Source organism: Micromonospora rhizosphaerae, from assembly GCF_900091465.1.
Classification (GTDB): domain Bacteria; phylum Actinomycetota; class Actinomycetes; order Mycobacteriales; family Micromonosporaceae; genus Micromonospora; species Micromonospora rhizosphaerae.
Genome location: NZ_FMHV01000002.1, coordinates 616,927 through 673,797, shown reverse-complemented (window position 1 = coordinate 673,797; position 56,871 = coordinate 616,927). Strand labels below are relative to the sequence as shown.

Sequence of the window (56,871 nt, the reverse complement as noted above, 5' to 3'; positions counted from 1 at the left end):
GCGCGGGCTCCGGGCTGCCACCTCCGGGTCATGGGTGATCACGATGACCGTGAAGCCGGCGGTGTGCACCTCGTCCAGGAGAGTGAGTACGGTTGCCGCCGTCTCGCTGTCGAGGTTTCCGGTCGGCTCGTCGCAGAGCAGCAGACTTGGCTGATTGGCGAGCGCGCGGGCGATGGCCACCCGCTGCCGCTCACCCCCGGAGAGCATCATCGGCAGGGCATCGGCCCGATGGGCGAGCCCGACCCGCTCGAGTACGTCGAGTGCGGTGCGTCGCCGTTCCCGGGCGGACGGCCCGGTGTAGAGCTGCGCCAGGGCCACGTTCTCAACGGCGCTGCGATAGGGCAGCAGATGGAAGGATTGGAAGACGAAACCGACCCGCCGCCCGCGCAGCGTCGACCGGTCGGCCTCACGGAGTCGGCCGACGTCGATGCCGTCCAGCTCATACCGCCCTGTCGTTGGCCGGTCGAGCAGTCCGACGATGTTCAGGAAGGTGGACTTCCCCGAGCCGGATCGTCCCACCACCGTCACGTACTCGCCCTGCTCGATGGTGAGATCCGCCGGTAGCAGGGCGGGCACCGGTGGCGGACCCGGATAGGTCATCCCCACCGCCTCGAACCGGACGACGGGCAGCGTCATTGGCCGATCACCACCCGGTCGCCCGCCGCCAGCGACGCGTCGCCGACCGGGGTCACCGCTATGAACCCGTCCCCCGAGACCCCGGGCTGGACGCCGACGCGCACCTGCTCGCCCGACCGACTCAGCACGCTGACCGTGGTGGTGCCGTCGGCGGCCGCGCTCACCGCCGAGACCGGAACGACCAGGACTTTCCCGCTCGTCTGTGCGGCGGTGATGGTCAGGCGGACGTCGAGGCCGTTCCACTGACTGCCGAGCGGCCGTTCCGTCGTCACGGTGACCGGCACGTACGGCAGTCCCGCCGGCTGACCCTCCTGATCGGGCTGGTCCGTGGTCAGTTTGCCGACCGTGCCGACCACGCCGGTGCCCTTCTCCCGCAGTGTCTCCGAGAGGACCTCGACCGGTATTCCGGGCCGCAGCAGCGACGCCTGCTCGGGCTGGAGCTTCGCGGTCACGGTGAGGCGTCCGGTGGCGAATGTGATCAACGGTGCCTCGACGGGGTCGCCGACCTTGCCGCCGAGCGCCACCACGGTGGCCGGGAAGGTCGCCAGGAACACCACCTCGGAGAGGGGAACCATCGGGCCGGTACGGGCGATCAACTCCCTGCGGTCCTGCTGGGCCCGGGCGAGGGTCCGCTTCGCGGCCTTGAGCTGCTCTCGCAGGCTCGGCTCGCCCGGCTCGGGTGACGGCTGAGTGCCGGCCGCCAGCCGCGCTGTCAGCGAGTTGACCGCGGCCTCTGCCGTTCTGACCGCGTCGTCGGCGGCGCGGAGCGATGCCCGGTCGGCCTGGCCGCCCGGCCCGCCGGTATCGGGCACCTGGTAGCCGATGGCGGAGTAGAGCCGGCGTACCGCCGCCTTGGTGGCCGGACCGAAATAGCCTCTCCGGTCGCCGGAGCGGTAGTGGCCGAGTTTGCGCAGCGCCGCCTGCAACTCAGCGATGTCGCCGCCTTCCTCGCCCGGCTTCATGTCGCGGTAGGCCGGTACCGAGCCGGGCAGCACCAGGAGCGGCCGACCAGAGACGGTCAGCACGACGTCACCGGGGTCGACCTTGGCGCCCACCCCGGTCCGTACCGCGGTCACCACGGCGACATTGGCACCCTGTGCGCTCGCCGGCGTAGCTTCCACCTGCCGGTCCGGCCCGACCGTGCCGCGGGTCACCACCGTCGATGCCAGCCGCCGCTCCTCGACTACGGCGGTGAGCACGCTGCGCGAGGGCGGAAGTGCCGAGGCCCGCTGTTGTTCGGGCGATTGCACGAACGAGGCGCCGACCAGACCGGCGACTGAGAGCAGTGCGGCGGTACCGGCCGTGATCAGCGCCCAGCGACGCCTGCCGCGCTGCGGGCTGGGCGCAGCGTCGACCCGTGCGTCCCCGGCAGGTGCGCCGAGGATCTGCTTTCCATCGGACCTGCGCCGGGCGAACCCGAACATCACCACCTCCGCTTACCGACAATCTGATCCGTCCACGACGATCAGCCGGTCACGCCGGCTGCCGCCTTGAGCATCGCGTCGATGGCCCGCTTGATCCCGGCGAGCCGCTCCTGGTTCTTCTCGATCAGCCTCTCCTCGTACGCCGACTCGACGGCGAACCAGACCCCGACGAGGTTGACCTGCTGCTTGCATTCGACATCGGCCACCGCGGTCTGAATCTCCACGGCGGTGGGGGTCGGCTGGGCGAGGCTGGTCTTCAGGGTGTCGCCGTCCAGCGGCTGGAACGGGTCCCGGTAGTCGAAGCCCTTGCCCTTCATGCAGGTGGACCACTCGGCGAACTTGCCCCTGACCCGTGGGTCGGCGTCGGCCTGCTTGCCGGCGGCGAGCTCGATGTCACCCGCGAACTGCTCCGGGTCGATCCGCTCGTACTCGGCCGCGTTCAACTTCCGCTTGCTCTCGCCCATGCATCCGCCGGCCGGAATCTCCACCCCCTTGTGGGCGGTACCGCCGGTGTTCCCGTTGGCGTCACCCGTCTGGTCCGGCGGCCCGTAGAGCACCAGACTCAGCTCCTTGGAGACCGGCTCGGCCGGCGGTCGGCTGGCCTGCGCGCCGTCACCCGCCGACTGGTGGTAGCCGTATTTGGCGGCCGTCGCCGGGTCCGTGATGCCGTACCGCCGGCTGAGCGACGTGTCCGGCGGCAACGTCGGAGGGACCTGCTGAAGCGACGGTGGGAAGCCGAACCGGGACAGGCAGCGGTTGGCGAGAATGGTCTGCGCGTTGTTGAGCTGCCGGAACTTCTCTGGGGTCAGCTTGTACGCCTCGATGGGGAAGACCTTGCCGTCGAGGAGGTCCAACTGGGGTATCGCCGCGACAGCCGGCGGCGAGGCCACGGTCAGCGAATCGGAGGAGGCGGCGGGGCGTTTCTCGTCGCCGCAGCCGGACGCGACGAGGCACAGCGCGGTGGCTGCTGCTACCCACCGCAGCGTCGGGTACCTGTTCATGAAGTCCTCTATTCGTGCAGGAACGGCGATGGACGAGCGGAACCGGCCCGGGACAAGGGCAGGGGGAACAGCGGATTACCCGACCGCGATTCCGCGGCCAAGGCTGCCGTTGGCTGTGCGCCGCCCTCGCGGCATGCGGCGGCGAATTTCCCATGCGCGGCGAATGGATTGCCGGGCAGGAGGCCCGGGGGGCCCTGATGCTGTCGTGAGGGCCCCCCGAGCCCGTCAATTCTTTTCCTGGCCGCCTGCTCCTAGAAGCAGTCGCGCCAACTTTGTGAACGGTTATTGTTGTTCAACTCGTCCAGCGTCGAATCGCGATCGCCGATGTAGCCGTTGTAGTTCAGATCCTTGACCCGGCCGGTCTGGGCGACGTGCTCCCAGATGCGGGCCACGCACCTCGTGTCGGCGTTGACACCGGACCCGGCGTTGTTCGCCACGTCCTGGTAGGCGCCCGTACCGGTGTTGCTGAACTCGTACGCGTAGAGGTCGTTGACCCACCCGTTGATGGCAGCTCGCGCCCCGCCGTAGTACGACTTGTAGTAGTAGCACATCGGACCGTAGGCCGCCGGGGTGCAGTTGCTGCTCGCGGTGGTCGCGCTGGCCGGGCTGGCCGGCAGTGCCACCAGGGCCGCACCCAGCAGGGCGACGGCGAAGCCCGCCCGAGATGCGGTCGCCAGGCGATGGAGTAATCTGCTCTCTGTCCTCATGTCCACTCCTTTGGTCGATGAGTGAGGACAACGGGGTGGTCACGGCCGGCCCGCCGTGACCACCCTCCTAACTGCGGCCGGGATCGGCGCCGTTCCCGGTCACTGGATCAATCCATCCGCGAGCATAGCTGTTCGCCAATCCCTTCGCTGCCCTGTCCGACGCGCCCGGAAACAGTTGCGACCGTTCAATCACTGCGCGTAGCTTCGATCGGACGCGTCTGGCGGTCGGTTGAACTTATTTGCGGATGTCAACGCGGGTCTCTGCGTCGGGCATCCGATTTTCTCCGACACGCTCAGTAAAAAAAATTGGTGCCCCTGTGTACGGGTGGATCAATTGACAACTCGGGCTGATTGCTCGGCCTCATAGGAGTGTCCGATCCAGCCGAGTCACTCGTTCCGGGCCCCGCCGTCCGGGGCGGTACCACCGTGCGGCGCCGCACGCCACCGGCTGCTGATCGCGATCTCCTTCAGTTGGCGGGTGTCCAGTGCGGGTGCCGGCCGGGTGGCGGGGCCGTTCTTGAGGTCCACGGCGTTCCAGGCGGTGACCACGATCCGCACGCCGTCGGGCGCGAGGATGTCGACCTGCCGTCGCGTGACACCCTTGGCGCCCGGTTCACCGCCGGCACCCTCCAGAGACACCACCCGGGTCTCGTCGAGCAGGCTGGCCGCCGCGCACCGGGTCCCGACGGGGTCCGCCCGCTTCGCACAGTCGTACCGGTCGAGCAGGGACGCACCGGTCGCTTTGCCCGCGCTTGCGGCGAAGTCCGGCTGGACGTTCACCTCCAGGGTGGTCCGACCACCCGCGTCGGTGATGACCAGCCTCGCGAAGCCCTGCTCGGCCACCGCGCCGCTGGTCCGCGTGCCCGGCGGCAGCAGTGATCGCAACGTCTCGAGGACCGCCGCCGCCGCCACCGGGACCCGAGGATGTTCTCCTTCGGTGGTTGCTGTCGGACCGGGCGCCGCCGGTGCCGGGACGGAGACCTCGTCCCGTTCGGACGATTGGCCGACGCCGGCGAGCGAGACTCCCGCCAGCAACAGCACGCCGAGCATGGCTGCTCCCGCCAGGCCGACTCCCAGCCTGCGCCGGCGCTGGATCGACCGGGCACGGCGGAACACGCTCGCCGGGCCCGCTCCGGGTGGCGGCTCGTCCGCGGTCGCGAACTCCAGCAGCCCTCTGATGTCGTGCTCTCCCCTCACTTTTCGCCTCCTCCGTTGAGCGATAGCTGCGGCCGGATGCCGGCCAGTGATCCCCGGAGCGTGGCCAGGGCCTTCGCGCACTGGCTCTTGACGGTGCCCGTGGTGACGCCGAGCACCTCCGCCGTCTCCTCCGTGCTCCGGTCCTCCCAGTAGCGCAGCACCACCGCGGCGCGCTGCCGTGGCGGCAGAGCCCGGAGCGCGCCCAGAACCGTCAGCGACAGTGCGTGGTCGCTGGTGGCTTCCGGTTGCTCCGCCGCCTCTGCCAGTGAGCGCTCCCGCCACCAGGGAAGGCGGCGCCGGTCGTCGAGGTACACCCGGGCCAAGACGGTGCGGGCGTACGCGTCGAGACTGTCGATCGTCCCTCGGCGCGCTGCGACGACCACCCGGGCGAGGGCGGTCTGAACCAGGTCCTCGGCCCGGTGCCAGTCTCCGCAGAGCAGGTAGGCGGTTCGGCGCAGGTGCAGGTATCGCGCCTCGACGAAGGACTGCAGTTCGGTCTCGATGTCCGCACCCACGGACCGCTCCCTCTGCCGGCGTCAGCTCTCACCGGTACTAGACCGGCACCGCCGCCGATCGGTTGTCCGACCTGCCGGAGGAATTTGCGGCACCGGCGAACGCACCGCCTCACATCCGTTCCGGAGTGCGGATGCCGAGCAGGTGCAGACCCTGGCGTAGCACCCGGGCGGTCAGGTCGCAGAGCACCAGCCGGCTGTCCCGCACCGGCTCGTCGGCGCGCAGCACGGGACAGCGCTCGTAGAAGGCGCTGAACGCGGTGGCCAGCCGGTGCAGGTAGCCGGCCAGATGGTGGAACTCCAGGCTCCGCTCCACCTCGGAGACCACCGCCCCGAAGCCGACCAGCTCGAAGGCGAGCGCCCGCTCCGCCGGCTCGGCCAGCGAGATCCCCGCGTCCGGCCGGGCCGTCACGCCGGCGCGGCGGAAGATCGACCGGATCCGGGAGTACGCGTACTGAAGGTAGGGCGCGGTGTTGCCGTCCAGCGACAGCATCCGCTCCCAGTCCAGGACGTGGTCCCGGTGCCGGTCCGTGGAGAGGTCGGCGTACTTGATGGCGCCGATGCCGACCGCCCGGCCCACCTCCGCCGCCTCCGCCTCGCCCAGCTCCGGGTTCCTGCTCCGGGCGAGCTGCGTGGCCCGGGCCACCGCCTCGTCGAGCAGCGCGACCAGCTTCACCGACTCACCGGCCCGGCTGCGCAGCATCCGCCCGTCGGCGCCGAGGATCGAGCCGAACCCGACGTGTTCCGCGCGCGCCGGCGGGACCAGCCAGCCGGCCAGCTCCGCCACCGCGTACACCATCTCGAAGTGCCGCCGCTGCGGCGAGCCGACGACGTAGAGCAGCCGGGTTGCGCCCAGTTCCCCGGTCCGGTGCCGGATCGCGGCCAGGTCGGTCGCCGGGTAGCCGTACCCGCCGTCGGACTTGCGGACGATCAGCGGCAGCGGCTCCCCGTCCCGGCCCACGGAGTTGGGCGGGAAGACGCACGACGCGCCGTCGCTCTCCCGGAGCAGCCCGAGCCGGTCCAGCTCCGCCACCACCGGCCCGAGCAGGTCGTTGTAGCTGCTCTCGCCGTGGAAGTCCCGGCCGGTCAGCGTCACGTCGAGCAGGTCGTAGACCGCCAGGAAGTAGCGCTCGGACCGCTCCACGAGCAGCCGCCACAGCCGCAGCGTCCGCTCGTCGCCGCCCTGCAACGCCACCACCCGCAGCCGGGACCGCTCCCGGAACGCCTCGTCGGCGTCGAACTTCGTCCGGGCCGCCTTGTAGAAGGAGTCGAGGTCGCCCATGGACAGCTCCTGCGCCGCCTCGGCCTCGCCAACGTCGGCCAGGTGCTCGATCAGCATGCCGAACGGCGTGCCCCAGTCGCCCAGGTGGTTCGCCCGCACCACCCGGTGCCCGAGCCACTCCAGCAGCCGTGCCGCCGCGTCGCCGATCACCGTCGAAGGCAGGTGCCCGACGTGCATCTCCTTGGCCACGTTCGGCGCCGAGTAGTCGACGACCACCGTCTCCGGGTGGGCGCTGACCGGCACGCCGAGCCGTGGGTCGGTGGCCAGCGCGGAGACCAGCCCGCCGAGGGCCCGCTCGGCCACGGTCAGGTTGATGAACCCGGGCCCGGAAACCTCCGTCGCGGAGCAGAGGTCGGCGACCTGCGCGCGTTCCAGCACCTCGGTGGCGATGGCCCGCGGCGGGCGGCCGATCCGCCGGGCCAGCGCCAGCGCCGCGTCGGACTGGAAGTCCGCGCGCTGCGAGCGCCGCACGACCGGGTCGACCGGAACGCCGGCCACCGTCGAGAACGCCGGCGCCAGCCGGTCGGTCAGCAACTTCTCCAGATCCATGGGTACGCCGATCTCGCTCGGATCCGCGGTCACGCGGATCTCCGGACGGGGAATGCGGACGGACCGAGAAACGATCGGCGGGGACCGGCGGCTCGATCCGCCGGTCGCAGAGGGTGGGTCAGCTCAGGCGGTCGACGGTGGCTCGGGTACGAGCCGAGGATCGCCGGCGTCGCGCGACCGACACGTCGGAGGACGTCGGCACGGAGGCGCGGGAGCTGGTCATGTCGGCAGCCTAACCGGCCGGCCCGGGGGCGGCGCAAGGCCGTTCCCGAGGCCGGCTTCCCGGCGTACCCAAAAGGTCAGGCCGGTGTGGCGACGGCCTTGCGGTGTCGCTCGGCCCTCCGCCGGACCTGGCTGTACGCGCTGGTCAGGCCCATCGCCCGGCGGACCTCGACCAGGGTTCGGCGCACCTCGGCCCGGGTCCGCTCGGTGCCCTCGACGATCAACTGGTCGACCAGGCCGCTGTCCGCCTCGAACCGGGCCCGGCGCTCCCGGATCGGGTCGAGGAACCGGTTGAGCGCCACCGCCAGCTTCTCCTTGACCTCGACGTCACCGACCCGGCCGGCGCGGTAGCGCGCCTTGAGCTCCTCGACCTGCCCCCGGTCCGGGTTGAACACGTCGTGGTAGGCGAAGACCGGGTTTCCCTCGACCGTCCCGGGCACGTCGGCCCGGACCCGGTTCGGGTCGGTGTACATCCCCATCACCTTGCGGCGCACGGCCGCTGGGTCGTCCGAGAGGGCGATCGCGTTGCCCCGGCTCTTGTTCATCTTTCCCTGGCCGTCCGTGCCGACCAGGGTGGGCGTCTCCGAGGAGATCAGCTCGGGTACGGGGAAGACCTCGCCGTAGAGGTGGTTGAACCGCCGGGCGATCTCCCGGGTCACCTCCACGTGCGCCGCGTTGTCCTTCCCCACCGGGACGACCTGCCCCTTCACGGAGAGGATGTCGGCGGCCTGGAGCACGGGATAGCCGAGCAGCCCGTACGGGATCTCCTCCTTGCCGGCGTCCCGGGCCATGTCCTTGATCGACGGGACCCGCTCCAGCCGGGGCACGGTCACCAGGTTCTGGAAGAGGGTGTTGAGGTCGCCGACCTCCGGGATGGCCGACTGCAGGTAGAAGGTGGCCCGGGCGGGGTCGACGCCGGCGGCCAGGATGTCGGTGACCATCTCGCGGGCGTTTCGGGAAACCTGCTCGATGTCCTCGCGGGTGTTCTTCGTGGTGAGCATGTGCAGGTCGGCGATGATGAAGAAGCTCTCGTACCGCTGGTGCAGCTTCACCCGGTTGGCGATGCTGCCGACGTAGTGGCCGAGGTGCAGCCGCCCGGTCGGGCGGTCGCCGGTGAGCATCCGTGGTGCGGACATGGTGGTACGCCTTTCGTGCCGAGGAGAACGGTGAGAGACGCGCGGCGCGCGAGCGACCCGGGGCGTGATCGCCCACGGGTCAGCGGAGGATGCTCGTCAGAGCACGCGCCGCCATCGCCCGCCGGCGCGGAACCGCAACCCACCGGCACGGAGTACGTCGAGAACCTGCTCCCGACCGTCGTAGACGCGGACCGGGAGAACCGGCACGCCACCCGTCGGGAGACCGTCGACGGTCTCCGGCGTGATGGTGGTTGGCCGGACCATGGCTCCACGGTAACCGTTCGGCCCGTTCCTGGTCAGCCCTGGCGGTAGCTCTCCTCGTAGTAGCTGCCGACCTGCTGCCGGTAGTCAGGCCGCTCGAAGTGCTCGGGGTCGGAGGCCGGCGAGTTCTTCACCTGGTCGCGGGTGCGGTCGACGTGCACCATGCGGTCCAGGTGATCGACCCGGGCCACCGTGCCGACCGGCAGCAGCACCTTCCGGCCGAAGATCCACGGGCCGGTGTCCACCACCAGGTAGCGGGCGTCGGCGCTCGCCTCGTCGACCGACCCGATCCGCCCGTCCGTCGCCTCGACCCGGTATCCGGTGAGGTCGATCGGGGTGCCCGGGCCGGGGGCGTCCGGCCCGTCGGCCGAACCCTCCGTTCGCTGCCGCGGCACCTCGGTCGGGGTCGTCTGGTCGTACCCGCCGGCCAGCGCGGACGGATCCCGCCAGATCCACGGATTGAACGGCTGCATGGCCACCTCCGGTGTCGTCGGCTGCGGAAACAGTGCCCGCCCGAGGAATGGCGGAAACACCACCGCAGACCCGGCCGGCGGTTCCGCCCGATGGACGGCAGGCTGGGCCGTTACGGTCGGGTGGTGGGTCGGATGCGTGGGGTCCACGAGCGGCCGGCCGGGCTCACGTACCAGCCGGAGCTGGTGGACGACGACGAGGAGCGGTCGCTGCTGACCGCGCTCGGGGCGCTCGACTTTCGCGAGGTCCGGATGCACGGGCAGATCGCCCGGCGCACGGTCCGCCACTTTGGCTTCGACTACGACTACGGCTCCTAATGAGTTCTGGGAGTGAGCCATCCGGCAAACTCCTGGTGGGTAGGTAGCCGCCGGCGGGTGAGCACTTGCTGTTCCTGGACGTCGAGTCCTGATGAAAGATCGTGCCCCTGCCGGTCGGTGAGGAGAGTTGATCGCTGATGGGATGTCGTGCCCGCCCGGTTGTGGCGTGAGCACTGCTTCATTAGGTCGCTGATGGTTCTCCTGCCGGCTACTGACCGTGTTTGCGATCGGAGGCGGGAGACGCGGTGCTGTTCGTGGGAGATGACTGGGCCGAAGACCATCACGACGTTGAGTTGATGGATGCGGCTGGGCGCACCCTGGCCAGGGCCAGGTTGCCCGAGGGCGTCGCAGGGATCACGCGACTGCACGCGATGATCGGCGCGCAGCTCGGCGAGGACGCCGACGGCGCCGGGCAGGTCACGATTGGGATCGAGACCGACCGAGGGCCGTGGGTGCAGGCGTTGATCGCGGCGGGGTACACCGTGTTGGCGGTCAATCCGTTGCAGGCGGCCCGTTACCGTGACCGTCTCGGGGTGTCCGGTGCCAAGAGCGACGCCGCCGACGCGCACATGCTGGCCGACATGGTCCGTACCGACGGCCACCAACTGCGCCGGGTCGCCGGTGACAGTGCCGGATCCGAGGCGGTCAAGGTGGTCGCCCGGATGCACAAGACACTGATCTGGGAACGCACCCGCGCCAGCCAGCGGTTGCGGCACGCGTTGCGGGAGTACTTCCCTGCCGCGTTGGCCGCGTTTGACGATCTCGACGCCGCCGACACCCTTGAGTTGCTGGCCAGGGCCCCGGACCCGGCCAGCGCCGCGAGGCTGAGCATCAGCCAGATCAGCGCGGCCCTCAAACGGGCCCGCCGCCGCGACATCCCGGCCAAGGCCGCAGCGATTCAGGCCGTCCTGCGCGCCGAGCACCTCAGCCAGCCCGCCGTGGTCACCGCCGCCTACGCCGCCTCGGTCCGGGCGCTGATCGCGGTCCTGGGCACGCTCAACGAGCAGGTCAAGGCCCTGCAAGGGCAGGTCGAGGCCTATTTTGGCCAGCACCCGGACGCTGAGATCATCCTGTCCCAACCGGGACTGGGCACGATCCTCGGCGCCCGGGTGCTCGCCGAGTTCGGCGACGCGGCCGACCGCTACACCTCGGCCAAGGCCCGCAAGAACTACGCCGGCACCAGCCCGATCACCCGCGCCTCGGGTAAGAAACGCACCGTCGCTGCCCGGTTCGTGCACAACGACCGGCTCATCGACGCGCTGATGACCCAAGCGTTCGCGTCGCTGAACACCTCGCCCGGCGCCCGCGCCTACTACGACCGGCAACGCGCCCGCGGCGCCAGCTACAACGCCGCGCTGCGGCAACTCGCCAACCGGCTCGTCGGCATCCTGCACGGATGCCTCAAAACCGGCGCGCTCTACGACGAGGCGACCGCCTGGTCGCATCACCTCAACGAGGCCGCTGCTTGACATTCAAGCTCCTGGGATGTCTTTCAGCTCACCGAGACCGAAGCGCTGCCCGTGGCGCTGCACTGGGTCCGGGAACGCTGCGCCACCCTCGCCGGCCTCGCCCCGGAGACCCTCGCCCAGGCGCTGGTCACCCGGTACCCACCGGACTCCGTCATCGGCTGGCATCGGGACGCCCCCATCTTCGGGCCGACCGTCGTCGGCCTCTCGCTGGGCTCCGCCTGTCTGTTGCGCTTCCAGCGCGGCACCGGGGAGAACCGCCGGGTGTACGAGCTGGAGCTTGCGCCGCGGTCCGGGTACGTGCTGACCGAGGCGGCCCGGTCGAGCTGGCAGCACAGCATCCCGCCGGTGCCCGCCCTGCGCTACTCCGTCACCTTCCGTACGCTCTCGGGAAGCCGCTTCTGACCTGGGGCGGGATCTCGGACATGGCAGCTGCCCACGCCGGCCCGCTGGCATACTGGCCAGCCATGGTGCTGTCGCGCGGTTGGTCGCTCTTTCTGACCGGGGTCGGGGTCTGGACCTGGGTGATCTGGCCGAGGTTCGCCGTCGCCATCTGGAACGACCCGCGCTCCTGGTCGACCGGCACAGTCGGCGAGGGCGCCGCCACCAGCTTCCTCTGGGTGCACGCCCTGCTGATCGGCGCGTCGCTGGCGATCGGCACCGCGGTCGGGGTGCTCGGCGTCCGCGGCTGGCTCGCGGCCCGGCGCGGCGGGAACCGCCCGACCGCCTGAGACCCCGCGGCTGCGGTCGACGCCGGCGGCCGGGCGGTGCCCAGGCGGGCCTCCGTCCGCGGCCGGTCTGGTGCGACAGCGGAATGCCGAGGCCCCCGTGGGCGTTGCACTCTCCGTCGGTGGGCCTTGCCCCCGGCGAGCGCGGGGCGACGGTGGAATGCCGGCGTGGACCAGCTCGTTGCAACTCTCTAGGCGGGGCCATCTGGCCCCCGGATAGCGGCGTTCGTCGCAACTCACACGCCTGTGAGCTGAGAAAATAGCTCGCCGTTGATGATGTGACGCGGCACGCCGGCTGCGGATTTGACGATCAAACCCGTGGACGCGTAACTTTCTCTCTGCCAGCGCGGAACGGACGAAAGAGGGCGAAAGTCCTGCAGGCCGGAGCGCGGGAATGACTACCGGGTCGGATGGGTTGAGTCCCATGTGAACCTGGACCGGGCGGTGCCCCGGATCCGCTGAGAGGCGGATTTGGCGAGGCGGAACCGACCGGGTAAGGTAGTCGACCGGCAGGGCACCGGACGAGCTCGCGGGACACCGCGACGGCCGGCCTGCCAAATCCGATGATCAAGCGCAGCGGATTCTGCTGCGCGGGTTCAGCGGGCGCCAAGCCGTCTGAAGCACGACGGACCGGGACAGACCGGTTTGACACGGTGGAAACGGCGAGGTAACGTAGTAAAAGTGCCCCGGCGCGGGAGCGGCGGGCGCGGTTGAACGAAATGCCCCGGATGGGGCCCCTTTTTGGGGGGTTTCCGGATGGTGTGTGGTTGTTCTTTGAGAACTCAACAGGGTGCTTGATAAGCCAGTGCCAAATTGTTTGATGCCCCGTTCTGGCAGGTCTTTGGGTCTGTTGGTTTGGGATTCCTTTGGCAACACTTTTGTTGTCAGGATTTTCTCTGATTTTTGTTGGAGAGTTTGATCCTGGCTCAGGACGAACGCTGGCGGCGTGCTTAACACATGCAAGTCGAGCGGAAAGGCCCTTCGGGGTACTCGAGCGGCGAACGGGTGAGTAACACGTGAGCAACCTGCCCTAGGCTTTGGGATAACCCCGGGAAACCGGGGCTAATACCGGATAAGACCTGGTGCCGCATGGCGCCGGGTGGAAAGTTTTTCGGCCTGGGATGGGCTCGCGGCCTATCAGCTTGTTGGTGGGGTGATGGCCTACCAAGGCGACGACGGGTAGCCGGCCTGAGAGGGCGACCGGCCACACTGGGACTGAGACACGGCCCAGACTCCTACGGGAGGCAGCAGTGGGGAATATTGCACAATGGGCGCAAGCCTGATGCAGCGACGCCGCGTGAGGGATGACGGCCTTCGGGTTGTAAACCTCTTTCAGCAGGGACGAAGCGTAAGTGACGGTACCTGCAGAAGAAGCGCCGGCCAACTACGTGCCAGCAGCCGCGGTAAGACGTAGGGCGCGAGCGTTGTCCGGATTTATTGGGCGTAAAGAGCTCGTAGGCGGCTTGTCGCGTCGACTGTGAAAACCCGCAGCTCAACTGCGGGCCTGCAGTCGATACGGGCAGGCTAGAGTTCGGTAGGGGAGACTGGAATTCCTGGTGTAGCGGTGAAATGCGCAGATATCAGGAGGAACACCGGTGGCGAAGGCGGGTCTCTGGGCCGATACTGACGCTGAGGAGCGAAAGCGTGGGGAGCGAACAGGATTAGATACCCTGGTAGTCCACGCTGTAAACGTTGGGCGCTAGGTGTGGGGGGCCTCTCCGGTTCCCTGTGCCGCAGCTAACGCATTAAGCGCCCCGCCTGGGGAGTACGGCCGCAAGGCTAAAACTCAAAGGAATTGACGGGGGCCCGCACAAGCGGCGGAGCATGCGGATTAATTCGATGCAACGCGAAGAACCTTACCTGGGTTTGACATCACCGGAAATCCCTCAGAGATGGGGGGTCCTTCGGGGCCGGTGACAGGTGGTGCATGGCTGTCGTCAGCTCGTGTCGTGAGATGTTGGGTTAAGTCCCGCAACGAGCGCAACCCTCGTCCGATGTTGCCAGCGCGTAATGGCGGGGACTCATCGGAGACTGCCGGGGTCAACTCGGAGGAAGGTGGGGATGACGTCAAGTCATCATGCCCCTTATGTCCAGGGCTTCACGCATGCTACAATGGCCGGTACAATGGGCTGCGATACCGTGAGGTGGAGCGAATCCCAAAAAGCCGGTCTCAGTTCGGATCGGGGTCTGCAACTCGACCCCGTGAAGTCGGAGTCGCTAGTAATCGCAGATCAGCAACGCTGCGGTGAATACGTTCCCGGGCCTTGTACACACCGCCCGTCACGTCACGAAAGTCGGCAACACCCGAAGCCGGTGGCCCAACCCCTCGGGGAGGGAGCCGTCGAAGGTGGGGCTGGCGATTGGGACGAAGTCGTAACAAGGTAGCCGTACCGGAAGGTGCGGCTGGATCACCTCCTTTCTAAGGAGCACCATCCGTCGAAAGGCGGTATGGAGCCCGCGGCCCGCGAGTGTCGGGTCGGGGTGCTCGATGGCGGAGACACTGGTGAGTTCGGCTCCGGCAACGGCCACGACGTCTAGTACACGCCCCTATGGGGTGCAGGAACGACTGGTTGGTGCGGCTGGAGCGGGATGGTAAGCACCCTGTTGGGTCCTGAAAGAACAACCGTGGGTTGTCTTTCAGAGCCGTAGGCGAGCGGGATTGCTCGTCGGGCTGCCAGGCATGGCCTGGTGTGGCATACCGCCGGCGGTGGTCGGGTCTGGTGTTACACGGATCGGGTTGTGGGTTGGTCGTTTGTTGAGAATTGCACAGTGGACGCGAGCATCTTTGTGGTCAAGTTGTCAAGGGCGAACGGTGGATGCCTTGGCACCAGGAGCCGATGAAGGACGTGGGAGGCCGCGATAGGCCTGGGGGAGCTGTCAACCGAGCTGTGATCCCAGGGTGTCCGAATGGGGGAACCCGGCACCAGTCATGTGGTGTCACCCGTACCTGAACACATAGGGTACGTGGAGGGAACGCGGGGAAGTGAAACATCTCAGTACCCGTAGGAAGAGAAAACAAAGAGTGATTCCGTGAGTAGTGGCGAGCGAAAGCGGATGGAGGCTAAACCGGCTGCGTGTGATACCTGTCAGGGGTTGCGTGGTCGGGGTTGTGGGACCCTGCTCAACAGGCTGACAACTGTTGGAGGAGTTACAAAGTCAGTGGCTAGTCGAACAGTCTGGAAAGGCTGACCGTAGACGGTGAGAGTCCGGTAGGTGAAAGTTGCTGATCTCCTGTGGGTGTTCCCGAGTAGCGGCGGACTCCTGAAATCTGCCGTGAATCTGCCAGGACCACCTGGTAAGCCTAAATACTTCCTGGTGACCGATAGCGGACGAGTACCGTGAGGGAATGGTGAAAAGTACCCCGGGAGGGGAGTGAAATAGTACCTGAAACCGTTCGCCTACAATCCGTCGGAGCCTTGCGGGGTGACGGCGTGCCTTTTGAAGAATGAGCCTGCGAGTTAGTGGCATGTGGCGAGGTTAACCCGTGTGGGGGAGCCGTAGCGAAAGCGAGTCTGAATAGGGCGATTCAGTCGCGTGTCCTAGACCCGAAGCGGAGTGATCTAGCCATGGGCAGGCTGAAGCGCGGGTAAGACCGCGTGGAGGGCCGAACCCACCAACGTTGAAAAGTTGGGGGATGACCTGTGGTTAGGGGTGAAAGGCCAATCAAACTCCGTGATAGCTGGTTCTCCCCGAAATGCATTTAGGTGCAGCGTCGCGTGTTTCTTGCCGGAGGTAGAGCACTGGATGGTCTAGGGGGCCCACAAGCTTACCGAAATCAGCCAAACTCCGAATGCCGGTAAGTGAGAGCGCGGCAGTGAGACTGCGGGGGATAAGCTTCGTAGTCGAGAGGGAAACAGCCCAGATCACCAGCTAAGGCCCCTAAGCGTGTGCTAAGTGGAAAAGGATGTGGGGTCGCATAGACAACCAGGAGGTTGGCTTAGAAGCAGCCACCCTTTAAAGAGTGCGTAATAGCTCACTGGTCAAGTGGTTCCGCGCCGACAATGTAGCGGGGCTCAAGTACACCGCCGAAGCTGTGGCACTCACACTGTAACTTCGCAAGAACGTGATTTCTTGTGCAGGTGTGTGGGTGGGTAGGGGAGCGTCGTGCCGTGGGTGAAGCAACGGGGTGACCTAGTTGTGGACGCGGCACGAGTGAGAATGCAGGCATGAGTAGCGAAAGAAGGGTGAGAAACCCTTCCGCCGGATGACCAAGGGTTCCAGGGCCAGGCTAATCCGCCCTGGGTAAGTCGGGACCTAAGGCGAGGCCGAGAGGCGTAGTCGATGGACAACGGGTTGATATTCCCGTACCCGCGAAAGAGCGACCCTGACGAACCTCGTTGTGCTAACCACCCAAGCCGGCGGCGACCTTCGGGTCAAAGCTGGGGAGCGTGGGACCCCGGCGGGTAGTAGTCAAGCGATGGGGTGACGCAGGAAGGTAGCTGAGCCCGGCCGGTGGTTGTGCCGGGGTAAGCGTGTAGGCCGCACCATAGGTAAATCCGTGGTGCAACAGGCTGAGACGTGATGCCGAGCCGATTCAGGTGAAGTCAGTGATCCTATGCTGCCGAGAAAAGCCTCTAGCGAGTTCTTAGCGGCCCGTACCCCAAACCGACACAGGTGGTCAGGTAGAGAATACCGAGGCGATCGGGCGAACTGTGGTTAAGGAACTCGGCAAATTGCCCCCGTAACTTAGGGAGAAGGGGGGCCGGAGACGTGAAGCCCCGCGCGGGTGGAGCGTTGTATGGCCGCAGAGAGCAGGGGGAAGCGACTGTTTACTAAAAACACAGGTCCATGCGAAGAAGTAATTCGATGTATATGGACTGACGCCTGCCCGGTGCTGGAACGTTAAGGGGACCTGTTAGCTGGTAACGGCGAAGCGGAGAACTTAAGCGCCAGTAAACGGCGGTGGTAACTATAACCATCCTAAGGTAGCGAAATTCCTTGTCGGGTAAGTTCCGACCTGCACGAATGGCGTAACGACTTCCCCACTGTCTCAACCACAGGCCCGGCGAAATTGCACTACGAGTAAAGATGCTCGTTACGCGCGGCAGGACGGAAAGACCCCGGGACCTTTACTATAGCTTGACATTGGTATCTGAATTAGCTTGTGTAGGATAGGTGGGAGCCGGTGAAGCCCATACGCCAGTATGGGTGGAGGCAATCTTGAAATACCACTCTGGTTGATTTGGGTATCTAACTTCGGACCGTTATCCGGTTCAGGGACAGTGTCTGGTGGGTAGTTTAACTGGGGCGGTTGCCTCCTAAAGGGTAACGGAGGCGCCCAAAGGTTCCCTCAGCCTGGTTGGCAATCAGGTGTTGAGTGCAAGTGCACAAGGGAGCTTGACTGTGAGACTGACAGGTCGAGCAGGGACGAAAGTCGGGACTAGTGATCCGGCACTGGCATGTGGAAGCGGTGTCGCTCAACGGATAAAAGGTACCCCGGGGATAACAGGCTGATCTTCCCCAAGAGTCCATATCGACGGGATGGTTTGGCACCTCGATGTCGGCTCGTCGCATCCTGGGGCTGTAGCAGGTCCCAAGGGTTGGGCTGTTCGCCCATTAAAGCGGTACGCGAGCTGGGTTTAGAACGTCGTGAGACAGTTCGGTCCCTATCCGCCGCGCGCGTAGGATACTTGAGAAGGGCTGTCCCTAGTACGAGAGGACCGGGACGGACGAACCTCTGGTGTGCCAGTTGTCCCGCCAGGGGCACGGCTGGTTAGCTACGTTCGGAAGGGATAACCGCTGAAAGCATCTAAGCGGGAAGCTCGCTTCAAGATGAGGTATCCCACCACCTTCGGGTGGGTAAGGCCCCCAGCTAGACGACTGGGTTGATAGGCCGGAAATGTAAGCCCGGTAACGGGTTCAGTTGACCGGTACTAATAGGCCGAGGACTTGACAACAAAGTGCTACGCGTCCACTGTGCAACTCCCGACAAACGAACAACACACCCGAGTGGTTGGTGTTGTTTGACATGTCGATAGAGTTACGGCGGTCATGGCGGAGGGGAAACGCCCGGAAACATTCCGAACCCGGAAGCTAAGCCCTCCAGCGCCGATGGTACTGCACTCGGGAGGGTGTGGGAGAGTAGGACACCGCCGGACAAACTTCCAGTCAGGGCCACCCTTCGGGGTGGCCCTGACTGCGTTTCTGCGCATATTCGCCATCGCGTTGAACGGGTGCGCGGCCCGCAGAGCCCGACCGAGCTAGCCGCGGAGACCGGCGCTGCGGCCGGCACCGGGGAGAAGGCGGAGCTGGTCGGCCCCACCATGTCCTGGCGCCCGTTTCGACGCTGCCCGCAGAGCTGCTCGACGGCAGGCTCGCGCCGCTTGCCGTAGTGGGCGCCGCCCCGGCCCGCCTCGTTCGGCCCTTTGCTCTGCTGCAGTCCAGGCAACACCGGAGGGCTCCGAGTGTTGCCTCTGCCGCAGCAGAGCAAAGGAGGTGACGGAGGTACCGGAAGCCCGGCTGGCGGCGAGCCGTGCGGAGGGCGCCCAATCCGGCGGGACACGCCGTTTGGTTGCGGAGATGGTGGACCGAACTGGCGGAGGAGTGTCCCTGAGGTGGTCGTACGAGAGAAAGAAGCCCCGCTGGCGATGAGCCGGCGGGGCTTCTTTGATGGCCGCAGTGGTCAGGACGGCTCGGCGCCGCAGATGAAGCGCGGCTCGGCGTCGTAGCGCCAGCTGAACTTCTCCCGCTTGATAACCCTGCCGTCCTTCGTGATGACCCGGTAGGCGTCCTGGGCGAAACCCACGCTGCCCGCGGCCTCGATGCAGTCGGGGCCGGGTTTCAGGTAGATCGTCTTCGGCTGGGTGATGTCCCGGCGGGGGCTGTACTCGGTCTTGACGCTGCCGTAAATCTTGGTGCTCCAGATCGACACGGTGATCGTGCTGGACGTGTACGACGTGTCGATGAGGACGCCGTGCGGGGTGTTGTTGCGGAACTTGAAGTCGAGGTCGGGCCAGTAGATCGTCGACTCGATCACCGCGGGGTACCGGCTGAAGTAGAACGAGTGCGGCTTGTGCTCGACGTCCTCAAGGCCGGCGTAGTAGGTCGCGTTGAACAGCGTGGTGGTGAACTGCGAGACGCCGCCACCGACGCCGGGAACGAGCTTGCCGTTGACGATCGTCGGGGCGTCCTGGTAGCCCTGGTCGTAGCCGCGCTCGCCGGTGTGGCCGTTGAGGGAGAACGTCTCGCCCGGCTTCACGATCGCGCCGTCGACGTCCTTGGCGGCCTGGACGATGTTCTGGCTGCGCGGCGACGAGAGGCCGCCGGGGAACCGGGTGGTGAAGGTGGAGACCCGCTCCTTGATGCCGAGCTCCGCCAGCTTCGCCTCGGTCAGCTCGGGCTGCGCCGCCTCGAGCTGACCGGTGACCGCCCGGCCGTCGGCCTTCGGGAGGACGGCGAGCAGGTCACGGCCGAGGGCGGCCGAGTCCAGCTGCTGGCCGGCCCGGCTCGGCACGACCTTCGGCTTGCCGCCGACGATGGTCAGCCCGGCGTCCTTCGGCTCCACCTCGATCTTCGCCAGCTTGTCGCCGAGGGCGCTCCGGAGCCGCTTGACGTCCACCCGCGGGGTCAGCTTGCCCGCCTCGTCGGCGGAGAAGCGCAGGCTGCGGGCGATGGCGCTCGGCGGGATGCTGACCGAACCCTTGTCGGTGGTCAACGTGACGGGGGCGGCGACGGCCGGCCTCGCCAACTCGTCGACCAGCCGGTCCACCTCCTCCCGGGTGGTCGCCGGGTGCTTCTCGGTCAGCGGCACGGTGATCGGCTGGCCGCCGAGCCAGCCCTTCGTCACCGCCTCTGCGGAGAGCGGCGGGTCCAGGGTCAGGCTGGGCTTCGGGTAGACCGGCTTCGGCGTGGTGCCGGTGAAGGTGATGGCGGGCATGGTCATCTTCCGGCCCTGGCTCCCCACCGCGTTGCTGAGCGCGGCGTTGAGCCGGTCGACGTCGACGGCCACCACCGGGTCGACCGTGCGGGAGCCGAACAGCCGGCTCACCGGGTGCGCCTCGGCGGCGGCCGCCGCCGCAACGGTCGCCTCCACGTCCACCGCGAGGCCGACGTCGGCGGGTTTCACCTCGGTGGTCTTCTCACCGACCCGGACGCTGACCGGGGCGTTCAGTGCCTCCGCTCGGCGCTCCAGCTCCGCCCGAAGCTCCCGCGCCGCGTCCGCCCGGCTGAGGCCGCCGAGCTCGGCGCCGAGCACCGTGGTGCCGCGGGGCACGTCTCCCGCGTACGCGTAGGTGCCGGCACCCACCACGGCGGCCAGCATCGCCGCGGTGATCCCGCCGGCGAGCAGGATCCGCCCCCGCCGGGAGCGGAACGGGCCGCCCGGTCGGCCGGCCGGCACGGCGCCGGGCTCCGGCTCGTCGCCCGGCCAGCTCACCGCGGTGACCTGCACCGTCGGCCGGTCGTCGGCGGGCGGGAGTTTTTCGCCGTACAGCGTCACAGCAACCTCGATTGGAAGTACCACGTGGGGGAACCCGCTCCCCCACCCAGAAGACAACTACCGTAACCAACGGTCGGGCCCGCCGGGAGTCTCCGCCCGGGCATCGTCGCCGCAGCGTTTCGGCCGGTCAGCAGAATGTGTCGCGACGATCACCCACCGCCCGTCCCCACGCGTCACCCGGTTCGTGGGACGGTGTCGGGGTGCGTACGGACGAGCGGATCATGGCATACGGCGGTGGGTGGCTGGACCGGGCGGGCGCGCTGCGGGCGGACCCGGAGTGGATCGCCGACCGGCTGGCCGACCCGGAGGGCGTCGTGCTGCCGCTCTGGCGGGACCACTGCCTGGTGACGGCGGACCGGACGCCGGTCCGGCGGGCCGTGGCCGACTCGGCCGAGCTGCTCGCCGCCGCGGACGAGACCGTCTTCCTCGGCCTGGACGCCGGCGCGGCGGTCTCCGCCGTCGACCTCTCCGGCCGACCGGAGCGGGAGGCGCTGGAGCTGGCCGGGGCGGTCGAGGCGGTGGACGTCCGGACGCTGGCGGGTGGGCTGCGGCCGGCCGAGGCGGCGGTCCAGGCGTACGCCCGGGGGCTGCTGCACTGGCACCGGGGGCAGCGGTACTGCGGTGGCTGCGGTACCGCCACCGCCGCCCGGGACGGCGGACATGTCCGCTTCTGCGCCGACGCCGAATGCGCGCGGCTGTTCTTCCCCCGGATCGAGCCGGCGATCATCGTGCTGGTGGAGGCGCCCGGTCGGCCGGACCGCTGCCTGCTGGCGCGGCACCGGGGTGCGCCGGAGGGATCGTGGTCGACGCTGGCCGGCTTCGTCGAGGTGGGCGAGAGCCTCGAGGACGCGGTACGCCGGGAAATGGCCGAGGAGGCCGGGGTGACCGTGGTGGACCTCGCGTACCAGGGATCGCAGGCGTGGCCGTTCCCGGCCGGGCTGATGGTCGGTTTCCGGGCGACCGCCGCCTCGGACGAGGTGCGGGTGGACGGCCAGGAGCTCCTGGACGCGCGCTGGTTCACCCGGGACGAACTGCGGGCGCGGGCGGCGGAGGGGCGGCCGCTCGGCCGGATCGACTCGATCGACCGCCACCTGCTGCAGGCCTGGCTCAAGGGCTGACGGGTCCGGGCCCGGCGGGGATCGGCTCCCGGCGCCATCGGCTCGCCAGCCCCATGCCGACCAGCGCGACCACCGCGGTGCCCAGCGCACTCCAGAGCAGACCGGTGAAACTGCGCGGCGCGAGGAACAACACGACGACGACCAGCCCTGCGGTCGCCGCCCACAGCGGTGCGGCAGGCCACCGGGCACCGGCGGCGACCTGGGCGTTGAGCAGCACGAAGACCAGCGCGTACAGGGCGCCGACCGCGGCGAAGACCGGGGCGTGGGCACCGAGGTGCACGTAGTCGCCGCCCCCGACGAGGCGGAACGCCAACCCGCCGCCGAGCGCCGACGCGACCACCAGCAGCAGCCCGGCACCTCCGGTGACCGCGAGCGCGACCATCCGGCTGCGGCGGTCACCGCGGGCCAGGCGGGGCAGGGCCAGCACGGTGACCACCTGCGGTGCCCAGAGCGCTCCCTTGGTGAGCACGGTGCCCACGGCGTACGCCCCGGACTCCGCCGGCGGCAGCAGTTGCCGCGCCAGGAGCAGGTCGGCATAGGAGACGACGAGCATCGCCAGTGTCGCGCCGCAACCGGTGACCACCTGGGCGGCGGTCAGCGATGGTGCCGCCGGAACGGACTCTGCCGAGGCCGGCGCGGGGGGAACGGCCAGGCGGGCCAGCGCCAGCGGGACGAGGCCGGCGACCAGTGCGCCGGCCAGCAGCGAACCGGTGAGCCCGGCACCCAGCAGGAGGCCGGCGATCACCCCGCCGTAGCGGCCGGCGGCCAGGACGGCCATGCCGACCGCCAGCCGCAGGAAACGCTGCTCCCCCTGCAACTCCCCGAGCCACCGTGAGGAGAGCACGACGGCCGCGGTGGTGACCGCCAGCAGGGCCGGTATCTCGGCGGAAAGGTGCAGGCCCGCGGTGAGCAGGGGGGTGGCGGCGAGGAGCGCCCCGGAGGACAGGATCGCGGTGATCAGGGTCGCCCGCCGGGCAGCGGAGCGTCCATGGCGGGCGTGGTGCACCGCCACCGCCAGTTGCAGGCCGACGCCGGGCACGCTGGCGATGGCGACCAGCCCGAGGGCGGTGGCGAGCGCGCTCAGCTCGGGCGCCTTCAACTCGCGGGCGGCCAGCACGGGCACGAGGTAGGCCAGCGCGTTGGTCAGCATCGCGGCCGCCGTGACGGCAATGCCCGCGGTACCCAGCCGCTCGGTGCCGGGATCCCTCGTCTGCGTCATGCTTCCCCGCTCCGGCTCACGTGATCGAGGACAGCTCGATGTCGTGCCGCGAACTCGTCGGCTTCTCCACCGCCGGGGGCGGGAGGACGGATCGAACCGGTCGTACCGGTCGCCTCCGGACGGTCGTGGAGAGCCACAGGCAACCGACGGCGAGGAGCGCCGCGAGCTGCGGCGCGGCGGCGACGTGGCGCTGCTCGACGGTGAGGTGGAGCCACCCGGCGAGCAGCAGCAGGGCACCGGGCAGCCACGCCTCGGCGGTGTGCGCGAGCAGCCGGGCGCGGCGGGGGTCGGCCGGCCAGGGGAGCCGGAGCGACCCGGGGACGGCCAGCACCAGACCAGCGGCGACCAGCAGACCGCCGACGAGTCCACCGAGCATCACCAACGCGATGGCGCCCACCGCGAGCAGCGGCACCGACCGCAGTGCCCGTCGCCGGACCGGACGGCTCGCCGCCGGGGCGGTGCGGCGGCGCTCCGGGAGCATCGCGAGGACGGCCACCCCGGCGAGCAGCAAGCCACCCAGGAACAACCCCGCCCGGTACGACGCATCCGGGGTGAAGCTCAGCACGAGGTCTCCGGACAGGCCCGCCGGCAGCAGCCAACCCTGCTGCCAGCCGTCCACCACCACCGGCTCCAGCACCTTCCCGGACAGCGTGGCCCGCCAGCCCGGGTTGGTGTTTTCCCGTACCGCGAGGACGCGGTCGACCGGGTGCTCGGCGACCCGTACGCGTCGCTCCGTGGCCGACCAGGATTCCACCTCGATGGCCGACGGGGCCGGGGCGACCCGGGGCTGCGCCGATCGTGGCTCCAGCGCCACCCGCGTCGGCGTGGCCAGCGCGCTGCCGGACGCCACCAGGCGGGCTCCGCCCGGCATCAGTCCCAGCTGCCCGGCGGCCTGTCCATCGCAGGGCTCGGCCGGAACGTCCCGCAACTCCAGCAGGTCCCGGACGGTGGCGGTGAGCGCGGTGCGGACCCGGATGCCGCCGATCTCCAGCGACGGGCCGGAACCGCAGGCGAGATTCACGGGCGCGTCGAGGCGCACCGGAGCCGCGGGCGCACCCGGCAGCACGGTCACCTCGCCGACCGCGATCGGCAGCGGCTCCGGCCCTCGTTGACCGTACGGGTCACGGCTGTAGGCGGCCGGCTTGTCGAGGAACTGGATGGTGATCTCGTCGGTCCGCATCGGTGGACTCAGCGCCACCTGACCGTTCTTGCCGATCAGGCCGCCGCGGACGCCGTCGTCGCCGACGACGCGGACGCTGCCGAGTTTGGTGGCGGCGACACCGGGATCCAGGGCGAACCGCAGACCGGTGATCACCTGCGGTTTGAGCCATTCCAGGTGCAGGATCGGCTGGTCGTCGGTGGGGGCGGGCGACCACGCGGTCGCCGGGTCCCCGTCGAGCACGGCACCCGGGCGGCCGGCCGGATCCGGTACGGCGGTCGACGAGGCGCTCACCTTCGGCGCGACGCGAGACGACTCGCCGGCGGCCACCTCCTTGTCGAGCACCGCGTTGAGGGCGATGCCGGGCTGGGGCCGGGCCCAGACGTGGGGCACGTACGTCCCGGCCGCCGGCAGGGTCAGCGTACGGTCGATCGACCGACCGTCCTCCGAACCCCGGGCGGCGTCGGACGAGCACCGGGGGTGGCCGTCGGCGAAGAAGCAGGCCGGTGTGCTCGGGGCGGCCGAGACGACGACGGTGGGAGGCTGTTCGGTGGCCGGCACGGCGGCCATCGCGAGGGTGCGTCCGGTCCGCACACCGGGAATCTCGATCTCGGAGATTCCGACGGTGCCGGAGCCGGGGCGCAGTCCGATGGTCGCCTCGACGGCGATCCGGATGTCGCGCGTGGCATGGACCCCGGGCAGCCGGAACGTCATGCTGTCGCCGAACGACTCGACCGCCACGCTCTCGTACCCCGCGGTGACGATCACCTTCGTCGGTACGGTGTCGGCCGCGAGGTCGAACCGTAGCCGAAGCTCGCGCACGGTCACCGGGTTCGCCAGGGTGAGCTCCAGCCACTGGTCGGCTCCGGACGTGTCGGGGGCGGACTGCCAGGAGGTGGCCGGGTCCCCGTCCAGCGCGGCGAAGGGTTGGTGTTCCGGGCGCGCCCCTCCCCGGGCGTCGACCTGTGATCGGGAGCTGGACGCCCGGATGGCGCTGATGCCGTCGTAACGCGCGACGGTGGCCTGCTCCGCACCCCAGGCGGGCAGGTAGTCGTGAGCCGGCGCCGGCACATCGAAGGTGTCCGCCGCGGTGAGTGTCGCCGAGGCGTTGTCCCGTATCCGGCCGAAGGACACGTCCCGTCGACGCAGGCCGTCCGTCATCGTGATCGGTCCGGGCGCCTTACCCTGCGGCGCGTCACCGGCGAGGACGGTGGGGGCCGCCGACAGTTGACCGGCGGCGGCCATGTCGAGCAGCGACTCGGGCCCGCCGACCACGGTGGTCACGTCGCGGCGGTCGTAGGCGACGACGGGTTCCACCGTGCGGTCGACCCGGAACACCTCCAGCGCCCGCATGGGTACGTCGAGACCGTGGTCCTGGAAGACGCCGGCCGTCTGGCCGCCACCACGGACGGGGCCGAAGCTGGCCACCAGCGTCAGACCGGGCGACCGCTCCAGCGCCTGCCGGACCACTGCCGGTCGGGCCGTGTCGGAGCGGCCGTGGTCGAGATCGGCGCGGAACAGGACGTGGCTGATCCCGGACCGGGCGAGCAGGTCGGCGAGGCCGGCCGACCCGGCGCCGGTGGCCAGCGCGGTGTCGATCGCGTCGAGCAGCCGGATGGTGGTGGGCGGGGTGAAGGGGATCGCGTTACGCACGGCCCAGCGGCTGCGCAACAGTGGCTGGGCGACCTCGTCCGTGGTGGTGCCCCAGTCGTAGGACGGAAAGCGGGCGCCGGGTACGACGAGCACCCGTCCCCGCCCGGTGTTCGCGTCCAGCCAGTGGGTCGCATCCGACCAGTAGCCGGGGACCTCCTTGACGCCGCCGGGCGGGGCCAGCCCGCCGGCGAGGGCCGGGCTGGCCACCCCGGCGACCGCGGCGACGGCGACGCCCGCGGTCAGCCAGGCCCGGACAGCCGCCAGGCGGCGCCGACGGGCGGGTGCCGTCCGCGCCGCCCGGAGCAGCACGCCGAGCAGGTGGGCCACGCCGAGCGCGAGCGGCAGGCGCAGCAGCACGTCGAACTTGTGCACGTTGCGGAGCGGGGCGCCGACACCGTCGAGGAACTGCTGTTGCGGGGCGGCGAAGGCGTTCGGCAGCTCGCCGACGTGCCCCAGGCCGACCAGTGCGACCCCGAGGACGAGGCCGGTGACGAGGAAACGGCGATGCGGCATCCCGCGCCGGGACAGGCCGATGACGCCGAGGACGGCGACCGCCATCGTGGCGGCGACGAGCACCGGCTCGGTGGCGAGGGCGGCTCCTGCGGGCAGCGTCGGGCCGAACGAGTTGCCGAGGTAGGCGACCCAGTAGGAGGCGCCCCGCAGGACCGTCACGGCGTCGGTGACGCTGGTGGTGAACCGGGCGGTCTCGATGTAGTCGAGGAACGGCGGGCTGTACCTGCCGAGGACGAGCAGAGGTACCAGCCACCAGGCGGTGGCGAGGGCAACCGCCGCGCACCAGGCGGCCAGCGCGGCCAGCCGCCGGCGTACCGGCCGGAGGGTGGCGAGCCAGAGCAGGGCCAGCGGTACGACCGCGAAGACCGCGGTCGCGTTGACCCCGCCGGCGCAGGCGACCGCGACGGCCGAGCCGGCGACGGCGCGTCGCATCGGGCGGCCCCGGGCGAGTCCGATCAGGGGGATGAGCACCCACGGCGCGATCGCGCTCGGCCAGGACTCCACGGAGGACCAGCCGAGCTGGGTCAGGATCCGCGGCGACAGCGCGAAGGCGATCCCGGCGACCATTCGGGCCGCCGGTGTACCGATGCCGAGCCGGCCGGCCAGGCGGACCACGCCGGCGTACGCGACGCAGAACAGGAGTGCCCACCAGAGCCGCTGGACCACCCACGCCGGTAGGCCGAGGCCCGATCCGAGCAGGAAGAACGGGCCCATCGGCCACAGATATCCGTACGCCTGGTTCTGCAGTTGGCCGAAGGTGCCGGCAGGATCCCACAGGTGCAGGGAGCGGATCAGCCATCCGGTGGGGTTGACGTTCAGGTCGACCTTGGTGTCGGCGACCGTCAGGCCGGGACCCTGCTGGAACGCCAGCGCGGAGAGCGCGATGCAGACGGCCAGGTGCCGGAACCGACGGGCGGTGCGTGGAGTGCGACTTCCCGTCGGTTCGGTGCCTGTTGTCAGCTCTGCGCGCATCTGACTCCTGTCTCCACGGCTGCGAGCGCCGCCGGCGGGGCGCGACCGCGAGAGGTTAGCCCGGCCCCCTCCCTGGCGACGACCTGGGGCGTTTCGGCGAGCTGATCGGGCGAACGGCGGTGCCCACGGCGTGTAAGCGTGTGGCAGGCTGCCGACCATGTCAATGGCAGAAGCGGAGGCGGTGCCCCGCCCCGACGCCGCAGGTCCGGACGGGGACGGGCGCGGGCCGGTCGCGCGGTGGATCCAGGCCGATCGGGTACGGGCGGTCGCGGTCGTCCTGATCGTGGTCGCCCTGGCCTGGCGGGCCGGCATCGCGACGCGCGGGTGGTTCTCCCAGGACGAGTTCGTCATCGCCGCCCAGGCTCTCGACTCGGAGTTGACCCCGGAGTACCTCCTCCGGACGTTCAACAACCACCTCATGCCCGGCGGCCTTCTGGTCGCCTGGCTGATGGTCCGGGCCGCCGGCTTCGCCACCTGGCCGTGGGTGCTGCTGCTGACGGTTGGTCAGGCGGCCGTCAGCATCGCCTTCTACCGGCTGCTGCGCAGCCTGCTCCGGCCCGGCTGGGGGCTGCTCATCCCGCTGTGCATGTTCCTGTTCAGCCCGTTGACCCTGGAAGCGACCTCGCTGTGGGTCGTCGGGTTGCTGATGCTGCCGGTGCAGCTGGCCATGGTGCTCGCCCTCGCGGCGCAGGTGCGGTACGTGCGCACCGGGCATTGGCGCCACCTGGTCGCCGTGCTGCTGTCGATCACGTTCGGCCTGCTGTTCGACTCCAAGGCCCTGCTGATCGCGCCGCTGCTGTATCTGCTGACCGTCTTCCTCTTCACCTCGGGCGGTGCGCCGCGCAGCCTGGCGCGCGCCACCGTCCGCCACTGGCCGGCGTGGTTGGCGCTGGCCGTCCTGTCGGTGGCCTACCTCGTGTTCTACGTCCACCAGCCCAGCGGGGAGCTGCTGCGGCCGCGCTCGGTCGGCGAGGTGCTCACCTTCCTCGGTGATCTCATCGGCGTCACCCTGGTTCCGGGCCTCCTCGGCGGGCCGTGGCGGTGGACGTACGCCGGTGACGGGCCGCCGCTGGCGGACCCCTACGACGTCACCATGTGGCTCTCCTGGGCCGCGCTGCTGACGCTGGTCGTGGTCACCGTCCGGCGGCGCCCATCGGCCGGGCGGGCGTGGCTGCTCCTGCTCAGCTATGTCGCCCTGATCGCCGGGCTCTTCGCCGCCACCCGGCTCGGCAACGTGCTCAGCCCGCTGGCCGGCATGGTGCCCCGATACGTCGCCGACGTGGTGGTGGTGGCGGCGCTCTGCGTCGGGGCCGCCCTGCTCGGACGGGCCGACGCCGAGGAGGACGACGTGACCGCGTGGCCGGTGCCGACGGTGCTGCGAGAGCCGGGCGCCTTCGCGGTCGGCCTGATTGCCATGATCATGGTGCTCGCGACGATCGGGGTCGGCACGCTCTGGAGCATCGCGCGGTTCGGCGACAACTGGCGCACCAAGGACGGGCGGGACTACCTGGCGACCACCCAGGCCGAACTCGCGGCCGCCCCGCCGGGCACGGTCTTCCTGGACAGCATCGTCCCGGATCGTGTCGTGGCGGGTTACTTCTGGCCGGACAACCTGCAGTCCCACTTCTTCCGCCCGGCCGAGCGGAAGCCGGTGTTCGTGACGGAGGCCGAGCGTCCGTCGACGTTCGACGACTCCGGTCGCATCCGCCCGGTGGCGGTCGAGGGTCGGAAGATCGTGCCGGGCGGGGTGCCGGACTGCGGGCACCTGCTCGCGGGCGGGCGGGCGACCCGCGTCCCGCTGGACGGTCCGCTCGAGGAGTGGCCGTACGTCATCTACTTCGGCTACCTGAGCTCCGGCGACTCCACCGCCACCTTCCGACTGGGCGAGGCCAGCCGGGAGATCCGGCTGCGCCGCGGCCTCAACCAGGTCTTCTTCCAGCTGGAAGGGGCGGGTGACGCGGTCCAGATCACCGTCGCCGACCCGAAGGTGGCGGTCTGCACCAACGCGATCACCGTCGGCAAGCTCGTGCCGGGCTCCTGACGCCGTCGGATCCTGCCGTCCACCATGGCCGTCGCAACGAGTCCCGCCCGGCGGGAACGCTGGCCGCTGTACGCCGCCGCCGCCGTCGTCGCCGCGGTGGTGCTCGCACCACTCGCGGTGCCGGGCTACGCCCTGCTGTACGACATGGTGTTCGTACCGCGACAGCCGCTGAGCTGGGCGCTCGTCGCACCGGCGGACAGCCTGCCGCGGGCGGTCCCGATGGACGCGCTGGTCTCCCTCGTCACCCAGCTCGTTCCGGGCTGGCTGGTGCAGCGGCTGGTGCTCGGCGGGGCGATAGTCCTCGCCGCCGTCGGCGCCGGGTATCTGGTGCCGGCGGAGCGGCGGATGACCCGGATCGTCGCGGCGGTCGGCTACGCGTGGACGCCCTACCTCGCGGAACGGCTGCTCATCGGGCAGTGGGGCCTGCTCGTCGCGTACGCCGCGCTGCCCTGGATCGTCCGGGCGGCGCTGGCGGCGCGGGAGGGCCGTCCCGGCGCGCTACCGCGGCTGGTCCTCGCCGCCGCTCCCGCCGCGATCACCCCGACGGGCGGTCTGCTCGCGCTCGCGACGGTGGCCCTGCTGGTGCCGACCCGGCGGCGCCCGCGGTCTTCGGCCGTCGCGACCGGCGCGGTGCTGGTGCTCAACGCGCCCTGGGTGGTGGCGGCCCTGATCACCGGTGCGGGCGGCGCCTCGGACCCGGCCGGCGTCGACGCCTTCGCGGCGCGCGGGGAGAACTGGGCCGGCCCGCTCGCCGCCCTCGCCGGCACGGGTGGCATCTGGAGCGCCGACGCCACCCCCGACAGCCGTTCCGGCCCGCTCATCCCGGTGGCGACGCTGGTCCTGCTGGTGCTCGGCGGCGTCGGGTTCGCCGTGCTCCGCCGCCGGCTGCCGGAGGGCGCGGCGGCCCGGCTGGGAGTGCTCGCCGGGGGCGGCTTCCTCGTCGCCGCGCTCGGCGTTCTGCCGGGCACGGCCGCGGCGCTGCGCTGGGCGGTCGTGCACGTGCCGGGCGCGGGACTGCTCCGTGACGGCCAGAAGTTCCTCGCGCCGTACGCCCTGGTGCTGGTCGTCTGCGCGGCCCTGGGCGCCGAGCGGCTGGTCGCCCGGCGGCTTGCGGAGCTGGCGGGGGTCGTGCTGGCCGGAGTGCTGCTGCTACCGGTCGCCGTCATGCCGGACCTCGCCCTCGGCGGCGCCGGACGACTGCATCCGGTGAGCTATCCGGCCGACTGGCGGCTGATCGCGGCGCGGACGGCCGACGAGCCGGGCGAGGTGCTGGCGCTGCCGCTGAGCGCCTACCGGGCGTACCCGTGGAATCCCGGCCGGATCGTGCTGGACCCGTTGCCCCGGTATCTGCCCGTCGAGGTGCTCACCGACGACACCCTTCAGGTCGGCGATGTCGCCGTGGCCGGGGAGAACCCGCGGATCAGGGAGGTGCGGCGGCTGCTCCGGGAGGGGCGGCCCGTGGCCGACACCGGGGTGCGCTGGGTGGTGGTGCAGCACCGGTCCGCCGGCGAGGTGGAACCGGCCTGGCTCGCCGGTCTGGACGAGGTCCACGACGGACAGTCCCTCACGCTCTACCGCAACCCGAGGGCGTCGTCGGCACCGCAACCGGAGCGGGTGGGCGCCGCGCGGTGGGCGGTGGTCGGTGCGTTGGGGGCCGCCCTCCTGGTGGTCACGGTTGCTGCCCTTTCGGCGCTACGCCGACGGCCTACCCCGTGGTAACGTCCCGCTCGCACGTTTTCGCTAGGGGAGGATTGGCATGCGCAAAACCCTCACGCTCCTCGTGTCGGGCCTGATTGCAGCACTGCTCGGGGTCCTGGCGCTTGGGGGTGTCGCCGCGGCCGCCACCACCACCCCCGAAGAGGCGGCCCAGGCCGCCAAGAACGCCCGCGAGGCGGCCCAGCGGGCGGGCAAGCAGGACCCGTACGCCCCGCAGCTCTACGGCAGCAGGTAGGACGCCTCGACCCGCCGCTCGACCGGCCGGGTCACCCCAGCTCCCATCACCAGGGCCGCGAACCGCTCGCCGGCGGCCGGCCAGGTGAAGGATGCCGCGTGCCGGCGCGCCTCCGCCCCCATCCGCTGCCGTGCCTCGTGGTCGCAGAGCAGCGTCCGCACCTTGGCGACATAGTCGTCGCTGTCGTCGGCGAGCAGCCCCGTCCGTCCGTCGACCACCGCCTCGGTGACGCCCCCCGCGTCCCGGAACGCCACCGTCGGCGTGCCGGCCGCCCCCGCTTCCACAATGGTCAACCCCCAGCCCTCCTTGAGTGAGGGGGTCAGGGCCACCCAGGCCGAGGCGAGCAGTGCCGACTTTTCGTCCTCCGTGACGAAGCCCCGGAAATCCACCCGGTCCGTGACGCCCAGCTCGGCGGCGAGCCCGCGCAGGTGCGGCTCCCACCAGCCCTGGCCGGCGACGACGAGACGCAGATCGGGTAGCTCCTCGGCGAGGGCCGCCAGGGTCCGCAACGCCACCTCGACGCGCTTGTGCGGCACGAGCCGCCCCAGCACCACCAGCAGCGGGTACGCGGCGCGTACCGCATCGGTGCCTGGCAGTTCCGGGGTCCCGTTGTGGACCACCGTGACGCGGTCCGCCGCGACCCCGAGCGAGGCCAGCTCCGAGCGGGTGGCGGCGGAGACGGTGACGTACCGGCACCTTCGGTACACCCGGACGGCGAGTCGGGACTCGACCCACCAGCCGAACCGCGCCGCCCGGCGGCCGAGCACGACCGGCCATTGCTCGCGGTGCACGTGGTGGACCAGGTTGAAGACCGGCCGGCGGGCCCAGAGCGGCGACAGGAACGGCAGGCCGTTGCAGACGTCTACCAGCACCTGCGGGCGGCGGCCGGACCGCCGGGCCGACAGCGGGCCGAGCCCCAGGGCACCGGCGAGATAGCACAGGGCCGCCCACGCGTACACGGTGTGCCGGCCGCCGCGCCGCACCAGCCGTACGCCGGCGTCGTTGACCTCCTCCGCCGCAGCGTCGGTGTGCGCGGCGCAGAAGATCGTCGCGCGGTACCCACGGGCGACCAGTTCGCCGGCGATCCGCTCCACGTACACCTCGGAGCCACCGCCCTCCGGGTTACGGGTGTCCCGCCAGTTGAGGAACAGCACGTGTCCCGGAGCGTCTGCACCACGATCCACGCCGATCCCTACTCTCAAGTAATTACGCGACCCGCGTCACACTAGGGGCTGAGCGTGGGGGCGGCAATGGCCGGGGAGCCAACGGTGCTCATTGTGATGTGCTGACTACCGGCATCGGCCGGTCCGCCACGGGCGGAACCGGTCGCCGGCTCCTCCGCTGGGTGGCGAGCAGTTGGATCGGCCGCTCGATGCCGTAGTAGCTGACCGCGGCGTAGAGCAGTCCGCCGGCCATGGTGAGGACGAACGTGCTGAGCAGTCCGCCGGTGAAGAGTGGCCGGTCGTCCACCAGGTAGATCAGCTCCAGCACCAGCGGGTGCCAGAGAAACAGGCCGTAGGAGACGGCGCCGAGCCACCGGGCGGGCGCGGCCATCAGCGCGCTGCGGATCCGGGTGGGTGGCCCGAATGCGACCGGCACCAGGATCAGCACCGCGACGGCGAGGTAGAGCGTGAGCTTGACAGCGAACGCCGCGGGGGTCGGCTCGGCGAGGTCACGCGGCCCGGCCACCGGCGTGGTCGCGATCGCCAGCAGGCCGACGGCCGCGGCCCAGCAGGCGAGCGGAGCGGCGGCCAGGTCGTCCAGGACCCGGAAGGCGGCCGGAGCGGTCCCGGTCCGCAACGCCACGTGCGCCGCGCCCAGCGCCATTCCGACGCCGAACCATCCCCCGTACGCGGGGAGCCACGTGGTGTGCAGCCCCATGTCGAGCCAGCCGGCCGCCATCGCCGCGAGCCAGCCGGCGGTGACGAGCAGGCCGCCGGCCGCGACGGCCACGGTGCGGACTGGTCGCCACGTCCGGCCGACGGCCGGGACGGCGACCAGCGGCAGAACCAGGTAGAAGGCGACCTCCGTGGCGAGGCTCCAGGTCTGGCTGAGCCCGTTCCGGAGCAGGCCCGGGCTGTAGATCTGGGTCAAGGTCAGGTGGCGCAGCCAGTCCGCGCCGGACCCGGGGCGGTTCTGCGGCAGGACGATCAGGCACACCACCACGGTCAGCCAGTACGCGGGCAGGATCCGCAGCGCCCGGCGCCAGAAGTACCGGCCCGTCGCCGGTCGGGGTCGACCGGTCGCGGCGCTGAGCGCCCACGGCCGGAACAGCAGGAACCCGGAGAGCACGAAGAAGATGGCGACGCCGACGTCCAGCCGGGCCAGCCAGCCGCCCCAATGCTCGTTGCCGGTGGCCCCGGTGTGGAATCCGACGTGGTGACCGACGACCGCGATGGCACCGACGGCGCGGAGCGTATCGAGGGCCGGGAGCCGGCCGCCGGCCAAAGGCTCTGCTGCCGATGACACGGCGGCTGTTGACATCTGGACATCCAGGGGGTCGCGGTGGGGTTAACCGGGGAGTAGCCTCCCGCCATGTTATGGATCCGACGGCCCATACGACAGTCGTAGGGCAGGCAGGTTACAGGAGGATGAGTGAAGCTTCGTGTGGGTGCCGCGCTCTTCGGGCTCGGTGTCTTGTTGCTGGTCTTCGCAGCGGGGCTGCCGCTGTACGTGGCTCCCGCGGTGACCAAGCTTCCCTATGACCTGTCGAAGACGACGTCGACGGCTCAGGCGGACAACGCCCGGTTCCTCAAGATCACCAAGGTGGGTGACTCGGTCACGATCGACGTCCCGCAGGCCACGCTGGTGTCCAACGTGGAGGTGATCCCCCAGCCGGAGGACACCGCGGACAGGCTGCCCAAGGGGCTGGTCGGCAAGGCGGTGATCTGGGACGTCTACCAGACCGTGAAGCGGGACGACACCAAAGAGGTGGTCAGCCAGTACAGCACCGAGCTCGCGCTCGACCGGGTCTCGGGCGCCGCGGCCGCTTGGGATGACCAGTGGCTGAACGACACGGGCGCGAAGGAGGTCCCGGTCGGTAACATCACCTACTCGGGCCAGGTCTACAAGTTCCCCTTCGGCACCCAGAAGAAGGACTACGACGTCTTCGACCGGGACCTCCGGCAGGCCCTTCCGGCGAAGTTCACCGGCACCGAGACCATCGGGGGCCTGGAGGCCTACCGGTTCGAGCAGCGGATCGAGAACGCGACGCTGCAGACTCCGGAGGGCAGCATCAAGGCGCTGCTCGGCCGGTTCTCGCCCGGCGCGTCCGTCGGCAAGGTGGTCTACAGCAACACCCGCACCCTCTGGGTCGACCCGGTGACGGGCGCGTACCTGAAGGTTCGGGAGCAGCAGCACAAGGAACTCCAGCCGGACGTCGGCGAGACCACCGTGCTGCTCGAGGCCGACTTCAACTACACGCCGGACACCATCGCGAACAGCGTCAAGACGGCCAAGAGCAACCGCATGAAGATCGACCTCGTCCGGTTGTACGTGCCGATCGGCGCCGGCGTCCTCGGCCTGCTCGCCCTGGTGGTGGGCGTGTTGCTGGTGGTTCGGGCGAACGGCGGTGACGCCGCGCGCTACGCGCCGGGCACCGCGACCGTCGCTTACCCGCAGGGCGGAGGACCGCTGACCGACGAGATTCCGCCGGCGACGACCAACTGGAGGGCCGACGGCGAGCCGACAGTGCCGGACCAGCGGGCGGGGGCGGACGAGCCCGAGAAGCGCTGACGACGCGAGCGGCACTGAGGGTGGACGGGTTTCCGTCCACCCTCAGTGTTTTCTGCGCCACTCTTCGCGCTTGTTGCGGAATCGTGATTTGTCGATGGCTTGGCCACGGACGGTGAACGTCGCTACGCGATCCGTCCGCTTTGGAGCGCGACCTGGCGTACGTCGACAGCGACACGCTCACCGCCAAGCCGACGCTGAAGCTCGACCTGGCCTGAGCGCCCGGCCCCGACACGAAACGGCCGGGAGCCGGAGGGAAGATCCCCTCGGACTCCCGGCCGTCGTCGGCTCAGAGCCGGCCGAGCGCCCGGCGCAGCGGGTCGAGCCCGAGCGAGCCGAGGTCGAGCGCCTGCCGATGGAACTCCTTGAGGTCGAAGTCGGCGCCCTTGCGCGCCTTCGCCTCCTCCCGCGCCTGCAGCCAGATCCGCTCGCCCACCTTGTACGACGGGGCCTGTCCCGGCCAGCCCAGGTAGCGGTTCAGCTCGAAGCGCAGGTTCTCGTCCGGCACCCGGCAGTGCGCCCGCATGAACTCCCAGCCCAGCTCGGGCGTCCAGCGCTCGCCGGGGTGGAAGCCGAACGGGTTGTCCTCCGGGATCTCCAGCTCCAGGTGCATGCCGATGTCGACGATCACCCGGGCCGCCCGGAACGCCTGCCCGTCGAGCATGCCGAGCTTGTCGCCCGGGTCCTCCAGGTAGCCCAGGTCGTCCATCAGCCGCTCCGAGTAGAGCGCCCAGCCCTCGCCGTGCCCGGAGACCCAGCAGAGCAGTCGCTGCCAGCGGTTGAGCAGCTCGGCGCGGACCGCGGTCTGCGCGACCTGGAGGTGGTGACCCGGCACGCCCTCGTGATAGACGGTGGTCACCTCCCGCCAGGTGGAGAAGTCGGTGATGCCCTGCGGCACCGCCCACCACATCCGGCCGGGGCGGGAGAAGTCCTCGCTCGGGCCGGTGTAGTAGATCGCGCCGTCGCTGGTCGGGGCGAGGCAGCACTCGATCCGACGGACCTGCTCGGGGATGTCGAAGTGGGTGCCGTGCAGCTCGCTGATCGCCTTGTCGGCGAGCGCCTGCATCCAGTCCCGGAACGCCTCCTTGCCCTGGATGGTCCGGGTCGGGTCGGCATCCAGCGCCGCCACCGCCTCGTCGATGCTCGCGCCGGGGCCGGCGATCCGGGCGGCCACCGCCCGCATCTCGCTCTCCAGCCGGGCCAGCTCCGCGAAGCCCCAGGCGTACGTCTCGTCCAGGTCGACCTTCGCGCCGAGGAAATACTGCGAGGCCAGCTCGTACCGCTCCCGGCCGGCGGCCTGCTTCGCCCGGCCCTGGGGAGCCAGCTCGGTGCGGAGGAACTGGCCGAACTCGGCGGTCGCCGCGGTGGCGGCGGCGGCCCCCCGGCGTAGCTCGGCGCCGAGCGTGCCGTCCGCCCCGAGCCGCTCGACGAGGCCGTGGAAGAAGTTGTCCCCCTCCGGGTCGGTCCAGACGTCGCACTGCTTGGCTACCTCGATCAACTGCACCCGCGAGCTGACCCGCCCGGCGGCGGCCGCCTCGCGCAGCGTCGTCTTGTAGCCCTCCAGCGCCGAGGCGAACCGGTTGAGCCGGGCGGCGATGTTGGCCTTGGCGTCGTCGCCCTCGGTCGGCATCAGGTCGAAGACCATGCGGATCTCGTGCAGCCCACTGGCGATCACGTTGACCTCGCTGGTCGTCTCGCCGGCCTCGTGCCGGGCGAGCTCCAGACCGAGGCGCTCCTGCATGGCCTCCTTGGCGGTCCGCTCCCGCTCCGAGTCCGGCTCGGTCGCGTCGAGGTCGGCCAGGGTGCGCCGGGTCAGCTCGGCGCGGGCGGCGTACCCGTCGGGAGAGAGGTCGTCGAGCTGGTCGTCGTAGCCGGCGATGCCGACGTAGGTGGCGCCGGTCGGGCTCAGCGGGGCCCAGTCGGCCACGTACCGGTTGGCGAGGTCATCGATTCGTCCCACGCTGCGACCCTACGTGACCCCGGTGCCCCGTTGTCGACCGTGTTTGCGGTGTTCAGGGGAGCAATTCCCGTCGGATCGAAGTCAATCGGAAACGGCAGGTCCACCCGGCTCCTCGGCCGCCGAACGCCAGCGGGGTGTGCCGCGGGTGTGGCAGTCGACACGGCGTCCGATTTTCGCGGGACTTCGTCATACCCCTGCGGCAGAGTGTCAGGGGTGACGGCCGACTTCACTCCTGACCGGACAGCGCTGCGAAGCTGGCTGCCCGGATTTCTCGCGCTCGGTGTGATCTGGGGTTCCAGCTTCCTCTTCATCAAGGTCGGGGTCGCCGAGCTGCACCCGGTGCACCTCACCCTCTACCGGGTGGCCACCGGGGCGCTGACCCTGCTGGTGGTGCTGGCCGTGTTGCGCGACCGACTGCCCCGGGAGCCCCGGGTCTGGGCGCACCTGCTCGTGGTCGCCGCGTTCGGCGTGGCCATCCCGTTCACCCTCTTCGGCTTCGGCGAGCAGCGGGTCGAGTCGATGCTCGCCGGCATCTGGAACGCCACCACGCCGCTGATCGTGCTGCCGCTGGCGGTGCTGGTGTTCCGTACCGAGCGGTTGACCGTGCCGCGGGCGGTCGGGCTCGGGCTGGGCTTCGTCGGCGTGCTGGTGGTGCTCGGCGTCTGGGAGGGCGTGGGTGGGTCGCACTTCACCGGCCAGCTCATGTGCCTGGGCGCGGCCGCCTGCTACGGCGTCGCCATCCCGTACCAGAAGAAGTTCATCGCCGGCAGTTCGTACTCCGGTCTGTCGCTGTCGGCGGCGCAGCTGGTGGTCGCGACGCTCCAGCTCGCGGTCGTGGCGCCGCTGGTGGTGGGTGCGCCGCCGGCACCGACCGGCCTCTCCGTCAAGGTGGTCGCCAGCGTGCTCGCGCTCGGCGCGCTCGGCACCGGGCTGGCTTTTGTGATCAACCTGCGCAACATCCGGGTGGCGGGGGCGAGCACCGCGTCCACCGTGACCTACCTGATCCCGGTCTTCGCGGTGCTGGTCGGCGCCCTGGTGCTCGGGGAGCGGCTGAACTGGCACCAGCCGGTCGGCGCGCTGATCGTGCTCCTCGGCGTGGCCGTCGCGCAGGGCCTGCTCCGCCGGCCCCGGGCCCGGGCGGCCGTCGGCGCCGCGACCCCCGCGGTGCCGGCCGCCGAGGCCGCCGCCCGCCGCTGACACCACTCGCTCGACCCGGGTCGCTGCCTACCGGCCGGTCCGAATCGGCTACCGGGACGCGATGACCGGCGCAGTGGTCACGGGGCCGGTCAGTGGCCGGCGCGGGCCCACTTGACGAGGCGATCGGCGGGCCAGGTGTTGACCACGCGGTCGATGGTGACGCCGCAGAGCGCCGCCCGTTCGCAGCCGAAGACCTGCCAGTCGAGCTGGCCCGGGGCGTGCGCGTCCGTGTTGATCGCGAAGTGGCAGCCGGCCTCCAGCGCCCGGCGGATCAGGCGCTTCGGTGGGTCCTGCCGCTCCGGGCGGGAGTTGATCTCGACGGCCACGCCGCGCTCGGCGCAGGCGGCGAAGACCGCCTCGGCGTCGAAGTCGCTCTCCGCCCGGCTACGGACCCGGTGCGCGCGGTCGCCCGGACCCTTCACGCCGGCCGGCCGGGAGGAGACCATCCGGCCGGTGCAGTGGCCGAGGATGTCCAGGTGCGGGTTGGCGACGGCGGTGAGCATCCGCCGGGTCATCTTCGCCCGCTCGTCGTTCAGCCCGCTGTGCACCGAGCCGACCACCACGTCGAGCCGGGCCAGCAGCTCCTCGTCCTGGTCCAGTGAGCCGTCGGCGAGGATGTCCACCTCGATGCCGGTGAGGATGCGGAAGCCCTCGGGCAGCGCCTCGTTCAACGCCGCCACCTGGTCGAGCTGCTTGCTCAGCCGGTCCGCGGTGAGGCCCCGGGCAACCTTCAGCCGGGGCGAGTGGTCGGTCAGCACGATGTACTCGTGACCCAGCTCGACCGCCGCGAGGGCCATCTCCTCGATCGGCGACCCGCCGTCCGACCAGTCGGAGTGGGTGTGGCAGTCCCCGCGCAGCGCGGTGCGCAGCGCGGCGGCCGCGGCGTCCAGATCAACGCCCTCGGTGGCGACCAGCCGGCGCAGGTAGACCGGCTCCTCGCCGGCCAGCGACTCGGCCACGCAACGGGCGGTGACGTCGCCGACCCCGGCCAGCTCGGTGAGCTTGCCGGTGCGGGCCCGCTCCGCCAACTCGTCCGCGGGCAGCGCCGCCAGGGCCTTGGCTGCCGAGCGGAAGGCCCGGACCCGGTAGGTGGCCTCGTTGGCCCGCTCCAACAGGAACGCGATCCGGCGCAGGTCGGCGATGGGATCCCGGGCACTCATGTCCTGCAACCTACGCGCCCGCGTCGCCGGTTGCCGGATGTCGGGAACTCGCGGCGGGGTGTCGCCAATGGACCCTCGGGCGCCGGCCGGGCGAGCCGTCAGCCGGTGGTCAACGTCGGCGCCTTGGGGCAGCCGTGCTTCCGTTGCCAGGCGACCACCTCGGCGGCCGGCGCCCGGTTGCCCCCCTCGCGCCACGAGTCCAGGTAGCGGGCCGGCCATATCACCCCCCGCCGGATCCACCAGTCGTCGTGGCCCCGGCACGCAGGGGAGATGCCGAAGTGCAGGTGACACACGTTGTTCGCGTTGCCGGTGTGCCCCACCCGGCCGAGCTGCTGCCCGGCGCGGACGCGTACCCCGGCGTCGATGCCGGCGGCGATCGCGCTCAGGTGCGAGCCGTAGTAGCGCACCCCGTCGTCGCCGAGCAGGGAGACCGACAGGCCCCCGTTGTACGGCCCCAGCGGGCCCCGCTTGTCGAACCGGTCCACCCGGCTCACCTCGAGGATCCGCCCGTCGGTGACCGCGACGACCGGCTCGCCGCAGTCGGCGAAGATGTCGGTCCCCGGGTACCCGGCGTGCGTCGGATGGTAGGCCACCTTGTCCGCGCGTACCGGGAAGACGTGCGGCAGGTCGGCGCGGGTCGGTGCGGGCGACCCGGGGGTCGGGGCAGCGCTGATCCCGGGCGGCTGCTCGGCGGTCGCGATGGCGCTCGGGCCGTTCGTCGGGGCTCCCGTCGGACGGGCGCCGGTCGCGCAGCCGGCGATCAGCGCCGGGCCGAGCAGCAGCAGAATCGGGTACGCCGAACGCGCGCGGCGTTTGATCGATCGCGAGCGCATCCGGTCATCCTGACAGACCACTACCGTAGGGACGAACGCCGACAGCGCGGGGTCGCGGGTCCGGCCCCTCCAGGTCGGTCGCTCTGCGTGACCCTGGGACGTCGCCGGCGGGCGCCTCACGGTCGGTGAAGGGAGCAGGGGCCATGAACGGGTGGGACGCTGGTCCCGGCGAGCCGCGTCCGGGCATCGGCCGCCAGCTGGCGCGTACCCCCTCGGGGCTCTTCCCGGCCGGACCACCGGCCCGCCCCACCTGGCGCGAGCCGTACCCGGTCACCGGCGGTGGCGTCGCCACCGGCGGCGCGATTGCCGCGGCCTGGCTGCTCCTGTTCGGCCTGCTCGGCCAGGATGTGCCCAGCTACGCCTGGTGGACGGTGATCGCCGGCGGGCTGGCCTGGCTGGCCGCCGTGGCGCTGGTGCGGGCCGGCGACCGGGGGGTCGCGACCGGGATCGCGATCGTCACCGCGGGCGGGTGGAGCATCGCCGCCGCCATCGTGGCGGTCCGCTGGGCGCAGAGCGGGGACTGGCCGCTCTGGTGACGCCGCGTAACGGGTCGGCTGCGCAGTGAAGGCCATCTTGACGTACTCGCTGTGACGGTTCACTCTCGGCGGTATGGCCTGGACCACCCCGCCGATCGACCCCGAGCGGAGCCGCCGCCGCCTGCAACTCCTCGCCGAGTTGGCCGGTGCCCGAGCGGTACGCCAGCGCGAGCGGCCACAGCGGGCCCGCACCGAGCGGCTCCGCCAGCTCATCGCCACCCGCCGGCGCGTTGCCGGCTGACCGGACTTTCTCCAGGAATGACCGGCCCTTCGGGGCGTTGACCGGTCGCCTGCCGACCCGACCGGTTAACGTGCACGCGTGACGAGTCGGCGTGCTGCCGAGGCCGAATTGGGGGGACCGTGTCGTACTTCGCTGCTGCCGTGGCGCGCGTCGAGGGCGGCTGGACCGCCGAAGAGGTGGACCTGCGGGGAGTTGCCGACATCGACGAGGTTGCCGACCGGCTGCGCGACGTCGAGCCGGACGCCGACCTCTCCCTGCTCTTCGTCGAGGCCGACGACACGTACCTGGTGATCCTGCGGCTCGACGACGGGGAGGACCTGCGGGTCTTCGGCTCCGATTCGGCGTACGCGGAGGAGTCCCGGCTGGGCGCTGTGCTGGTGGGCGACCTCAAGACCTCGGTCACCGGCCTCGAGGAGGGCGACGAGGCGCGCCCGGCCGCCAGCGGTGGGGACGACGAGACCGAGCAGCCGGCGGTGGACCCGGAGGCCGACCCGGTCGGCGACGCGGACATCCTGGCCGATCTGGGCATCTCCGCCCAGAAGCTGCTGGCCCTCTGCTCCCACGAGGGGATGCTGCCGGCCGACGTCACCGCCGAGATCTGCCAGGTGCTCGGCTGTGCGGACGAGGTCGAGGAGCTACGTGAGGTCTGACCCGTCGGGCCCGGTGCTGCCTGGCGGCGGCAGGGAGCCGACCGACGCCACCGACCCGGCGCTGGAGACCGTCCGTCCGGGGCAGCCCACGCCGGGCCGGGTGGGCCGGCTCGGCCCGGGCGCGGACGAGGGGTTTGCCGACCCGGGCGACGTGGGCCGCCGGCAGCGGCACGAACTCTGGATGCGCCGGGCCCTGGAGATCGCGGTCACCGGCCCGGACACCGGCCCGCCGGAACCGGGCGAGACGGCGGTCGAGGACATCCCGGTGGGCGCGGTGGTCTACGCCCCGGACGGCGCGGAGCTGGCGGTCGGGCGCAACGAGCGGGAGTTGACCGGGGACCCGACCGCGCACGCCGAGGTGCTGGCGCTGCGCCGGGCCGCGGAGCGGCTGGGGCGCTGGCGCCTGGACGGCTGCACCCTGGTGGTGAGCCTGGAGCCCTGCACCATGTGCGCGGGGGCGATCGTGCTGGCCCGGGTCTCGACCGTGGTGTTCGGCGCCTGGGAGCCGAAGACCGGCGCGGTGGGCTCGCTCTGGGACGTAATGCGCGACCGCCGCCTCAACCACCGGCCGGAGGTCTACGCCGGGGTGCTGGAGAACGAGAGCGCGGCCCTCCTGCGCGCCTTCTTCCGCTGACCGTTCCCGCCCGGCGCCGTCCCGCCCGTCAGGCGGGCACCGTGGCCGGGCGCAGCAGGGTCGCGGCGACCGCCCGGGCCGCCTCGGTCCACGGGGTCGGGCGCAGGGTGGCCGGATCGAGCCGGACGATCGACCGGGTGCCCTCGGCGTACAAGGTGGCGCCGTCGACGGAGCGGAACTCGTAGGCGTACCGCGCGCTGCTGGTGCCGAAGTGCTCGAGCCAGAAGTGCACGGCCACCGGCCCGGTGCCGGTGATCGGGGCGCGGTAGGTGATGGTGAACTCGCGTACCGCGTGGAACACGTCGGGGGCGCTGTGCTGCCCGGCCTGGAAGGAGACGCCGCGGTCGGCCCAGTACGGCGTCAGGGCCCGTTCCAGCAGCACCGCGTACCGGGCGTTGTGCAGGATCCCCATGGCGTCGAGGTCGTCGAAGTGCACCGTGACGTGCTCGACGTGACCGAACTCGACGACGGGCTGGTCGACGATGGCGTGGCTCATGACAGGCCTTCCGGTAGCAGGGTCGGATCGGGGCACAGGGCCCGTAGGCGGTTCAGCAGGCCCTGGCGGGCGTGCCGGTAGGCGGTGTCGGGGTCCAGCAGCCGGGACCGCATCGCGGCGCTGATCCCGAGCGCGTCGATCTCGTACGCCAACTGCTGGACGTCCACGTCGGCGGGGAGTTCGCCGAGGGCGACCGCCTCGTGGACCAGGCGGTCGAGGAAGGCGGTCCACTGGCCGAATGCCTCGGCGAGCCGGTCCCGGACCGGGCCGGGCCGGGCGTTGTACTCGAACTCGGTGTTGGCGAAGAAGCAGCCGCCGGGGAGCACCCCGGCGGCGTAGAAGTCGATCCGGGCCTCGTGCAGCGCCCAGATTCGCCGTACGCCCCGCGGAGCGCGCAGGGCCGGGGCGACGATGCGCTCCTGCCACTGCTCCACGGCGCGGTCGACGGTGGCGAGCTGGAGGGCCTCCTTCGACCGCCAGTGCGCGAACAGGCCGGACTTGCTCACGCCGAGGGTGTCGGCGAGCTGCGCGAGGGAGAGCCCGTGCAGGCCGGCCTCGGTGGCCAGGGCCACGGCCGCGTCGAGGACGGCGGTTCGGGTGCGCTCGCCGCGGGCGACGCGGCCGTCGAGGGTCATGCGGGCAGCGTAACCAGAAAAAGAACGACCGGTCGTATTTATTTTTGTGATCTGGAACGCCGCCGCCCCGCCACCTGAGGTGGCGGGGCGGCGAAGGGACGGGAGGGTCAGGCGATGGCGGTGTCGAGGGCGATCTCGACCATCTGGCTGAAGGTCTGCTCGCGCTCGGCGGAGGTCGTCTTCTCGCCGGTCTTGATGTGGTCGCTGACCGTCAGGATGGTCAGGGCACGGGCCTTGAACCGGGCCGCGATCGTGTAGAGCGCCGCGGACTCCATCTCCACCGCCAGGACGCCGTAGTCGGCGAGGGCGTCGTAGAGGTCCGGGCGGTCGGTGTAGAAGGCGTCCGCCGCCAGGATCGGCCCGACGTGCATGGTGATGCCGCGCCGCTCCGCCACCTCCACCGAGGTACGCAGCAGCCCGAAGTCGGCCACCGGGGCGTAGTCGATCAGGCCGTCGAAGCGCAACCGGTTCATGTTCGAGTCGGTGGACGAGCCGATGGCGGCGACCACGTCCCGCAGCTGCAGGTCCTCCCGGAGGGCGCCGCAGGAGCCGACCCGGATCAGCGTCTTCACGCCGTACTCGTTCAGCAGCTCGTGGGCGTAGATCGAGGCGGAGGGCATGCCCATGCCGGAGCCCTGGACGGAGACCTCGACGCCGTTCCAGCGGCCGGTGAAGCCCAGCATGCCGCGGACCGTCGAGTAGCACTTGGCGTCCTCGAGGTAGGTCTCGGCGATCCACTTGGCCCGCAGCGGGTCACCCGGCATCAGGACCCGCTCGGCGATATCTCCCGGCTCAGCGCCGATGTGCGTACTCATGCCAGAGATCCTGCCAGGCCCGGGCCCTGGATACCGGTTGGGCGTCGCAACCCCCGGTCCTGTACCCTTCTCGGCGGTGGTGTGTCCGAGTGGCCTAAGGAGCACGCCTCGAAAGCGTGTGAGGGGGCAACCCCTCCGCGGGTTCAAATCCCGCCGCCACCGCTCGTAAAATGCGAGAACGCCCGGTCGATTCTGACGAATCGGCCGGGCGTTCCGCTTCTGGGCTCGGTTTCGGTCTCAGTTCGTGCTCAAGAGGCCGGTTTCGGGTCCTCTGTCGGGCTGTCCCACAGCAGTCCACCAACGCGTGGGCCGACACCTGCCATTGAGGGCTAGTCGCCAGCGACCAGCCCGGCTGGATGGAGCCGTAGGACGGGGACGTTTCGGGTGATCGTTCCCGCCCAGAGTCCCCTCACTGTTAGCGTGCGGCAGTGTCCGCAGGTCCCGAGGAGGTTCAGCCGAGAGGCCCCGCTCGCCTGGCCGACATCGGTCGGCTGGCGGCGTTTAGCGACGGTGTCTTCGCCATCGTCATCACCCTGCTGGTGTTGGACTTGCGGGTGCCTGAATACCACCAGGGCGAGCTACTCACGTCGCTCGTCAGGGAGGCGCCATCCTACCTGGCGTTCGTGGTGTCGTTCATCTACATCGGCGTCCTCTGGCTCAACCACCACGCACTGCTACGGCTGGTCCGCGGCACCACCCTCGCGCTCAGTTGGATCAATATCGGCATCCTCTTCGGCGTGGTGATCATCCCGTTTCCGACTGCGGTTCTAGCGTCGGCGCTCGTCGATGGTGACACCGACGACCTGCGGGTGGCTGTCGTCATGTACGCGCTCGCGGCGGCGCTGATGTCGGCGCCCTGGTTGGTGTTCTTCGCCTACCTGCGCCGCCATCCGGCGCTGCGCGCGGGCCACATCGACCAAGGCCACGTTCACGCGCAGGAGGCTCGCCCAATCACTGGCCTCGTTCTCTACGGATTGGCCGGGCTGCTCGGCTGGATCGTAAACCCGCTACTTGGACTACTCGGCATCATTGTGATGATCATCTATCACGGGGTCACCAGCGAAGGTCTCCGCACCGGACCGCTCCAGTGGGTTCGGACCGGCCGCCGAGGCTGATGGGTCGCCGGCCGGCTGCCGGCTGTCTAGTCCCAGCACATGCTTGACAGTGAATCCGTCCCAGCGCATGCACGACAGCCGGCCTTGGTTGCTCAGTCGTCCCAGTGGGTGGGGGTAGCGTGAGCCGTGCCATGCCGGGCGCGGCCGGCGGCGGGGCCGCCCACCCGCGGCCGGCGCCGCCGAGCGGCACGGCGACCCCGGTTGCCAGCGCGGCTGCGAGCAGGTGTCGGCGGGTCAGCGCGGTGGTCATCAGTCCTCCGGGGTGTCGGTGGTCTCGACCCGCGCGATAAGCAGCTCGCCCAAGAAGTCGCCGACTTCGGGATCAAGGTGACCGTGGTGGAGCCCGCTGGCTTCGCCACCAGGTCCGGCAAGAACCCCGATCCCCTCAACAATGGCCACGTGGCCGAGCCCAACCCGAGCTACGACGGGCTCCGCCGGCGCCTCGCGGGGTTGATGGGACAGCAACCTGCTGGCGACCCAGCCGCGGCAGCCCAGGCGCTCCTCAAGATCGTCGACTCCGACAACCCACCCCTGCGGATCCTCTTCGGACAGGGCTTCTACCCGATGCTCCAGCAGGTCTACGCCGACCGGCTCAAGACCTGGGCCGACTGGCGGGACCTCTCGGTAGAGGCTCACGGCAAGCTCGATCAAGAGACCGCTGACCCTCGGTCTGAACTCTCTTGACCTGAGCTGCCCGACATCGACGGCGCCCGGCTGTGTCCTCCGTCGACTGATGCGCGACACTCGTCCGCCAGCTGATCTGCGACATCTCAGCGCGCTGATTGCGGCAGATGCGATCGTTCGGCGGCATGATGTAGGCCGAACGTCAGCGGGCGTCGCTGGAGCGCTACAGGGTCGAGCGAGCCGGTGGCCGACCGGTGGGATCGTCCTCGGTGGTCCACTCGGTGACCGAAGCCGGGGCCATCCAGGTGACCAACGGGCTCGCTGTGCGCGGCGATGAGCACGCCATGCGATGCGGTGGGAGACACTCGGACGATGACCGGCATGCCCCCGGAGACGTTGTATCACCGATGCCTGGGCTGGCACGCCCCTGCCCTGCGGCGAGCCGGAATCGTCGCCTCCATCGGGCTCGTTGTCGCTTTGGCGCTCCTGCCGTTCATGAGGTGGGAGTTGGCCGCGGTCGGGGGCTGGGACGCCGCCGCGCTCGCCTTCCTCCTCACCATCTGGCCGGTCATTATCCGAGCGGACAGCTCCCACACCGAGTCGCTCGCCATGCGTGAGGACGAGACGCGGGGAACCGCCGCAGTGCTGCTGGTAGGGGCGGGCGTCACCAGCCTGCTGGGTGTCGGCTTTGCTCTCAGCCTCGCTGGCCGGCAGGGCGGCTCATTGCGGGTGCTGTTCGTCGGCGTCGTAATACTGACCGTCCTGCTGTCGTGGACCGTTGTCAATACGGTCTTCACCCTGCGCTACGCCGACCTGCACTTCCGATCAACGACCGGGGGGATCGGCTTCGGCGACCAGTCTGTGCAAGGGCGGCTCACCTACCGCGACTTGGCCTACGTCGCCTTCACGATCGGCATGACTTACCAAGTATCGGACACGGCCATCAGCGATCGGGGGATCCGGGGCAGCGTGCTGTCCCATGCCGTCCTGTCGTACGTATTCGGTGTGGTGATCGTGGCGGGCTCCGTCAACCTCATCGCCGATCTGGCCCGCTGACCGTGTCGGACTTACCGACCGGTTGGTGGCACGCACGGAACTCAATGAAACGTGCTTCGCTGGCTTCTGGCGTACCACTCCGAGCCGGCGCCGGTCAGCCCAAGCCAGCCGCCCGCTCGGCGGCCATGAGAGTGCGGTTGGACTACTCGTAGCCGGTGGCAGCGGCGATGATCTCCGCGACCAGGGGCACATGACGCCCCCGGGGGCGGAACGGCGGAGGTCCCGTGAGAATTTGACCTTCCCCGAGGAGGAGCTGCCCGACGTGGCCGAGGCCGCGCACGAGGTGGTCCAGGAGGCCAAGGATGCAGGCGTGTGGGTTTTTGGAGGTGGGCTGAAAGGCCACGAGGTGAGCGTCGTGGCCACCGATGGAACGGTCACCGACGGCCCGTACCTGGAGAGCAAGGAGCACCTCGGCGGATTCGCGGTCGTCGACGTGCCCTCACGCGAGGAGGCGCTGGAGTGGGCTGCCAAGATCGCCGTCGCCTGCCGCTGTACGCAAGAGGTACGGGAGCTCCTACCCGACCCGACCGTCTGATCGAAGGAGACCCGCCACGCTAGAGCAAGATTTGGTTGGCCGCGGTCTGACCACGCGGGTGTGCGCATCGACCTGGCGAGTTGCTCCCGGCCGATGAGGGGGAGCTGCGGCGCCGGATCCGGGGCGATATACCCGAGGTTCTGCGGCTGGACCAGTGGAACCACTCCGACCTGGCGAGCGGGCTACGCCCCAGCGAGTCTGAGACCTTCCACCAGATCGCCGATGTCTTAGCGACCGGCGACCTCAGCCGATACGCGCCCAGCTTGCGGCCCAACACGCACTGGTCCAACTGGCCGGAGTCGGGAAGCCTGTAGCCGGGCCGCCCACCTCCTGAGGAAGAGTGAGGACCACGCACCGGCCGAACCAGCGGCCCTCGGCGCGGCTGAGCGCCTCCCGCGCGTCCGAGTCAGCGTGGCGCGGACGTCCGCTCATCGGTACGGGCGGGCGTGGCGTTCGGGATCTCGGTGCGTCGCGCCGTATCTGCGGCATGACCGTGTGCCACGCGGACAGCGGCACAAGCGCGCCGCGACATGGGGTTCTGCTCATCGTTTCCAGCGATGGTCGGCACCAGCTACCGGTACTACTTGTCACTTTGCGATGGTGCCGCCCGGTTCCGTGGACGCGTGGAGCAGCGGCTACAAGACGGCTTCCAGCGATAGGTCGCTGCCGCGCCAGGTGGCTGCCAACTCCTGCACCGGCAGGTTGAGCGCCTCACCGAGGCAGATGATCGTGCCGAATCCGGGAGAGGGTAGTCGTCCGGTCTCGATCTTGCGCAGGGTTTCCGGCGAGATGCCAGCCGCGTGCGCGACTTCCGCTAGGTCGCGTCCCGCTCGCGCGTGGCGCAGCAGGGCGCCGAGACGCCTGCCGGCTTCGATCTGCTCAGGTGTGAGCGGGTGACGGACCATGCTCCCAGGATATGGCTGGTATTACTATACCGGCAAGTACTAGGGTGTCGGTATAACTATACCAACACGCTGTGACGCGAGGTATTCGTGATTGAACTGAAGACGCCTGCGGAGATCCAACGCATGCACGTGGCCGGGCGTTTCGTCGCCGAGGTGCTCTCCGAGGTCGGCCAGCTCGCCGACGTGGGCGTCAACCTCCTGGACCTGGAGCACCACGTGCGTGGCATGATCAAACGGTGCGGGGCGGAGTCGTGCTACTGGGACTATGCGCCGTCCTTCGGACGCGGCCCGTTCCGCAACGTCATCTGCCTGTCGGTCAACGACGCCGTCCTGCACGGCCTACCCCACGACTACACGCTGCGTGACGGCGACGTACTCAGCGCGGACCTCGCGGTCAGCGTCGACGGCTGGGTGGCCGACTCGGCGCGCACGGTCGTCGTCGGGACCGCCGCCGAGGAGGACCTGCGGATCATCCGCGCCACCGAGGAAGCGTTGGAGGCGGCGATCGAGATGGCGCGTCCGGGCAACCGCCTGGGTGACATCTCGGCGGCCATCTGGGCGGTAGCCCACGACTACGGTTATCCGGTCAACACCGAGTTTGGTGGCCACGGCCTCGGCCGCACCATGCACGAGGAGCCCCACGTTTCGAACAAGGGCCGGGCAGGGCGCGGCCTCACGCTCCGGCCGGGCCTGACCCTCGCGCTCGAACCCTGGTTCGCCCGCACGACCGACCGGATCGTCTATGACGCCGACGGCTGGACCATCCGGTCAGCCGACGGCTCACGCACGGCCCACTCCGAGCACACGGTCGCCATCACCGAGGACGCCCCCTTGGTGCTCACCCGGCGTGAACCGGAGGACCCCGTAAAGGTGTGAGCGCACGGACTTGAGCCGGGCGCCGGCGATGAGCAGGTGGATGACGGTGTCGGGCCCAGAACGTCACCGTCACGCCTGAGCGGGCCGGCCCGAGCCAGAACTGTCTGCCGGCCACCTGCAAGGTTTCCCGACGGGGGCACGCGGCGGCCGGGCACCCAGCCCGGCCGCCGCGTCACGGTTCGAGATGCTGCCAGTTGGTGCGGCGTAGCTCCTCGGCCAGAGCGGGGACCGCGGACTCGGGAAAACGGCGCGCCCACATGCCGAGAAAGTCTTCGTCGTCCAGGTAGAGCTTCCAGTCGGTGATGTTGGCGTGCCGCAGCAGTACGAACGGCACGGGCGACCTAAACGGGTGGAAGGCCGAGTTGTGAACCGACGCCAATTCGTTCCGTTCGTGGAATTCCCCAATCACCACGCCGTCTTGGGCGTAAGTGGGTTTCAGCAGCCGTGCTATCTGAGCGTCGCTAAAAATGTCGTTTGCGCGATCCGCCGACACGTCCGTGAAAGCGACGACGATCGCTTTGAAGGCTATCTCATCACCTTGCACGGGTTCAGCGCGCAGGAGCCTTCCTTTGTAGTCGTTCACGAGCTGGACGACATCCGCCACGCCCCGATCGGCGATCCGCTCTGGAGCCAGCCAAAGCGTGTTACGCTCCATCGCCGTGCCCACGAAGGGGCATACCGGCCCGCCACGGCCGAGATCATTGTTGGGCATGGCAACGAAGGTCTTGATCCAGTCTGCGACGGCGCGCAGCGCATTGAGATCGCTGTCCGCGAGACCTCTCGTCCTGCCGTAGTCCTCGAGATCCTGGACGGAGAAAAGGCTACGGGTCTGTGTCGCCATGGGCTCAAATTACCGGCCGACCTGGCGGTTTGCGGCCAGATGCAGGAATGAACGATGACGGGGGCGGGGCAGCCACCGCGCGGCGAACGCCTACCTGTTGGCCCGACGGATTTGCAGTTCACCGCAGGTCGGGCCGGTGGCGCTGCTCGACGTCGACCGGCTGCGGGAGCTGGCTGGTTCATCATGATCACGTGGCGCAGATCCGGCACAAACGAGCGCGAGTAACGGCGGAAGATGTCGGAAGCCGACGGAAGGCGTTTGGGCAGGTCAGCAGGCACGTCGGGGGGCGCGCGGGAGGTCGGGAAGCTGGGGCTCTTACTTCCAGCGGAACTGCACGAGTTCCGATCCGCGGCGTTCTTGGCGGAGCGCCGCGTAGAGCAAGAGCCCGGACAGGGCGGTGAGCAGGGGCGCGACCGCGAAGCCGGCGGACATCCCGAGGCGGTCGGCGAGGGAGCCGAGCAGGAACGGGGCGGCGAGAACCAGCACCCCGCCGAGGAGTTGGGCGCGGGCGTTGGCGGCGTCGGTGTTGCCCGGTGCGGCGGCCAGGGCCAGGGCCAGGGCCAGCGGGAACTGGTTGGCGATGCCCAGGCCCGCGACGAACAGGGCGAGCAGGGCGAGGGTCGAACCACCGGGCAGCCAAAGGGCGACCAGACCGGCAAGGGTGACCGCCAGCGACAGGCCCAGCAGGAAACCGGCCTGGCCGGGACGGCGGGTCAGGCGAACCGCCGCGACCCGGCCGAGCAGGATGCCGGCGTAGAAGGTCGTCATGGCGGCGGCGGCCGTGGCCGTGGCCAGTCCGTGGGCCGCGGTCAGGAGTTCGGCGCCGAAGTACACCACAGAGAACTCGACGCCGATGCCGACCGCCACGAGCAGGCACAGCAGCCAGCACGCGAGGGACAGCCGAGAGGCGCGCCGGTGCGATGGGTTGTGCGGCGGGCGGGGCGGCGGGGCCGGTAGCGGCTCGTGCCGGTAGACCACGGCGAGGACGGCCAGGGCGACGGCGGGTACCGCCATCGCGGTGCGCCATGTGCTCGTGGTCGCCTGGGACAGGCCGAGGGCCAGCGGGGCGGCCACGGCGCCGAGTCCGGCGCCGATGTTCATCTCGACCAGCGCTCGGTCCCGGCGGGGACCGTGGTGGTCGGCGAGCACCGATTGGGTGGTGGTCTGCACTGTGGTGCCGGCGAGCCCCATCACGACGGCGCCCAGCAGGGTGATGGTGATGCTGTGGGAGAGGGTGAACAGGGCCGCGCCGGCGGTGGTCACCAGGGCCGACCATCCCAGCACGGCTCGCCGACCCAGGGCGGTGGCGAGGGGCGCGAAGGCCGCGCCGGCGACGACGGAGCCGGCCGCCCACAGCGCCGAGTAGACGCTGATCATCGTGTAGGAGAAGTTCAGTTCCGCGCGGAGCAGAGCCAGCGCCGGGCCGAAGGCGTACAGCCAGAACGTGTACGCACCCAGGGCGCTGTAGGACAGGATGGTCGGCCGGTCCCGCACGAATGCGTCGCCGGACAGCATGGTGGTGGAACTGTCTGTCTTCTGCACCATGCCTGCCCGATATTCTCCTGCTCGCCTAGCACTTCCGGATCTTCAACGGACGTGCGACTCTAGCGCGGTCCTTTGGCATGGCCGTTTCGGGCGGCAGATTAAGGCGTCGTCCATGGTGGTCTATAGCGGACAATCACCTTGTCTGGTGCACGCCCAACATTCGCTCATTGGGGCGCTCGTCCTCCCACTCCTCGGCCAGCTCGTCCCAGTAGTCGGCGGTCAGGCCGCGGCGACCGTGCGCCAGCCAGCCGGCCATGTCGCGTTCCAGGTGCAGCCCCAGCTCGGCGAAGAGATCGATCCACGGCCCGGGCTCCGCGCCCAGCCGGGCGAGCGCGCCGTTGATCGGCCACTCCGCGCGCGGGCCGTCGACGGTGCCGTCGAAGCGCGGCCCCCAGCTCACCTCCCCGCCGAGCCAGACCATCGACGACTGGCGGCCCAGCCCGCCGGCGAACTCCGCCTCCAGGTAGCCCACCGGCCCCTGCCGCGACCACCGGGCCAGCAGGTCGGTCAGCGCCGGCGAGAGCACGAGGTGGAAGGGCTGCTCCGCGCTCGGCTCCCCGGTGGCGAAGTCGGGCAGTGCACCGGTCAGCTCCTCGACCAGCTGCGGGGTGACCGGCAGCAACGCGAAGTCCTGGCGGAGCGCGGCGAGGACCGCGTGGTCCAGGCCGGCGGTCTGCTCGCGGAGCAGCTCCACATCCGCGACCACGCCGCTGAGCTGGTAACTCATCCGATCCTCTCGGCGTCCACAGGCTGTGGATAGTACATGTGTACGACGGCTGCTCAGTCCTCGGAGGCGGGGTCGGTCATCTCGAAGGCCATCACCGTCGCGCCCACCCGGACCGTACCGGGGGTGTGCGGGGGACGGGCCGCGTCGTGCAGCTCAGTCATGATCGCGATCATCCGGCGCCGGGCCGCCGCCCAGTCCTCGGGCGACAACCACAGTTCGGCGTCCGTCGTCACGCCGGCCGTCTCCGGCGCCCGGCGGGCCACCCGGTCCAGCAGGTTCCGGGCCAGCGACTCGGCCAGCAGCGCCTGCCCCTCCCGCTGGTCAGAGAGCGCCGAGCCACGCTTCGCCCGGTAGCGGCGCTCCCGGCCGCCGCGCCGGGTGCGGACGTCGGCCAGTTCCACCAGGCCGGCGGCGTTCAGCCGACGCAGGTGCTGGCTGGCGAGCGCGTGCGAGATCTCCAGCTCGCGGGCGAGCGCCGCGGCGGAAAGCGGCGCGCTCCACAGCAGCGAGAGCATGCGCAGCCGTACCGGGTGGGCCAGCGCGCGCAGGCGCGGATCGGTGGTGCTCACGACCGCCAGTAAACCGGAAGCAACCCCCAAGCATTGACTAGGGGGTTGGTCGGCCGACAGAATCGGCCCGCGCGGGGGAGGTGCCATGAGCTGGGGTACGACCAGGGTCCTGACCAACCGGAACGCCGGCCTCTACCTCGGTGGGGTGCTGGTCTCCGGGTTCGGCACGTCGGCGATGGTGCTGGTCGCCGGGATCTGGGTGAAGGCACTGACCGGGTCGAGCAGCCAGGCCGGCCTGGTCACCCTCGGCATCTGGGGCCCCACCCTGGTCGGCCCGCTGATCGGGGTGCTCGCCGATCGGTTGCGGCGCCGGCCGTTGCTGATTGGCCTGCACGCCGCGATGGCGGTGCTGCTCCCGGTGTTGCTGCTCGTGGACTCCGCGGCCCGGATCTGGCTGATCTTCGCGGTGATGACCGCGTACGGAGTGAGCATCGTGCTGCTCGACTCGGCCGAGGCGGCGCTGGTCCCGTCCGTGGTCCCGGGCGAGCTCCTCGGCGACTTCAACGGGCTGCGGGTGACGATCAACGAGGGGATGAAGCTGATCGTCCCGCTGGTCGGCGCCGGCCTCTTCGCCGCGTACGGCGGGCAGCCGGTGGCGCTGCTGGACGCCGCGACATTCCTCCTCGCCGCGCTGACCTTCACCCTGATCCGAGTACCTGAGGAGCCGCCGCCCCCACCCGATCGCTGGGACCGCCAGCTCGCCGACGGGGTGGCGCACCTGCGCCGACACGGCCCGCTGCGGCACCTCGTCCTCTGCGCCGGCGTCACGATGCTCCTGGTAGGGATCAACGGCGCCGTCGCGTACGCCGTGGTCGACGCCGGCCTGCACCGGCCGCCGGAGTTCAACGGCGTGCTCGCCACGGTCCAGGGCGTGGGGTCGCTGCTCGGCGGCCTGGCCGCCGGGTCGCTGCTGCGCCGGTTCGGCGACCGGCGGGTGACCGCGGCGGCGATCGCGGTCTTCGCGGCAGGGGCTCGCGCTGCGGGCCGCGCCCTCCCTCGCCCTGGTGGTCGCGGGCGGGGTGGCGGTCGGATTCGGTGTCCCGCTGGCGCTGGTCACCGTCTGGACCGCGGTGCAGCGGGAGACCCCGAGCGCGCTGGTCGGGCGGGTCTCGGCCACGGTCAACATGCTCACCTTCGGCCTGGGCACGGTGGCCGTGGTCGCCGGGGCCGGTGTGCTCGTGCTGGTCGACCACCGGGTGATCCTGCTCGTGGCGGCGGTCGGCGCGGCGCTGCTCGCCGGCTGGGCCCTGCTCGGGGGTCGCTCGGCGCCGCCGATCGAGCCGGGGCCGACCCTGGTAGAGCAGTCGCTCCGACCCAGTCCGGCTGAGCCCCGGCCGGCACCGGCCCCGGCCGCGCCGGGTGGTCAGGGTGACGCCCGCCGCACATGACGAAGGGCCGGCCCAGGGACCGGCCCTTCGTGTGAGGCGGAGGATACGAGATTCGAACTCGTGAGGGGGGTTACCCCAACACTGGCCCGGACCACCAGATCCTCATCCTCTGGAAAATTGGGTCGCAGCACCTCGGTACGCGTGATCCCACCACCCAGTCCTACCGGCGACACGAAGCGCGGCGCCACGATCGAGGCCGACCGGTGGTCAGTAAGCGCCGGCACCGGGGCGGGCGTTCGAGAACTGACTCCGTCCGTCTCGGTGCCTTGCTAGGTTCAAGGAGGGATCTGGTCCACCTTGCCCTGGCCGGCTTCGTCGCGGGGGATCTGGTCTACCTTGCCCCGGTCGGCTTCGTCGCGTGGGGCCGCTTCGGCCCCGAGTCCTTCACCGGTTGACCGGCGTGCGGTGTTCTGGATGCCGAAGGGGAGGGGCGCCCGCCAAGGCCGGCCAGGGCGTGATTGCCGCAGCCTCATGACCCGCCAGCGTGCCCGGTGCAGGTCACCCGCAGAAGCCCTCAAGACGGGTAATGGGTGTGGGGTGCCGTCCGGGGTGCAGCCCTGGGAGTCAGCGGGTTGTCACAGTCGAGCGCAGACCGGGAAGGAGCCCTGACATGACTGCGCTGCCGAACATCGTCCTCGTGCACGGCGCCTGGGCCGACGGCTCCAGTTGGAGCGCCGTCATCGAGCACCTGCAGGCCGACGGGTACAGCGTCACCGCACCCCAGTTCCCGATGACCAGGCTGGCCGATGACGTCGCCCGGCTGCGCCAGGTCCTGGCCCGCCAGAACGGGCCGACCGTCGTTACCGGGCACTCCTACGGCGGCCAGATCATCACCGCGCTCGGTACCGACACGCCCAACGTCGTTGGCCTGGTCTACATCGCCGGGTTCGGGCTGGATGAGGGCGAGTCGATCGGCGCCCTCCTGGGCCAGGGACCGCCGAGTCCCGCCCTGGCGCATCTCGACGTCGACCAGCACGGCTTCGCCTGGCTGCCCGAGGACGACTTCGTCAACCACTTCGCGGCCGACGTCGACCCGGTCAAGGCCAAGGTCATGTCCGCGGTCCAGCAGCCGTTGCACGGGAGCGCCCTCCAGGAGGTGATGGGCGTCCCGGCCTGGAGGTCGCTGCCGTCCTGGTTCCTGGTCGCCGACGGCGACCAGGCGATCCCGCCCGATGCCCAGCGGCAGTTCGCCGCTCGCATGGGCGCCACCACCGCGGAGGTCCCGACCAACCACGTGGCGATGGTCTCCCACCCAGATGACGTGCTGCAGCTCATCAAGACGGCCGCCGAGGCGGTGCCGGCCGCAACCTGACCGGGACATCGCACAGCAGCTCGGCGGACTGATCTGGGGCGACCCGCCGGCCGGGAGAGTCCGGCAACGGGCAGCCAGACGGGCCGGAACAGGGCAAGTGAGACGACAACTGAGACGAGAAGACCGTAGAGACGACGGAGGGCCGGTCCCTGATGGGGCCGGCCCTCCTACCCAGCGCCGAACGGCCACGGCTGGCGCCACTGACCGCAGCGGAGATTTTCCTGATGGCGCTCGGTCTAGTTGGCCTCTATGCGGGCGGCATCCTGTGGCTCGCCGTTTACTACCTCTCCGCGACGGCGTAGCCGGTCTCTTCCTGGCAGGGCGGGAACGTGGCGGTGGGCCTCAGTGGGATTTGTGCTGGCTCCGTCCTGACAGTGACCGGTCCGGTCTACTGTTGGTGGCCCGCAGCCAGCGGCGGTGATGAACGACGAAGGACCGACCTTCAGTCCTAGCAGTCGGCCGCGGTCGCTGAGGATCGGTCACGAGCGGCGATAACTCACTTCGTCCCAAACGCGGGTACGCAGCAGAAGCGACACGAAGGGCCGACACGGCGAGCGTGCCCGGCCTTCGTCGACGTGATCAGCCGAGCGTGAGCTCGAACGCCGCGTCCTTGTGCTTGCTGGCGTTGCTGTGCTCCGCTGCTGTACCTGCGGTCCGGTCTCGTCTTTGTCGTTGCGCCCGATGAGCCGGCCGAGCAGTCGGCGGACGAGGTAAGCCGGCGCGATCTTGTCGAAGCCGCTACCGGGCTGTGGCTCGACGAACATCGCTCCAGTCTCCTACGTCTGGGCGTGGCCGGGATCCGAGATCCCTCGTTCGTAAGTTCTAGGCGCTATGTTCGGCGGGGTCCGTGTGCATTCACGACCTCGGGCGGCTGTCTGCACCCGGCCGCTGGCGGCTGCCCTTGTCCAAGTGCTTTGCTGTCACCGTTGCTGTCGATGGAGCAATGCGGCCCGGCAGAGGGCCACGAGGCTCGTCACCGAGCCCCCCACGACGATGTCCCCGGAGTGGATGGTCGCCTACCCACATCTCAAGCGGGAGCATCGCCGAGCCGAAGGCCAGGAACCAGGCGCCCCGAGCAGCCGGCTTCGCGGTCGGTCGGCCGTCCGGCTTGGTCATGCCCGTCATGGAAGCACGCCTGCCTGATGCGGTCATTCCCCGTTCCTCGCCTCGATTGTCATACGTTGAAGCGGAACTCAGGTCGGCCCGCACGTTACCTGCGGCAACGTGCTCGGTTCGCAGCTCAAGTCCCCGCCTTGGGCTAACGCCCCAGCTATCCCCAGCCCGTGGTGGCCTGGAGTGAAGGGAGATGACTTTTGCAACCAACGTGGCTCCTGATGCTCTCGTGGGCAACGCTCGTGTTGGGGTCAGCCAGCGCCGCCGTTATCGTTGTCGACTCCTTTATTGGTGGGCATCGTCAGCCGGTTAAGGTCATGGAGTTAGTCTGGCCGGTCACCGCCCTGTACTTCGGCCCAGCAGCCGTCATGGCTTACAGGAAGTGGGGTAGGCCCCAATCTCCC

General features: G+C 70.2%; 48 protein-coding genes, 1 tRNA gene, 3 rRNA genes and 2 pseudogenes (2 of these 54 cut by a window edge). 27 read left to right on the top strand and 27 right to left on the bottom strand.

Annotated elements, in window-relative coordinates; all coding sequences use genetic code 11:
- The 10 genes from GA0070624_RS03270 to GA0070624_RS03230 form a co-directional block, all read right to left on the bottom strand.
- On the bottom strand, positions 1-636 hold the 5' portion of the coding sequence (locus tag GA0070624_RS03270) for an ABC transporter ATP-binding protein (RefSeq protein WP_091336533.1). It extends 36 nt beyond the left edge of the window; only the first 636 of its 672 coding nucleotides appear in the window; its start codon is at positions 634-636; its stop codon lies off the left edge, out of view.
- On the bottom strand, positions 633-2,060 hold the full coding sequence (locus GA0070624_RS03265; protein WP_141714921.1) for a peptidoglycan-binding protein: 1,428 nt from the start codon (positions 2,058-2,060) through the stop codon (positions 633-635). The genes GA0070624_RS03270 and GA0070624_RS03265 overlap by 4 nt, the downstream gene beginning before the upstream one ends.
- A gap of 41 nt (positions 2,061-2,101) precedes the next feature.
- Entirely contained in the window at positions 2,102-3,061 is a 960-nt protein-coding gene (locus tag GA0070624_RS03260) for a hypothetical protein (RefSeq protein ID WP_091336529.1), read from the bottom strand.
- A 251-nt stretch (positions 3,062-3,312) separates the two neighbouring features.
- Positions 3,313-3,768, bottom strand: a complete 456-nt coding sequence (locus GA0070624_RS03255) for a hypothetical protein (protein ID WP_091336527.1) — start codon at positions 3,766-3,768, stop codon at positions 3,313-3,315.
- Between the two features lie 387 nt (positions 3,769-4,155).
- Positions 4,156-4,965 carry a hypothetical protein gene (locus tag GA0070624_RS03250; protein ID WP_091336525.1) on the bottom strand — a complete coding sequence of 270 codons (810 nt, stop codon included), beginning with the start codon at positions 4,963-4,965 and terminating at the stop codon, positions 4,156-4,158.
- Positions 4,962-5,480, bottom strand: coding sequence for a SigE family RNA polymerase sigma factor (locus tag GA0070624_RS03245; protein ID WP_091336523.1), 519 nt, complete (start codon positions 5,478-5,480; stop codon positions 4,962-4,964). The genes GA0070624_RS03250 and GA0070624_RS03245 overlap by 4 nt, the downstream gene beginning before the upstream one ends.
- Before the next feature lie 109 nt (positions 5,481-5,589).
- A complete protein-coding gene (gene argS / locus GA0070624_RS03240) occupies positions 5,590-7,308 on the bottom strand; it encodes an arginine--tRNA ligase (protein ID WP_091348044.1) in 1,719 nt (572 codons plus the stop codon).
- Positions 7,309-7,607: 299 nt separating this feature from the next.
- On the bottom strand, positions 7,608-8,666 hold the full coding sequence (gene trpS, locus GA0070624_RS03235; RefSeq protein WP_091336521.1) for a tryptophan--tRNA ligase: 1,059 nt from the start codon (positions 8,664-8,666) through the stop codon (positions 7,608-7,610).
- A gap of 96 nt (positions 8,667-8,762) precedes the next feature.
- On the bottom strand, positions 8,763-8,930 hold the full coding sequence (locus GA0070624_RS34555) for a hypothetical protein (RefSeq protein WP_176731577.1): 168 nt from the start codon (positions 8,928-8,930) through the stop codon (positions 8,763-8,765).
- A 32-nt stretch (positions 8,931-8,962) separates the two neighbouring features.
- Positions 8,963-9,400 carry a PRC-barrel domain-containing protein gene (locus GA0070624_RS03230; protein WP_091348041.1) on the bottom strand — a complete coding sequence of 146 codons (438 nt, stop codon included), beginning with the start codon at positions 9,398-9,400 and terminating at the stop codon, positions 8,963-8,965.
- Positions 9,401-9,532: 132 nt separating this feature from the next.
- Here GA0070624_RS03230 and GA0070624_RS03225 point away from each other — a divergent pair, with 132 nt between their 5' ends.
- The 7 genes and pseudogenes from GA0070624_RS03225 to rrf all read left to right on the top strand — a co-directional run bounded on the left by GA0070624_RS03225 (position 9,533) and on the right by rrf (position 18,007).
- Positions 9,533-9,715, top strand: coding sequence for a hypothetical protein (locus GA0070624_RS03225; protein WP_141714920.1), 183 nt, complete (start codon positions 9,533-9,535; stop codon positions 9,713-9,715).
- Between the two features lie 245 nt (positions 9,716-9,960).
- Positions 9,961-11,184: an IS110 family RNA-guided transposase gene (locus GA0070624_RS03220; RefSeq protein ID WP_091336056.1), complete on the top strand. Its 1,224-nt coding sequence runs from the start codon at positions 9,961-9,963 to the stop codon at positions 11,182-11,184.
- Positions 11,185-11,226: 42 nt separating this feature from the next.
- A pseudogene (locus GA0070624_RS03215) lies at positions 11,227-11,586 on the top strand (alpha-ketoglutarate-dependent dioxygenase AlkB); the annotation flags it as partial.
- A 20-nt stretch (positions 11,587-11,606) separates the two neighbouring features.
- Positions 11,607-11,912, top strand: coding sequence for an SCO4848 family membrane protein (locus GA0070624_RS03210; RefSeq protein ID WP_245718641.1), 306 nt, complete (start codon positions 11,607-11,609; stop codon positions 11,910-11,912).
- Between the two features lie 900 nt (positions 11,913-12,812).
- Positions 12,813-14,328: ribosomal RNA gene (locus tag GA0070624_RS03205) — 16S ribosomal RNA — on the top strand.
- Positions 14,329-14,698: 370 nt separating this feature from the next.
- Positions 14,699-17,806: ribosomal RNA gene (locus tag GA0070624_RS03200) — 23S ribosomal RNA — on the top strand.
- 84 nt (positions 17,807-17,890) lie between these two features.
- Positions 17,891-18,007 (top strand): 5S ribosomal RNA (gene rrf, locus GA0070624_RS03195).
- Together the 16S, 23S and 5S rRNA genes form the textbook arrangement of a ribosomal RNA operon.
- A gap of 524 nt (positions 18,008-18,531) precedes the next feature.
- On the opposite strand, the gene GA0070624_RS03190 is transcribed toward rrf, so the two are convergent.
- Positions 18,532-20,346 carry a VanW family protein gene (locus GA0070624_RS03190; protein WP_091336516.1) on the bottom strand — a complete coding sequence of 605 codons (1,815 nt, stop codon included), beginning with the start codon at positions 20,344-20,346 and terminating at the stop codon, positions 18,532-18,534.
- Positions 20,347-20,546: 200 nt separating this feature from the next.
- Between GA0070624_RS03190 and nudC the strand changes: the two genes are divergently transcribed.
- Positions 20,547-21,464 carry an NAD(+) diphosphatase gene (gene nudC, locus GA0070624_RS03185; RefSeq protein WP_091336514.1) on the top strand — a complete coding sequence of 306 codons (918 nt, stop codon included), beginning with the start codon at positions 20,547-20,549 and terminating at the stop codon, positions 21,462-21,464.
- On the opposite strand, the gene GA0070624_RS03180 is transcribed toward nudC, so the two are convergent.
- Positions 21,454-22,683: a polysaccharide biosynthesis protein gene (locus GA0070624_RS03180; RefSeq protein WP_091336512.1), complete on the bottom strand. Its 1,230-nt coding sequence runs from the start codon at positions 22,681-22,683 to the stop codon at positions 21,454-21,456. The genes nudC and GA0070624_RS03180 overlap by 11 nt on opposite strands.
- A 16-nt stretch (positions 22,684-22,699) precedes the next feature.
- Positions 22,700-26,980 carry an alpha-(1->3)-arabinofuranosyltransferase gene (locus tag GA0070624_RS03175; protein WP_091336510.1) on the bottom strand — a complete coding sequence of 1,427 codons (4,281 nt, stop codon included), beginning with the start codon at positions 26,978-26,980 and terminating at the stop codon, positions 22,700-22,702.
- Positions 26,981-27,143: 163 nt separating this feature from the next.
- On the opposite strand from GA0070624_RS03175, the gene GA0070624_RS03170 reads away from it, so the two are divergent.
- From GA0070624_RS03170 to GA0070624_RS03160, 3 genes are read left to right on the top strand one after another with little or no spacing between them, the layout of a single operon-like run.
- Entirely contained in the window at positions 27,144-29,021 is a 1,878-nt protein-coding gene (locus GA0070624_RS03170) for a hypothetical protein (RefSeq protein ID WP_425413535.1), read from the top strand.
- Positions 29,022-29,045: 24 nt separating this feature from the next.
- Positions 29,046-30,740, top strand: coding sequence for an MmpA family trehalose lipid delivery protein (locus tag GA0070624_RS03165; protein ID WP_091336507.1), 1,695 nt, complete (start codon positions 29,046-29,048; stop codon positions 30,738-30,740).
- Positions 30,741-30,777: 37 nt separating this feature from the next.
- Positions 30,778-30,972 carry a hypothetical protein gene (locus GA0070624_RS03160; RefSeq protein WP_091336505.1) on the top strand — a complete coding sequence of 65 codons (195 nt, stop codon included), beginning with the start codon at positions 30,778-30,780 and terminating at the stop codon, positions 30,970-30,972.
- Here the strand turns inward: GA0070624_RS03160 and GA0070624_RS03155 are convergent.
- A complete protein-coding gene (locus GA0070624_RS03155; RefSeq protein WP_091336503.1) occupies positions 30,957-32,156 on the bottom strand; it encodes a glycosyltransferase family 4 protein in 1,200 nt (399 codons plus the stop codon). The genes GA0070624_RS03160 and GA0070624_RS03155 overlap by 16 nt on opposite strands.
- Positions 32,157-32,244: 88 nt before the next feature.
- The gene (locus tag GA0070624_RS03150; RefSeq protein WP_091336501.1) at positions 32,245-33,456 is read right to left on the bottom strand and encodes an acyltransferase family protein; all 1,212 of its coding nucleotides are present in this window, start codon (positions 33,454-33,456) and stop codon (positions 32,245-32,247) included.
- A gap of 111 nt (positions 33,457-33,567) precedes the next feature.
- Between GA0070624_RS03150 and pgfA the strand changes: the two genes are divergently transcribed.
- Positions 33,568-34,707 (top strand): cell envelope lipid trafficking protein PgfA, encoded by a 1,140-nt coding sequence (gene pgfA, locus GA0070624_RS03145; RefSeq protein WP_091336499.1) that lies wholly within the window; start codon positions 33,568-33,570, stop codon positions 34,705-34,707.
- 286 nt (positions 34,708-34,993) lie between these two features.
- On the opposite strand, the gene GA0070624_RS03140 is transcribed toward pgfA, so the two are convergent.
- Positions 34,994-36,664, bottom strand: a complete 1,671-nt coding sequence (locus GA0070624_RS03140; protein ID WP_091336497.1) for a DUF885 domain-containing protein — start codon at positions 36,662-36,664, stop codon at positions 34,994-34,996.
- Between the two features lie 213 nt (positions 36,665-36,877).
- On the opposite strand from GA0070624_RS03140, the gene GA0070624_RS03135 reads away from it, so the two are divergent.
- On the top strand, positions 36,878-37,861 hold the full coding sequence (locus GA0070624_RS03135) for a DMT family transporter (protein ID WP_176731576.1): 984 nt from the start codon (positions 36,878-36,880) through the stop codon (positions 37,859-37,861).
- 89 nt (positions 37,862-37,950) lie between these two features.
- Here the strand turns inward: GA0070624_RS03135 and GA0070624_RS03130 are convergent, their stop codons facing one another.
- Positions 37,951-39,021 (bottom strand): PHP domain-containing protein, encoded by a 1,071-nt coding sequence (locus tag GA0070624_RS03130; protein WP_091336492.1) that lies wholly within the window; start codon positions 39,019-39,021, stop codon positions 37,951-37,953.
- A gap of 98 nt (positions 39,022-39,119) precedes the next feature.
- Positions 39,120-39,854, bottom strand: a complete 735-nt coding sequence (locus tag GA0070624_RS03125; RefSeq protein WP_091336490.1) for a M23 family metallopeptidase — start codon at positions 39,852-39,854, stop codon at positions 39,120-39,122.
- A 143-nt stretch (positions 39,855-39,997) separates the two neighbouring features.
- Between GA0070624_RS03125 and GA0070624_RS03120 the strand changes: the two genes are divergently transcribed.
- The 4 genes from GA0070624_RS03120 (at position 39,998) to GA0070624_RS03110 (ending at position 41,915) form a co-directional block, all read left to right on the top strand.
- On the top strand, positions 39,998-40,390 hold the full coding sequence (locus GA0070624_RS03120; RefSeq protein ID WP_245718640.1) for a hypothetical protein: 393 nt from the start codon (positions 39,998-40,000) through the stop codon (positions 40,388-40,390).
- Between the two features lie 73 nt (positions 40,391-40,463).
- The gene (locus GA0070624_RS34550; protein ID WP_176731575.1) at positions 40,464-40,631 is read left to right on the top strand and encodes a hypothetical protein; all 168 of its coding nucleotides are present in this window, start codon (positions 40,464-40,466) and stop codon (positions 40,629-40,631) included.
- Between the two features lie 119 nt (positions 40,632-40,750).
- The gene (locus tag GA0070624_RS03115) at positions 40,751-41,281 is read left to right on the top strand and encodes a tRNA adenosine deaminase-associated protein (protein WP_091336488.1); all 531 of its coding nucleotides are present in this window, start codon (positions 40,751-40,753) and stop codon (positions 41,279-41,281) included.
- Positions 41,282-41,462: 181 nt separating this feature from the next.
- Positions 41,463-41,915, top strand: coding sequence for a deaminase (locus tag GA0070624_RS03110; RefSeq protein WP_176731971.1), 453 nt, complete (start codon positions 41,463-41,465; stop codon positions 41,913-41,915).
- Between the two features lie 28 nt (positions 41,916-41,943).
- Here GA0070624_RS03110 and GA0070624_RS03105 read toward each other — a convergent pair whose 3' ends face one another.
- The 3 genes from GA0070624_RS03105 to deoD form a co-directional block, all read right to left on the bottom strand.
- Positions 41,944-42,411: an acyl-CoA thioesterase gene (locus GA0070624_RS03105; protein ID WP_091336485.1), complete on the bottom strand. Its 468-nt coding sequence runs from the start codon at positions 42,409-42,411 to the stop codon at positions 41,944-41,946.
- On the bottom strand, positions 42,408-43,046 hold the full coding sequence (locus GA0070624_RS03100; protein WP_091336483.1) for a TetR/AcrR family transcriptional regulator: 639 nt from the start codon (positions 43,044-43,046) through the stop codon (positions 42,408-42,410). Before GA0070624_RS03100 ends, GA0070624_RS03105 begins: the two co-directional genes overlap by 4 nt.
- 107 nt (positions 43,047-43,153) lie before the next feature.
- A complete protein-coding gene (deoD, locus tag GA0070624_RS03095) occupies positions 43,154-43,861 on the bottom strand; it encodes a purine-nucleoside phosphorylase (protein WP_091336480.1) in 708 nt (235 codons plus the stop codon).
- Positions 43,862-43,936: 75 nt separating this feature from the next.
- Here deoD and GA0070624_RS03090 point away from each other — a divergent pair.
- From GA0070624_RS03090 to GA0070624_RS36730, 6 genes and pseudogenes are all read left to right on the top strand, one after another.
- Positions 43,937-44,023: transfer RNA gene (locus GA0070624_RS03090), tRNA-Ser, on the top strand.
- Between the two features lie 266 nt (positions 44,024-44,289).
- Positions 44,290-44,976 (top strand): TMEM175 family protein, encoded by a 687-nt coding sequence (locus tag GA0070624_RS03085; protein WP_091336478.1) that lies wholly within the window; start codon positions 44,290-44,292, stop codon positions 44,974-44,976.
- A 327-nt stretch (positions 44,977-45,303) separates the two neighbouring features.
- Positions 45,304-45,660 (top strand): SDR family oxidoreductase, encoded by a 357-nt coding sequence (locus GA0070624_RS03080; RefSeq protein ID WP_218105102.1) that lies wholly within the window; start codon positions 45,304-45,306, stop codon positions 45,658-45,660.
- Positions 45,661-45,972: 312 nt separating this feature from the next.
- A complete protein-coding gene (locus GA0070624_RS03075; protein ID WP_176731574.1) occupies positions 45,973-46,656 on the top strand; it encodes a DUF1345 domain-containing protein in 684 nt (227 codons plus the stop codon).
- Between the two features lie 232 nt (positions 46,657-46,888).
- Entirely contained in the window at positions 46,889-47,191 is a 303-nt protein-coding gene (locus tag GA0070624_RS03070; RefSeq protein ID WP_245718639.1) for a YciI family protein, read from the top strand.
- Between the two features lie 77 nt (positions 47,192-47,268).
- Positions 47,269-47,505: pseudogene (locus GA0070624_RS36730) on the top strand (DUF7003 family protein); the annotation flags it as partial.
- A 321-nt stretch (positions 47,506-47,826) separates the two neighbouring features.
- Here GA0070624_RS36730 and GA0070624_RS03060 read toward each other — a convergent pair.
- Positions 47,827-48,096 carry a helix-turn-helix domain-containing protein gene (locus tag GA0070624_RS03060; protein WP_091336473.1) on the bottom strand — a complete coding sequence of 90 codons (270 nt, stop codon included), beginning with the start codon at positions 48,094-48,096 and terminating at the stop codon, positions 47,827-47,829.
- 87 nt (positions 48,097-48,183) lie between these two features.
- Here GA0070624_RS03060 and map point away from each other — a divergent pair, with 87 nt between their 5' ends.
- Positions 48,184-48,972 (top strand): type I methionyl aminopeptidase, encoded by a 789-nt coding sequence (gene map / locus GA0070624_RS03055; RefSeq protein WP_091336471.1) that lies wholly within the window; start codon positions 48,184-48,186, stop codon positions 48,970-48,972.
- A gap of 172 nt (positions 48,973-49,144) precedes the next feature.
- On the opposite strand, the gene GA0070624_RS03050 is transcribed toward map, so the two are convergent.
- The 4 genes from GA0070624_RS03050 to GA0070624_RS03035 form a co-directional block, all read right to left on the bottom strand.
- Positions 49,145-49,813: a DUF6875 domain-containing protein gene (locus tag GA0070624_RS03050; protein ID WP_091336469.1), complete on the bottom strand. Its 669-nt coding sequence runs from the start codon at positions 49,811-49,813 to the stop codon at positions 49,145-49,147.
- Positions 49,814-50,128: 315 nt separating this feature from the next.
- Positions 50,129-51,358 (bottom strand): MFS transporter, encoded by a 1,230-nt coding sequence (locus GA0070624_RS03045; protein ID WP_091336468.1) that lies wholly within the window; start codon positions 51,356-51,358, stop codon positions 50,129-50,131.
- Positions 51,359-51,491: 133 nt separating this feature from the next.
- Complete coding sequence (locus GA0070624_RS03040; protein WP_091336466.1) at positions 51,492-52,085, bottom strand: hypothetical protein; 594 nt, start codon at positions 52,083-52,085, stop codon at positions 51,492-51,494.
- 53 nt (positions 52,086-52,138) lie between these two features.
- Complete coding sequence (locus GA0070624_RS03035) at positions 52,139-52,654, bottom strand: ArsR/SmtB family transcription factor (RefSeq protein WP_176731573.1); 516 nt, start codon at positions 52,652-52,654, stop codon at positions 52,139-52,141.
- 85 nt (positions 52,655-52,739) lie between these two features.
- Between GA0070624_RS03035 and GA0070624_RS03030 the strand changes: the two genes are divergently transcribed.
- Together GA0070624_RS03030 and GA0070624_RS03020 are read left to right on the top strand one after the other, a co-directional pair.
- Entirely contained in the window at positions 52,740-53,981 is a 1,242-nt protein-coding gene (locus GA0070624_RS03030; protein WP_218105101.1) for an MFS transporter, read from the top strand.
- Between the two features lie 671 nt (positions 53,982-54,652).
- Complete coding sequence (locus GA0070624_RS03020) at positions 54,653-55,354, top strand: alpha/beta fold hydrolase (protein ID WP_176731572.1); 702 nt, start codon at positions 54,653-54,655, stop codon at positions 55,352-55,354.
- 479 nt (positions 55,355-55,833) lie between these two features.
- On the opposite strand, the gene GA0070624_RS33740 is transcribed toward GA0070624_RS03020, so the two are convergent.
- Positions 55,834-56,118: a hypothetical protein gene (locus GA0070624_RS33740; protein WP_141714919.1), complete on the bottom strand. Its 285-nt coding sequence runs from the start codon at positions 56,116-56,118 to the stop codon at positions 55,834-55,836.
- Positions 56,119-56,688: 570 nt separating this feature from the next.
- Here GA0070624_RS33740 and GA0070624_RS35505 point away from each other — a divergent pair.
- On the top strand, positions 56,689-56,871 hold the beginning of the coding sequence (locus GA0070624_RS35505) for a DUF4396 domain-containing protein (protein ID WP_091336457.1). Its footprint extends 495 nt past the window's final position; 183 of the gene's 678 nt are visible here — the first part of the coding sequence; the start codon lies at positions 56,689-56,691; the stop codon falls past the right edge of the window.

What these genes read in the sequence shown, in the direction of transcription:
- GA0070624_RS03265 (WP_141714921.1), bottom strand. Translation starts at nt 2,060, where the DNA reads ATGTTCGGGTTCGCCCGGCGCAGGTCCGATGGAAAGCAGATCCTCGGC.
- GA0070624_RS03260 (WP_091336529.1), bottom strand. Translation starts at nt 3,061, where the DNA reads ATGAACAGGTACCCGACGCTGCGGTGGGTAGCAGCAGCCACCGCGCTG.
- GA0070624_RS03255 (WP_091336527.1), bottom strand. Translation starts at nt 3,768, where the DNA reads ATGAGGACAGAGAGCAGATTACTCCATCGCCTGGCGACCGCATCTCGG.
- argS (WP_091348044.1), bottom strand. Translation starts at nt 7,308, where the DNA reads ATGGATCTGGAGAAGTTGCTGACCGACCGGCTGGCGCCGGCGTTCTCG.
- trpS (WP_091336521.1), bottom strand. Translation starts at nt 8,666, where the DNA reads ATGTCCGCACCACGGATGCTCACCGGCGACCGCCCGACCGGGCGGCTG.
- GA0070624_RS34555 (WP_176731577.1), bottom strand. Translation starts at nt 8,930, where the DNA reads ATGGTCCGGCCAACCACCATCACGCCGGAGACCGTCGACGGTCTCCCG.
- GA0070624_RS03230 (WP_091348041.1), bottom strand. Translation starts at nt 9,400, where the DNA reads ATGCAGCCGTTCAATCCGTGGATCTGGCGGGATCCGTCCGCGCTGGCC.
- GA0070624_RS03225 (WP_141714920.1), top strand. Translation starts at nt 9,533, where the DNA reads ATGCGTGGGGTCCACGAGCGGCCGGCCGGGCTCACGTACCAGCCGGAG.
- GA0070624_RS03210 (WP_245718641.1), top strand. Translation starts at nt 11,607, where the DNA reads ATGGCAGCTGCCCACGCCGGCCCGCTGGCATACTGGCCAGCCATGGTG.
- GA0070624_RS03180 (WP_091336512.1), bottom strand. Translation starts at nt 22,683, where the DNA reads ATGACGCAGACGAGGGATCCCGGCACCGAGCGGCTGGGTACCGCGGGC.
- GA0070624_RS03175 (WP_091336510.1), bottom strand. Translation starts at nt 26,980, where the DNA reads ATGCGCGCAGAGCTGACAACAGGCACCGAACCGACGGGAAGTCGCACT.
- GA0070624_RS03170 (WP_425413535.1), top strand. Translation starts at nt 27,144, where the DNA reads ATGGCAGAAGCGGAGGCGGTGCCCCGCCCCGACGCCGCAGGTCCGGAC.
- GA0070624_RS03165 (WP_091336507.1), top strand. Translation starts at nt 29,046, where the DNA reads ATGGCCGTCGCAACGAGTCCCGCCCGGCGGGAACGCTGGCCGCTGTAC.
- GA0070624_RS03160 (WP_091336505.1), top strand. Translation starts at nt 30,778, where the DNA reads ATGCGCAAAACCCTCACGCTCCTCGTGTCGGGCCTGATTGCAGCACTG.
- GA0070624_RS03150 (WP_091336501.1), bottom strand. Translation starts at nt 33,456, where the DNA reads ATGTCAACAGCCGCCGTGTCATCGGCAGCAGAGCCTTTGGCCGGCGGC.
- GA0070624_RS03130 (WP_091336492.1), bottom strand. Translation starts at nt 39,021, where the DNA reads ATGAGTGCCCGGGATCCCATCGCCGACCTGCGCCGGATCGCGTTCCTG.
- GA0070624_RS03125 (WP_091336490.1), bottom strand. Translation starts at nt 39,854, where the DNA reads ATGCGCTCGCGATCGATCAAACGCCGCGCGCGTTCGGCGTACCCGATT.
- GA0070624_RS03120 (WP_245718640.1), top strand. Translation starts at nt 39,998, where the DNA reads ATGAACGGGTGGGACGCTGGTCCCGGCGAGCCGCGTCCGGGCATCGGC.
- GA0070624_RS34550 (WP_176731575.1), top strand. Translation starts at nt 40,464, where the DNA reads ATGGCCTGGACCACCCCGCCGATCGACCCCGAGCGGAGCCGCCGCCGC.
- GA0070624_RS03110 (WP_176731971.1), top strand. Translation starts at nt 41,463, where the DNA reads ATGCGCCGGGCCCTGGAGATCGCGGTCACCGGCCCGGACACCGGCCCG.
- GA0070624_RS03105 (WP_091336485.1), bottom strand. Translation starts at nt 42,411, where the DNA reads ATGAGCCACGCCATCGTCGACCAGCCCGTCGTCGAGTTCGGTCACGTC.
- GA0070624_RS03100 (WP_091336483.1), bottom strand. Translation starts at nt 43,046, where the DNA reads ATGACCCTCGACGGCCGCGTCGCCCGCGGCGAGCGCACCCGAACCGCC.
- deoD (WP_091336480.1), bottom strand. Translation starts at nt 43,861, where the DNA reads ATGAGTACGCACATCGGCGCTGAGCCGGGAGATATCGCCGAGCGGGTC.
- GA0070624_RS03075 (WP_176731574.1), top strand. Translation starts at nt 45,973, where the DNA reads ATGACCGGCATGCCCCCGGAGACGTTGTATCACCGATGCCTGGGCTGG.
- GA0070624_RS03060 (WP_091336473.1), bottom strand. Translation starts at nt 48,096, where the DNA reads ATGGTCCGTCACCCGCTCACACCTGAGCAGATCGAAGCCGGCAGGCGT.
- GA0070624_RS03050 (WP_091336469.1), bottom strand. Translation starts at nt 49,813, where the DNA reads ATGGCGACACAGACCCGTAGCCTTTTCTCCGTCCAGGATCTCGAGGAC.
- GA0070624_RS03045 (WP_091336468.1), bottom strand. Translation starts at nt 51,358, where the DNA reads ATGGTGCAGAAGACAGACAGTTCCACCACCATGCTGTCCGGCGACGCA.
- GA0070624_RS03040 (WP_091336466.1), bottom strand. Translation starts at nt 52,085, where the DNA reads ATGAGTTACCAGCTCAGCGGCGTGGTCGCGGATGTGGAGCTGCTCCGC.
- GA0070624_RS03030 (WP_218105101.1), top strand. Translation starts at nt 52,740, where the DNA reads ATGAGCTGGGGTACGACCAGGGTCCTGACCAACCGGAACGCCGGCCTC.
- GA0070624_RS03020 (WP_176731572.1), top strand. Translation starts at nt 54,653, where the DNA reads ATGACTGCGCTGCCGAACATCGTCCTCGTGCACGGCGCCTGGGCCGAC.
- GA0070624_RS33740 (WP_141714919.1), bottom strand. Translation starts at nt 56,118, where the DNA reads ATGTTCGTCGAGCCACAGCCCGGTAGCGGCTTCGACAAGATCGCGCCG.